Source organism: Streptomyces gobitricini (genome assembly GCF_039532985.1).
Lineage (GTDB): Bacteria > Actinomycetota > Actinomycetes > Streptomycetales > Streptomycetaceae > Streptomyces > Streptomyces gobitricini.
The window spans coordinates 383,804-441,474 of the sequence record NZ_BAAASR010000002.1 but is presented as its reverse complement, the minus strand read 5'-3'; the positions used below and the strand labels follow the sequence as shown (position 1 = coordinate 441,474).

Sequence of the window (57,671 nt, the reverse complement as noted above, 5' to 3'; positions counted from 1 at the left end):
TGACGCTTAGGGTCTGGGTATGCACATCCGAATCCCCCGCCGCTGGGCGGCCGCCTCGGCCGCGGCCGTGGTGCTGCTCGCGGGCGCCGGCACATGGACGGCCGTGGCCTCGGGCGACGACCCCGCCCCGCGCCGCGAGGACAGAGTGCTGGAGATGCCGGGAGCGAGGATCGACACCTCCTTCTTCACCTCCGGCCCCGACGACGCCCGCCGCCCCGCCGTGCTCCTCGGGCACGGCTTCGGCGGCAGCAAGGGCGACGTACGCGCCCAGGCCGAGGAGCTGGCACGGGACGGGTACGCGGTGCTGACCTGGTCCGCGCGCGGCTTCGGGGCCTCCACGGGACGCATCGGGCTGAACGACCCGGACTTCGAGGTCAAGGACGTCTCCAGGCTCATCGACTGGCTCGCGAAGCGCCCCGAGGTCCGGTTGGACGGGGAGGGCGACCCTAGGGTGGGCGTGTCGGGCTCGTCGTACGGCGGGGCGATCTCCCTGCTGGCGGCCGGGTACGACAAGCGGGTGGACGCCATCGCCCCGCAGATCACGTACTGGAACCTGGCGGACGCGCTCTTCCCGGACGGCGTCTTCAAGAAACTGTGGGCCGGCATCTTCTTCACCACCGGCACGGCGGCGTCGTCGGACCAGCCCCCGGGCCGCCCGCCCGGCGAGGGCGAGCGCCCCCCGGGCCGCACACCGGGCCAGGACGAGGCGCCCGGCCAAGGAGCGGCATCCGGCCAGGGCACCGCACCGGGCCAGGGCACCGCACCGGGCCGGAGCACCGCACCGGCGGAAGCCGGACGGGCCGTGGGCACCGCCCCGAACGCCGCGCCCACGGCCGCCTGCGGGCGGTTCCAGGACGAGCTGTGCGCCATGTACGAACGGGTGGCCGTCGCGGGGAAGCCGGACGCCGCCGCCCGGGCGTTGCTCGAAGCGCGCAGCCCGTCCGCCGTCGGCGACCGCGTCGCGGTGCCCACGCTCATCGTCCAGGGGCAGGCCGACTCCCTCTTCCCGCTGTCGCACGCCGATGCCATCGCCAAGGCCGTCCGCGCCAACGGCGCCCCCGTCGCCGTCGACTGGATCGCCGGCGGGCACGACGGCGGCGACCGGGAGACCGAGCGCGTCGAGGCCCGCATCGGCGCCTGGTTCGACCGGTACCTCAAGGACGACACCGGCGCCGACACCGGACCCGCCTTCCGCGTCAGCCGCACCGGCGGGATCGACACCACCGACGGGCAGGCCCGGCTGCGCGGTGCCACCGGCGACAGCTACCCCGGCCTCCGGGCCGGCGACCGTGCCATCGCCCTCAGCGGCCCCCCGCAGACCTTCCGCAACCCCGCCGGGGCGACCCCGCCCGCCATCTCCGCCGTCCCGGGCGTCGGCGGCGGCCTCTCCCAGCTGTCGTCCCTCGGCGTCGGTCTGGCGCTCGACTTCCCCGGACAGCACGCCCGCTTCGAGTCCCGGCCGCTCACCGAACCGCTGCGCATCACCGGCTCGCCCACCGTTCGCGTCACCGTCGCCTCCGACACCGGCGAGGCGGTCCTCTTCGCCAAGGTGTACGACGTCGGCCCCGACGGCCGCCGCCAGGTGCTGCCCGCCCAGCTGGTCGCCCCCGTACGGGTCGAGGACGCCGAGAACGGCAAGGCGGTCGAGCTGACACTGCCGGCCATCGACCACGAGGTGGAGGCCGGGCACCGGCTGCGCCTCGTCCTCGCCGCGACCGACCTCGGCTATGCCTCCCCGGCCACCCCGGCGACATACACCGTCGGTGTGACGGGCGACCTGTCCGTACCGACCGCGCCGGGCGTACGCACCCAGGCAGCCGGCCTGCCCTGGTGGGTGTGGGGCATGCCGGCCGCCGGCGTCCTGATCGCCGCCGCCCTGCTGCTCACCGCCCGCCGCCGGACCACGGCGCCCCCGCCCGATCCGGCGCTCGCCGACGTACCGCTCACCATCAGCGGGCTCACCAAGCGGTACGCCAAGTCCGCCGACCGGTACGCGGTGCGCGAGCTGTCCTTCCGGGTCGAGAAGGGCCAGGTCCTCGGGCTCCTCGGACCGAACGGCGCCGGCAAGACCACCACCCTGCGCATGCTCATGGGGCTGATCACCCCCGACGACGGTGAGATCCGCGTCTTCGGGCACGCGATCCGGCCGGGCGCGCCCGTCCTGTCCCGGGTGGGGGCCTTCGTCGAGGGCGCCGGCTTCCTGCCGCACCTGTCCGGCCGGGAGAACCTGGAGCTGTACTGGCGGGCCACCGGCCGCCCCGCCGGCGACGCCCACCTCGACGAGGCCCTGGAGATCGCCGGTCTCGGCGACGCCCTGGCCCGCGCGGTCCGCACCTACTCGCAGGGCATGCGGCAACGGCTGGCCATCGCCCAGGCCATGCTCGGCCTCCCGGACCTCCTCATCCTCGACGAGCCCACCAACGGACTCGACCCGCCACAGATCCGTGAGATGCGGGACGTGATGATCCGGTACGCGGCCGGGGGCCGGACCGTCATCGTCTCCAGCCACCTCCTGTCGGAGGTCGAGCAGTCCTGCACGCACCTGGTCGTCATGGACCAGGGCCGGCTCGTGCAGGGCGGACCGGTCGCAGAGATCACCGGCGCGGGCGACACCCTCCTCGTCACGACGGCCGGCGACGTGCCCGAGCCGTTGATCGCCAAGGTCGGCGCCCTGCCGGGCATCGGCTCGGTGGTTCCCACGGACGGCGGTCTGCTGGTACGGCTGGAGGGTGCGACCGCCTCCGACCTGATCGCGGAACTCGTCCGGCTGGACGTGCCGTTGACCGGCGTCGGCCCGCACCGCCGTCTCGAGGACGCGTTCCTCACGCTGATCGGAGGAGGAGGATCCGCATGAGTGCCCCGGCGACCACCCTGGTCCAGTCCGCACCCGGCTACCGGGCCGGGCACACCTTGCCGCTGCGTGTCGAGGCCGTACGCCAGCTGAAGCGGCGCCGCACCCTCGTCATGGGCGCGATCCTGGCCGCCCTGCCCCTCGTGCTGATCGCGGCCTTCGCGATCGGCGGTACCCCGGACAGCCGCGACAACGGCCGGATCACCCTGATGGACACGGCGACCGCGTCCGGCGCCAACTTCGCCGCGACGTGCCTGTTCGTGTCGGCCGGTTTCCTGCTGGTGGTGCCGGTGGCGCTGTTCTGCGGCGACACCGTGGCGTCCGAGGCCAGTTGGTCCTCCCTGCGCTATCTGCTGGCCGCTCCCGTGCCGCGTGCCCGGCTGCTGTGGTCGAAGCTGGCCGTGGCACTCGGATTCAGCGCGGCGGCGATGCTGCTGCTGCCGCTGGTGGCTCTCGCCGTGGGAACGGTGGCCTACGGGTGGGGTCCGCTGGAGCTGCCCACGGGCGGCGCCCTCAGTCCGGCGGGCAGCGTGCCGCGCCTCGCGCTGGTCGTCGCGTTCATCTTCGTCTCCCAACTGGTCACGGCGGGCCTCGCCTTCTGGCTGTCGACCAGGACGGACGCCCCGCTCGGCGCGGTCGGTGGCGCGGTCGGTCTGACGATCATCGGTAACGTGCTGGACGCGGTGACGGCGCTCGGCTCCTGGCGCGACGTCCTGCCCGCACACTGGCAGTTCGCGTGGATCGACGCGCTCCAGCCGCAACTGGAGTGGAGCGGCATGCTCAAGGGCTCGGCGGTGTCGGTGACGTACGCCCTGGTCCTCTTCGCGCTCGCCTTCCGGGGCTTCGCCCGCAAGGACATCGTGTCCTAGGCGCCGAACCCCGCCTCACAGCCAGCCCCGACGAGCCGCTTCCGCTCCCGCCCGGAAGCGGCTCGTCGTGCCCAGGGCCCCGAGCAGCTCGCCCACGCGACGGCTGTACGTACGCCCCGATATGCCCAGCCGCGCGGCGGCCGTCTCGTCGGTGAGCCCCGCCAGCAGGGCCTCCAGCACCGGCCGCAGATGCCCGGGCAGCGCCCCGGGCGGCGACGGCCGGGCCGGGAACTCGTCGCCCGTCTCCCACCAGGAGTGGTGGGCCCGCACCAGGGCCTGCACCACGACCGGGTCGCGGATCAGCAGCAGCCCGTTGTAGAGCAGTTCGAGGTCGAGGGGGATCACGGCGACCGTGCGGTCCACCACGATCATCTTGAAGGGGATGGACTGCGTCAGTCTGGCCCGTCCCGGAAGCTGAGCCGCCCCGGCGGTGTCGGCGGCGGCGACCCGGGACAGCGCGTGGCGCGGCACGATCTGACGGACCGTGGCGACCCGCTCCGTCGCCGTGCGCACGCAGGTGCCGGCGAGCTCCAGGAAGGGCTCCGGGATCGGCAGGCCCAGGCAGGCGGCCGGGTCGTCGAAGGTCAGCAGCTCGTGGCGGGCGGACTCGGTGAGCGCGGCGAGTGTCGCGCTGATCTGTCTCACCCCTCGCACCGGCTGCCCGGCCGGGCGAGGTGCCTGCTGTGGCGCGGCACGCACCGGTGTCGCCTCTCTTAAGGCCGCTCGGCCGAGCACAGAGCCCGGAACGTTCGTCACGGCTGACCACCCCCGCCATCCCCTGGAACGTACGCAACTCCATGTACGCATGTGACTGCGTACGGTGACAAGACCTTGTTCTGCGGTTGGCGAGTCCAAGCCAAGCCCTGCGCCGGGCCTCACGGGCCGCTCCACGTTGCCGCATTGAGACACATCCGCAACACCTTCGTCTGCTTCCGCGGGGGCTCCTCGGACGTCACATTCACAAGTGCCGACGATTCGCGCGGACCCGGTCCGCGCGGACACGAGACCTGGGGGACCGAGTGGGAACGCACCGATGGAACACGGGCCGGGCGCGCCGGGCCGCACTGGCGGCGACGCTCGCCGGAGGACTGCTGCTCGCCGGATGCTCCGGCGATACCGGTACCGGTACCGGCACCGACCGCACCGCCGCCCGTGGCAGCGGCAGCGGCAACCGTGCGCCGGCGCCCGGAGCACCGGCGCCCGCGCCCGGCGCCCGGGACGGCGCACCGCGCCCCGGCGCCGACGGCCGGGACGACGAGGCGCGCGAGGCGCCGCCCGCCGGCCACCTGTCCACCTTCGCGCTGGACGTCGACACCGCCTCGTACGGTTACGCCCGCCGCACCCTGGCCGAGGGGAGGCTGCCCGCGGCGGACACCGTGCGCCCCGAGGAGTTCGTCAACAGCTTCCGCCAGGACTACCCCAAGCCCGGCGGCAACGGCTTCACCGTGACCGTCGACGGCGCCCGTACGCGGGTGGAGAACTGGTCGCTCCTCCGCGTCGGCCTGGCCACCCTCCCCGCCGGCCGGCACGACGAACGCCCGCCCGCCGCCCTCACGTTCGTCGTCGACATCTCCGGCTCCATGGCCGAGCCCGGCCGCCTCGACCTGGTCAAGGAGTCCCTCGGTGTCCTCACCGACCAGCTCCGCGACGACGACTCGATCGCCCTGGTCACCTTCAGCGACGAGGCCGAGACCCGGCTCCCCATGACCCGCGTCGAAGGCAACCGCGACCGCTTTCACGGTGTCATCGACGAACTGGCGACATCCTCGTCCACCAACGTGGAGGCGGGCGTGACCACCGGATACGACACCGCCGTCGAAGGCCACCGCAAGGGCGCCACCAACCGGGTCGTCCTGCTGTCCGACGCCCTCGCCAACACCGGCGAGACCGAGGCGCGGGCCATCCTGGACCGGATCGGGGACGAGCGCCGCGAGTACGGCATCACCCTCTTCGGGGTGGGCGTCGGCAGCGAGTACGGCGACGCGCTGATGGAACAACTCGCCGACAAGGGCGACGGCCACACCACCTACGTCTCCACCTCCGAACAGGCCCGCAAGGTCTTCGTCGACCAACTCCCCGCCCACGTCGGACTGCGCGCCAGGGACGCCAAGGCACAGGTGGCGTTCGACCCCGGGAAGGTGGAGGAGTTCCGGCTCATCGGCTACGACAACCGGCGGGTCGCCGACGACGACTTCCGCGACGACCGGGTGGACGGCGGCGAGGTCGGCCCGGGCCACCAGGTGACCGCGATGTACGCCGTGAAGACCCGCCCCGGCGCCCTGAACGGTGACGGACACCTCGCCACCGCCACGGTCCGGTGGCTCGACCCCGCCTCACGCGCCCCGCACGAGCGGTCCGGCTCGCTGACGTCCGGCGCCCTCGCCGCCCGGCTGTGGGACGACGGCACCAAGCCGGGCCTCCGCGTGGCCGCCGCGGCCGCCTACTTCGCCGACTCCCTGCGCGGCGGGGAGCTGCCGGGTGCGCCCACCCGTGCCGAACTCGCCGAGCACGCGGACCGACTGGCCCGTACGACGGAGTCCAAGGTGGTGGCGCAGCTCGCCGAAGCGATCCGCCGGGCCGACGACCTGCGGGACTGACCCCCTTCGTCCACAGGCCCCGGCCCCGTGCGCGAACGCCTGCCATCATGACCGCATGCCGACGCTGCTGCTCGCCCTCGCGGTCCTCTCCACCGGCCTGTACGCGGGATTCATGCTGATCTTCCTGACCGGCGTCATGCCCGCCCTCGCGCGGCTCACCGACGAGCAGTTCGTGACGGTCATGCGGCGTGTCAACGAGTACGTGCCCCGAGCGGCCTTCCTCACCGTCTTCGCGGGCGTGGTGGTGTTCCCCGCCCTGGCCCTCGCCCTCCCGGGCCAGGGCGGGCCCGGCGCCCGGAGGTGGCTGATCCTCGCCGGGCTGGTGTGCGCGGCGCTCACCCACCTGGTCACCGTGGTCGGGAACGTCCCGCTCAATAACGCGCTCGCCGCCTCGGACGACGGCGAGCCCGGCCCGGCCAGGCAGGCGTTCGAGTCCCGCTGGAACACCTTCCACCTGTTCCGTACGGTGCTGATCACGGCGTCCTTCGTCCTGCTGGTCACCGCCTCGCTCACCTGACCGGGTGTGCGCCGTTTGCAGTACGGGAAGTGGCGCGCGGCACCGCGCCGTGTCCGGATGGTCACGTGACCCTCGCGGCGTGGGGGTCACTCACCGACCGACGAGAAACGGACGACCAAACGTGACCCGCACCCACCGTTGGGCCGCCACGGCCTTCACCTGCCTGGCCCTGACCGGCATAGCCGCCGGCCCCGCCCTCGCCTCGGCACCCGCCGACGGCTCCGCCACCGCCACCGCCACCGACGCGGCGTTCCTGCGCGCCTCCCACCAGGGCAACCTGACGGAGATCGCGGCGGGCAAGGACGCCCAGAAGAACGCCACCACCGACTGCGTGAAGCACGTGGGCCAGGTGCTGGTCCGCGACCACACCAAGCTCGACGCGGACACCCGGGCCCTCGCCGACAAGCAGGGCGTCGACCTGCCCGTCGCGCCCTCCAAGGAACAGCAGGACATGCTCGCGGACGTCATGTCCAAGGCGGGCACGAAGGCCTATGACGCGGCATGGCTCGACGCCCAGGCCGCCGCTCACGAGAAGACGCTGGCCCGGATCGACCACCAGATCACCCACGGCAAGAACGCCCAGGTGACCGCCGCCGCCAAGGCCGCTCGCCCGGTCGTCGCCATGCACCTGGACATGGTGCGCGGCGGGAAGTGCCACGCGGCCGCGACGCCGAAGGCCATCCACGCCGGCGACGGCGGCCAGGTCGCGACGTCCCTGGCCGCGGAGGTCCCGGTCGCCCTCGCCGTGCCCGCCGTGGCGCTCGGCGGAGTCCTGGTGGCCGGGGGAGCCTTCTGGGCCGCCTCCCGCATGCGCCGCAACGACAACCGCTGACACTCGTGGGCGCCTGGCCGCGTCATGAGCCCGGCCCGGACCGCGCACTGGTCCGGACCGGGCTCGCGGCGGCCGCCACGGCCGTCGTGGCGTTCCTCTTCCCGTTCTTCCCCGCCCACGTCCGGGCACCGGACGCGGGCTCCCTGCCGGGATCGGCCGCCGCGCCGCCGCCCGCCACCGACGGAACGGCGAGAGCACCGGCGTACTCCCCGCCCGTGGCCCTCACCATCCGGGGCCACCTGCGCACCACGCCGATCGACCCGGTCACCGCCGACACGGCCGGGGCCATGGCCGTGCCCAAGTCCCCCGGCCGCCTGGGGTGGTGGGCCCTCGGGGCGCCACCGGGCGCCGCGCACGGCACCGTCCTGCTGGCCGGCCACCTCGACTCGGCCGACGAGGGCGCGGGCCCCCTCGAAGCCCTCCACGACGTGCCCATGGGCACCCGCGCGCAGGTCACCGCGGCCGACGGCACCCGCCACACCTACCGCATCGTCGCCCGCCGCACGCACCCGAAGAGCGCCCTGCCCGCCGGTCTGTTCGCCTCCGGCGGCGCCCCGCGCCTGGTACTGGTCACCTGCACCGGCGACTTCGACCCCGACGCGCACGCGTACGCGGACAACCTGGTCGTCTACGGCGAGCCGGTCACCTGAAGCCCAGCGGACAACCTGCTGGAGACCACGGAAGGTCACTACCACGCTTAACAGCACCGACAACTCGCGACAGTTGCATACGCGAGCCCACAGTGTCGGCCCCGACTCCCGCGGCGCGAGAGTCCGGACCTCCCGCTGTGCCGTCGCCCCGTGCCCGTGCAGCCACCGTGACCGGCGCCTGAGCACCAACCGCGGATTCGCTGGTCGCTCGCGCACGAATGCCGTCAAAGCGCTTGCTGGTGTCTCCGGGGGCCCTTGGCTGATGACCGCCCCTCGTGCCTTCGCCCTGACTCACGGGGACAGGGCGAAGGCACGTCCGTGGCCTCTCAGTCGATGCAGAACTCGTTGCCCTCGATGTCCAGCATCGGGATGCACGAATCGTTGCCGTCGTACAGCGTGCGCACGTGCACCGCACCGAGCGGGACCAGTCGTGCCCGTTCCGCCTCAAGGGCGGCGAGGCGCTCTTCCCCCACGAGGCCGGTGCCGACCCGCACATCAAGGTGCAGCCGGTTCTTGGCGGCCTTTCCCTCGGGGACACGCTGGAAGTACAGCCGCGGGCCCACCCCTGAGGGGTCGACGCAGGCGAACCAGGAATCCCGCTGCTCAGGTGGCTGTGAGCGCTTGAAATCGTCCCACGTGGAAAACCCCGCCGGTGGCGGCGGTATGACGTACCCCAGCACCTCGCACCAGAAACGAGCGAGCCGCTCGGGTTCCGCGCAGTCGAAGGTCACTTGGAACTTCTTGATCGGCGTCATCGGGTAACTGTACGGCGCGCGCCGGCGCCGGGGCTCCGGGCGCCGACTCCGCGCGGATCGAGGTCTCGCGTGAGGTGAGTCGTTGACGGGCGGTGGTGTCCGCGACCGGGAGTGGAACCACCCTGGCTTCCGGCGCAGGGCGGGACCGACGGGGTACTACCGACCGTGCAGGATCTCGGGCCGGGTGACGGGCACGATGGTGATCAAGTCGTCGAGGCCCTTGAAGTCGTCGGGGTTGGCGGTGAACAGGGGGAGTCCCTCGGCGGCCGCGACGGCGGCGATCATCAGGTCGGCCACACGGCGACGGGGCTTGCGGCCTGTGGAGACGACGGCGGCGCAGATTCTGCCGTAGATGCGCGCCGCCTCCACGTCGAAGGGGATGGGGTCGAATTCGTTCTCGGCGCGCTGCAGGACGTCCATGCGGCGGGCCCGCTCGGCGTGTTCGTCGTAGTCGCTCCGCTCACCGCAGCGCACCTGGTGGGGGCCTGCGGAGAGTTCCGCGAGGGTGATGGCGCTGATGGCCATCTCGGCAGGCAGCTCGTCGGCGTCGATCCACTTGCGCAGGATCATGATGTTGGTGTCGAGCAGGCCTTGCTCGTGCTCAATGGGCATACGGGTCGTCCAACTCCTGCTCGACGACGGCGTCCTGGTCGTCGCGGAAGGCGTCCAGCGAGATGTCAGGGGCGGTACGTGACATGGCCGCGAACTCGGCGCGGGGAACGAAGCGGCGACGGCGGCGGAGCGGGATCAGCTCGCCGACACGATGCCCGTCGCGGGTGACGGTGAACGCCTGTCCTCCCTGGACGGCGTCCATGATCTCTTTGGAGCGGGTGCGCAGATCGCGCTGAGTGATCTCCGGCTGCGCTGTCATGCTGTCCACGATAGCGAAGGTGTGCTACCTGGTGCTACGCCGTTACCCGCGATGGCGGACAGGCGAAGGTGTCTGCTCTGGAGCGATGTGCATCCGGACATGAAAAAGCCCCTCACGCGTTTCCACAGGTGAGAGGCTGTATGCGCCCCCGGCAGGACTCGAACCTGCGGCCAAGCGCTTAGAAGGCGCCTGCTCTATCCACTGAGCTACGGGGGCCGGTGGTGGCCTTGTGGCCTGGAGCCCCTGCTGGGTGGTTCCGTGACCTTGCCGGGGACAAGGATAGGGCTCCGATCGCCTTGACCCGGTCGCTTCGCCTGCGTGGCACGATGTGGAGTTTCGGTGAAGCAGACCGATAATCGCAGGCAGGTGCGATTTCCGCAGCGCTTTTCGCGTCCTGCGCCCCGGGTGTTGTCTACTCGTTATGCCTGAGTCCCACTCGTCCCGTCTGTCCCATGTGTCCGATCGGCGCGCAGAGAATGCCATACGCTTCAAAAAGGTCATGAAATTGGGCATTCTTCGCATGTGGTGACCTTGGACGTACGGCCTCAGCTCATCGACGCACTCTCCGCCCTGCGCGACCGTGTCGCCGCCGTGCGTCTTCCACTCCCCCTTCCGGGCGCGCCACGGGCGCGGCAGACGCGTGCCGAGTTGCTCGCGCAGCTGGACGACTATCTGGTGCCCCGCCTAAAGGACCCCGAAGCCCCGCTGCTCGCCGTCATCGGGGGCTCCACCGGGGCGGGGAAGTCGACGCTCGTCAACTCCCTCGTCGGGCGGCGGGTCAGCGAGGCCGGGGTGCTCAGGCCCACCACGCGCACCCCCGTCCTCGTCTGCCACCCGGACGACCACCACTGGTTCGCCGGCATGCGGGTGCTGCCGCAGCTCACCCGCGTGCGGACGCCCGAGGACGGGGACGCCGAGGGGGAGGACGGGGGACAGGAGCGGGCCCTCAGGGTCGAGACGGCCGACACCGTCCCGCGCGGGCTCGCGCTGCTGGACGCCCCCGACATCGACTCGCTCGTCGTGGGGAGCCGGGAGCTGGCCGCCGAGCTGATCTGCGCCGCCGACGTGTGGGTGATGGTGACCACCGCCTCCCGGTACGCCGACGCCGTGCCCTGGCATCTGCTGCGTACCGCCAAGGAGTACGACGCCACGCTCGTCACCGTCCTCGACCGGGTGCCGCACCAGGTGATCAACGAGGTGTCCCGGCAGTACGAGGCGCTCCTCGTCCGCGCCGGGCTGGGCGACGTACCGCGGTTCACCATCCCCGAGCTGCCCGAGTCGGCGGGCGGCGGCAGCGGGCTGCTCCCCGACACCGCCGTCGCCCCGCTGCGCGCCTGGCTCGCCCACCGCGCCCAGGACCCCGCCGCCCGGCAGCAGACCGTGGGGCGCACGGTCGGCGGGGTGATCGACTCGCTGAAGGCGCGGATGCCGGAGCTGGCCGGGGCCGTCGCCGCGCAGTACGCCGCCGCCGTACGCCTCACCGGCGCCGTCCAGGCGGCCTACGAGCGGGAGGGCGAACGGGTGCGCCGGGAACTGCGGCGCGGCGCCGTACTCGCCGGAGACGCCCGCACCCGCTGGCGCGGCCACCCCCGCGACTGCTCGGCCACCGAACTGCTCGACTCCCTCGCCGAGTCCCTCACCGCCCTGCTCCAATGCGCCGTCGCCGCCGCCGACGAGCACCTGCGGGAAACCTGGCGGCGCGAACCGGCGGCGCGGGCACTGGACGACGGGACCGGGGCACCGCCCGGGCCCGACCGCGAGACCGGCGAGCGGATCGGGATGGCCGTACGGCGCTGGCGGCGCGTCCTGGAGGAGCTGGCCGAGGACGAGGTGCGGCGCATGGACCGGGCCGCCGCCCCGGACGCCGAGACGGTGGCGGGACTGCTGGCCGCCGTGCTGCTCGGTGGGCGCAGGACCCGCAGCGCGGGCGAGCGGCTCGCCGAACTGCTGGGCGCGCAGGGGGCGCTGCGGCTGCGCGACCGGGGCGGCGAGCTGGTGACCACGTACATCGACCGCGTGCTGCACGAGGAGCGGGCCCGACGACTGGAGCCGCTCCGGGCCCTCGACGTGACCCCCGAACCACAGGCCGAGCTCATCGCCGCGCTGTCCCGACTGCAGAAGGAGAGGTGACGGCGGTGAGCGCCGTTGACGAACGCTGGGACGACGGGCTGATCGCCCGCCGTGCGCAGGAACAGGCCGCCGCTGAGGCCGGGCCCCTGACGGACGAACCGCACATGCCGATCGGCGAGACGTACGCAGGGACGCTGCGCACGCGGCTGGACGCCCTGCGGGAGCTCGTGGGCCTGTCCAGGACCCGGCTGGACGGCGATACCCTCGCCGAGGCCGGGCGGGTACTGGACGAGGCCGCCGCGCGGCAGCGGCTGTCGTCGCGGCACACCGTGGTGGCCATCGCGGGCCCCACGGGCAGCGGCAAGTCGGCGCTGATCAACGCGCTGGCGGGCGTACCCGTCTCGGAGACCGGGCTGCGCAGGCCCACCACGGCCAACCCCATCGCCTGCACCTGGTCCGAAGGCGCCGCCGGACTCCTGGACCGCCTCGCCATCCCGGGGCGGCTGCGGCGCCGGCCGCTGGCGGGCGGAGCCGGTGACGAGGCCCTGCAGGGCCTGGTCCTGGTCGATCTGCCCGACCACGACTCGGCGGTCACCGCGCACCGCAGGCAGGTCGACCGGGTGCTGGCGCTGGTGGACGCGGTGATCTGGGTCGTCGACCCCGAGAAGTACGCGGACGCGGCGCTGCACGAGCGGTACTTGAGACCGCTCGCGGGGCACGCGGAGGTGACGTTCGTGGTCCTGAACCAGATCGACCGGCTGCCGGGGGACGCCGCCCACCAGGTGCTGGACGACCTGCGGAGGCTGCTCGACGAGGACGGGATGGCTCTCGGCGAACACGGCGAACCGGGGGCGACGGTGCTCGCGGTGTCCGCGCTCACCGGCGAGGGCGTGGGGGAACTGCGCGAGCTGCTCGGGGCCTTCGTGCAGGGCCGGGGTGCCGCCGAACGGCGCCTGTCGGCGGACGTGGACGCGGCCGCGGGCCGGCTGCGGCCGGTGTACGTCGCCGACGGGCACCCCGGGCTGGGCGAGCGGTCCCGCGAGGACTTCGGCGCGCGGCTCGCGGTCGCCGTCGGCGCCCGGGCGGCCGGGGAGGCGGCGGAACGCGAATGGCGGCGCAACGCGGGACGGGCGTGCGGGACGCCGTGGCTGCGGCTGTGGCGCTGGTACGAGCGGCTGCGCACCCAGGGCGGCGGGGCGGGCGCGGAGGAGGGTGCCGAGCCGGAGGCCACCGCGGCGGAGGAGGACGAGCTGACGGCCCGGCAGCGCGTCGAACAGGCCGTACGGGTGGTGGCGGAGGAGGCCTCGCGCGCGCTGCCCGGGCCGTGGGCACAGGCCGTGCGCGAGGCGGCGGTACGCGGGGCGCGCGGGCTGCCGGAGGCGCTGGACGAACTGGCGGTGTCCCTGGCGGCCCCGCCGGCCGGCGCCCGCCCGCCCCGGCCCGCGTGGTGGCCAGCGGCGGTACTGGCCCAGGCGGCCATGACGCTGCTCCAGTTCTACGGCGCACTGTGGCTGGTCGGCCAGATCATCGGCGTACTGGAACCGGGGCTCTTCCCGCCGGTGCTGGTCATGCTGGCGGGCATCGTCGGTGGGCCCCTGGTGGAGTGGGCGTGCGCGGCCGCGGCCCGGGGGCCGGCCCGCAGGTACGGGCAGGAGACCGAGCGGCGGCTCCGGGAGGCCGCGGCCGGGTGCGGGCGGGCCATGGTCCTCGACCCGATCGCCGCGGAGCTGATGCGGTACCGGGAGGTGCGTGAGCGGTATGCCCATGTCGCGCGCGGGCACGGCGAGGGGGCCGGCGGGGGCGCGGGCGGCGTGGCCGCGGGGGCGAGCGTGGGTGCGGCGGCCGTGGGGACGGGCGCCGGACGGGCGGGCGCCGGGCGGGCGGGGCAGGTGGGACCGCGGCGGGTGTGACGCCGGTGGTGACCGGGTACGGCCGGTCGGGCGTACTCCTTGCGGGTGGTGGAGTTGTGCACGAACGGGGGCTTGTCCACAGGGCCGAGCGGGATTCCGGCGGTCGGGACAGCATGGGCCCGGTCAGCAGGACGAGCGTGAGGGGTGGGTGTCATGAACGACACGATGGTGACGGTGGTGGGCAACGTGGCGACGAGCGTCGACTACCGGGAAACCGCGGCGGGGGGCGTGGCGAAGTTCCGGTTCGCGGCGACCGCGCGCCGCTGGGACCGCGAGAGGGCGAGCTGGGCCGACGGGCATACGAGTTTCTACACAGTGAGCGCGTGGCGGGCGCTCGGCGCCAATCTGGCCGCGTCGGTGTCGGTCGGTGACCCGTTGGTCGTCCACGGGCGGCTGAGGGTGCGGGAGGAGGACCGGGACGGCCAGCGCAGGACATTCGTGGACATCGACGCGTCGGCGGTGGGCCACGATCTGTCGCGGGGGACCTCCGCCTTCAGGCGGGTGCTGAAGGGCGAGCCGCGTACGGCGGACCGGCCGGACGGTGCCGGTGAGGCGGTCGGTGACGGAGGAGGAGGCGGTGGTGGTGTGGAGCGGACGACGCAGCTGGTGTCGTGACGGTGCGTCAGGAACGGTTCACCGAGCGGTGTGGTGACGTGCGGATTCGGCCGGCGCGTACCTCGGGAAGGGTTCGTGCGATAACGATTCCGAGTCGGAATGGTTGTCTGACGGTATGACAGGGGACTGTGCTGGGTCGTCTCTTTAGGATTCCCGGGTACTCACGGGGCACTTGAGTCGGCAGGCGAGGCACTCCCCCCACGCGGCACACGCGCCAAGGTCTCGCCCGGAGGGGAATTCTGTGTTTGCTGGGTCTTCTGTACGGAGGTGGAGGAGGCGTCCCGCCCGCCTCCTCGCCGCGGTCGTGACCTCCGGGCTGGTCGCCGGAGGTTTCATAACCGGGGCGTCCGCCGCCGCGGCCGACGAGGCGCCTCAGCACCAGGGCGGTGCCGCCGCCACCCTCAACGGGCTGACCACCTTCGACCAGGCGGTGCTCCGTGTCGACGGAGAGAGGCAGGAGGTCCCGGCCGGCCTGTTCGAGATGACCGTCGACGGCGGCGGGACCCTGAAGACCTACTGCGTCGATCTGCACAACCCCACCCAGGAGAAGGCCCGGTACCTGGAGGCGTCCTGGGACCAGACCTCGCTCGGCGGCAACAAGGACGCGGGCCGGATCCGGTGGATCCTCCAGCACTCCTATCCGCAGGTCGACGATCTGGTGGGGCTGGCGAAGGCGGCCGGCGCGGGCCCGCTGACCGCCGGAACGGCGGCCGCCGGCACCCAGGTCGCCATCTGGCGCTACTCGGACAACGCACAGGTCCAGGCGCTCGACCCGGCGGCCGAGAAGCTCGCGGACTGGCTGGAGAAGCAGGCCGGGAACATCCCCGAACCCGGGGCGTCGCTCAGCCTGCGGCCCAGCGCCGTGTCCGGTCCGGCCGGGACCCGGATCGGCCCGGTGACCGTGCGCACCGACGCCGACCGCGTCACGGTGGCCCCGCCCGCCGACGCCGCCGCCAGCGGCATCCGGATCACCGACGTCAAGGGCAGGCCGGTCGTCTCGGCGACCGACGGCAGCCGGCTGTACTTCGACGTGCCGGCCCAGGCCGCCGACGGCTCCGCCGCCCTGACCGTGCAGGCCACCACGTCCGTGCCCGTCGGCCGCGCCTTCGCCGGAGTCACCAAGAGCCAGACGCAGATCCTGGCCGGCTCCAGCCAGTCGGCCGTCTCCGCCACCGCCGCCGCCACCTGGGCCACCGCGGGCGCCATCCCGGCGCTCTCGGCCCGGAAGAACTGCGCCGAGGGCGGCGTCGACGTCACCACCACGAACAAGGGTGACGCCCCGTTCACCTTCGAGCTCACGGGCCGCACGCACACCGTCCCGGCCGGCGAGTCCCGGACGGTGACCGTCCCGGTGGCCGAGGACCAGGCGTACGAGTTCACCATCACCGGGCCCGCCGGCCTGCGAAAGACGTTCAGGGGCGTCCTCGACTGCCGGACCACCGGCAGCACGGCCGTCGCCATGACCGGCCCGCAGGGCAGCCGGCCCAGCCCCCTCTCGGTCGACGGCACCTCGTCCGGCCCCGTCTCGGCGGACGACGGACCGGACCTCGCCGAAACGGGAGCCTCCGGCGCCACGCCCATGATCGCGGGCACGGCGCTGGCGATGCTGGTGATCGGCGGGGCCGCCGTGTTCCTCCTCCGCAAGAAGAAGGACCCCGGCGCCGAGGGGTGACCCCGGGGCGCGCCCCTGCGGCGGCGGGCCGGCCGGCCCGCCGCCGCAGGGGCGCGAGGAGATCAGGTCCCGTGAACGCGGGCGCGCGCCAGCGGGTCGTTTCCCGGACGGAGGCGCCGGCGCCCGCACCGCCGGGTGCGAACGGGCACGCGTACCTGTGCTCCCCCTTCCGGAGCCCACGGAAGGACACGTCCTCGCGCTCCCCGTTCCGGAGCCCACGGAAGGACACGTCCTCGTGCTCCCCCGGAGCCCCTGGGGCCTCGGAGCGACACGTCCTCGTGCCCCCGTCCGGGGCCTCGGACGGGCCCGTCCTGGTCTCTGCCGGGCGCGCCGGTGGGCGCCGGTGGCCACTGATCGCCACTCGGTCGACCCGGGGGCCGACCGGCTGGGGTCCAGGTCACACGCTCCCCGCATACCCGTTTTCGTCTGGGGCTGGCGGTCAGGCAAGATGGGGTGTATCTGCCCACTCTCGGACTGCCGGACGGTTTCTCTTGGCTGAGTACATCTACACGATGCGCAAGACGCGCAAGGCGCACGGCGACAAGGTCATCCTCGATGACGTGACGCTGAGCTTCCTGCCCGGTGCGAAGATCGGTGTGGTCGGCCCGAACGGTGCCGGTAAGTCGACCGTGCTCAAGATCATGGCCGGTCTGGAGCAGCCGTCCAACGGCGACGCGTTCCTGTCGCCCGGGTACACCGTCGGCATCCTGCTCCAGGAGCCGCCGCTGGACGAGTCCAAGACGGTCCTGGAGAACGTCCAGGACGGCGTCAGCGAGATCAAGGGCAAGCTCGACCGGTTCAACGCCATCGCCGAGGAGATGGCCACGAACTACACCGACGCGCTCATGGAAGAGATGGGCAAGCTCCAGGAGGAGCTGGACCACGCCAACGCGTGGGACCTCGACGCCCAGCTCGAGCAGGCCATGGACGCACTCGGCTGCCCGCCGGGCGACTGGCCGGTGACCAACCTCTCCGGTGGCGAGAAGCGCCGCGTCGCGCTCTGCAAGCTGCTGCTGGAGGCCCCCGACCTGCTGCTGCTCGACGAGCCCACCAACCACCTGGACGCCGAGTCGGTGCAGTGGCTGGAGCAGCACCTCGCCAAGTACGACGGCACCGTCGTCGCCATCACCCACGACCGGTACTTCCTCGACAACGTCGCCGGCTGGATCCTGGAGCTCGACCGCGGCCGCGCCATCGGTTACGAGGGCAACTACTCCACCTACCTGGAGAGCAAGCAGGCCCGCCTGAAGGTCGAGGGCCAGAAGGACGCCAAGCGCGCCAAGCGGCTCAAGGAAGAGCTGGAGTGGGTCCGTTCCAACGCCAAGGGACGGCAGGCCAAGTCCAAGGCCCGTCTCGCCCGGTACGAGGAGATGGCCGCCGAGGCCGACAAGATGCGGAAGCTGGACTTCGAGGAGATCCAGATCCCGCCGGGCCCGCGTCTTGGCAGCGTCGTCGTCGAGGTCGAGAACCTCAGCAAGGCGTTCGGTGAGAAGGTCCTCATCGACGACCTCAGCTTCAGCCTCCCGCGCAACGGCATCGTCGGCGTCATCGGCCCCAACGGCGCCGGCAAGACCACCCTGTTCAAGATGATCCAGGGTCTGGAGCAGCCCGACTCCGGTTCGATCAAGGTCGGTGACACGGTCAAGATCTCCTACGTCGACCAGAGCCGCGCCAACATCGACCCGAAGAAGACGCTGTGGGCCGTCGTCTCCGACGAGCTCGACTACATCAACGTCGGCCAGGTCGAGATGCCGTCCCGCGCCTATGTGTCGGCCTTCGGTTTCAAGGGCCCGGACCAGCAGAAGCCCGCCGGAGTTCTCTCCGGTGGTGAGCGCAACCGCCTGAACCTGGCGCTCACCCTCAAGCAGGGCGGCAACCTGCTGCTCCTCGACGAGCCGACCAACGACCTCGACGTCGAGACCCTGTCGTCGCTGGAGAACGCGCTGCTGGAGTTCCCGGGCGCGGCCGTGGTCGTCTCCCACGACCGCTGGTTCCTGGACCGCGTCGCCACGCACATTTTGGCGTACGAGGGCGACTCCAAGTGGTTCTGGTTCGAGGGCAACTTCGAGTCGTACGAGAAGAACAAGATCGAGCGCCTCGGCCCGGACGCGGCCCGCCCGCACCGTGCCACGTACAAGAAGCTGACCCGGGGCTGAGGCAGCGACAGTGGCTCGTCATATCTACAGCTGTCCTCTGCGCTGGTCGGACATGGACGCCTTCGGGCACGTCAACAACGTCGTCTTCCTCCGCTACCTGGAGGAGGCGCGGATCGACTTCATGTTCCGGCTCGCGCCGGGGGACGGTTCCCCCTCGTTCTCCGGCGGGTCCGTCGTGGCCCGGCACGAGATCGACTACCTGCGGCCGCTGGTCCACCGGCACGAGCCGGTGACCATCGAGTCATGGGTCACCAAGATCGGCGCGGCGTCGCTGACGATCGCGTACGAGATCAAGGACCCGGACCAGGTGTACGTGCGGGCCTCGACGGTCGTCGTGCCGTTCGACCTGGAGGCCCAGCGGCCCCGCCGCATCACGGCGGAGGAGCGCTCCTTCCTGGAGGAGTACGTCGACGACGGCATGCGCTCCCAGGGGGAGGCCGCCGCGGCATGACTCCGCCGCTGCACTTCGCCGACGCCAGGGAGGCGGCCGACCTGGCCGCCTTCCTGGCCAGGCTGATCCACTACGACCGGGCCGCCGCCGTCCGCCTCCAGGCCGGCGGTGGCGCCCTGGCCGTGTTCGGGCGGCCGCCGTCCTTCGAGGTCCTGGCCATCCGGACGGCGGCGCTCCTGGACGCCACGCCGCTGGACGTCACCGTGTCCGCCGGGCAACTCCTCGACGGCATCGAGGAGTCTGCGGGCAAGGCCATGGTGCCCGCCCCCGTCACCGGCCCGCCGTGGGCGGGCGTCCTGCCTCCGCGCGCCGGCTGGCAGGAGGCCCCCGGGCTGCCGGACGCCGCCGGGCTGCGTGCGGCGGTCGCCGCCGCGGTGGCCGAATTCCGGCGTCGGGACGGCGAGTTGCCTGCCGAGCGGCGCACGCGCCCGGAGCGCGACCGGCTGGGCCGGGAGATCTGGTCCCGGACGGTCGGCGCGACCGGCCTGCCGCTGCGCGCCGTGCACGCCGCCCAGTCGCTGGGCTTCCTGCCCCCGCACGACGTGCCGGTCGCCCTGCTCGCCGCCGGGTCGTGGCTGCGGCTGCGCACCCCCTACGGCTCGGTCGCCGTCCGCAGGACCGGCCTCGGCACCGGACTGACCGTCACCGCGGTCTGACGCCGTCACGGGGCCAGGGGGCGTCGTCGGGGCGTACGGCGAAGTGGCCGTGGCCGGGTTCCGGTTCCGGCAGCACCCGGTGCTCCATGCCCCGCGCCTCGGTGTGCTCGGCGGGGGCGGGCGGCCGGAGCCGCCCCGCGCGGAGCCTCTTCCGTCACTGGCCCGTCACGGGCCGTACGCCCGGCTCAGTCGGCGGTGTTGACCATCGACGCGGCGGCGTAGGTCAGGTAGTTCCACAGCGTCCGCTCGTGCTCCTCGGACAGGCCGAGTTCGTCGACCGCCGCCCGCATGTGCTTCAGCCAGGCGTCGTGGGCCGCCCGGTCCACCGTGAAGGGGGCGTGGCGCATGCGCAGGCGCGGGTGGCCGCGGTTGTCGCTGTAGGTGCGGGGGCCGCCCCAGTACTGCATCAGGAACAGCACCAGCCGCTCCTCGGCCGGACCCAGGTCCTCCTCGGGGTACATCGGCCGAAGCAGCGGGTCCTCGGCGACTCCCTCGTAGAAACGGTGGACGAGGCGCCGGAAGGTGGACTCGCCGCCGACCTGCTCGTAGAAGGTCTGCTCCTGAAGCGTGCCGCGCGGGATCTCATTCACGACACCATCGTCTCAGACGGACCGGCCGAGGACCCGGGCCCTACGACCTCCGGACCGTTCGCCACCGGTGTACGGGGCGGGGAACCCGGCGTTCCGCACACCGGCCGGCCGGTCGGCCGGCCGTCCGCCCCCGCCGGCCGGGCGCGGGGACGCCGCACACGAGGGCCGGGGGACGGACGGCGTCCGGCGGGGTGCGGCCGGACGTCCCCGAGGGCCTACGGCCTGCCCTCGGAGCCGGGCTCCGGCCAGCCGCGCTGGATGGTGATCGTCGTCCAGGCGCCCACGTGGACCCGGTCGCCGTCCTTGAGCGGCACGGGGACGTAGGGCTGGATCGGGTCCTCGGCGCCATTCAGCGTGGTGCCGTTGGTGGAGTTCTGGTCGACGACCGCCCAGGAGCCGTCCGGCTGCTGCACCAGCACGGCGTGCTGGTGCGAGACGCCTGGGTCCTCCGGCGGCACCGAGAGGTCGATGTCGGGGGACTCGCCCGTGGAGTGCCGCCGGCGGCCGATGCTGACCTGGTTGCCGGAGAGCGACAGCCGCTGCTCGGGGGAGTACGCGGGCAGGTTGAGGCCCGCGGCCTCGGGGCCGCTGCGCCGCATCATCGCCGTGAAGTACTCGCGGTCGGGTGCCACGACCGCCGTCCAGCTCGCGGGCGCCGATGGGTACTGCGGGGGCCGGGGGGCCTCCGCCCGCGGTGCCTGGGGCTGGAGCTGTGGCTGTGGCTGGGGCTGTGGTTGCGAGGACTGTGATCCCTGAGGCCCTTGGGGTGCCTGCGGTGCCTGGGGCTGCGGCGCCGGGGGGCGCTGCTGCGAGGGCGGCGGCAGCATCCAGTCGTCCTCGCCGGAGGGGGACTGGGGCCGCGGAGGGGGCGGCGGACCCGGCTGCTGGAACCCCTGGGGCGGCCGGGGCGGGCCGGGAGGCTGCTGGAACGCCTGGGGAACCGGCGGCGGGCCCTGCGGCGCGCCGTGCGCCGGCCCCTGGGGGGCACCCTGCGAAGGCCGCTGTGGCGTCGGCGGCTCGGGCGGCAGCGGCTCGGCCGGGCGGTTCATCTGCGAGGGACGCGAGCCCTGGTACTCGTACGGATCCGGCGGGCGCGGCGCCTGCGGGGCGGACGGTGCCTGCGGCGCGGACGGTGCCTGCGGCGCGGACGGTGCCTGCGGCCGCGACTGATAGCCGGGCGGCAGGGTCATCCCGGGCGGCGGCCCACCGGGACCCGCGGGAGCCCCGTGGCCACGGGGAGTCCCGGGACGGCTCTGGCTGCCCGGCCCCGGGGGAGGGGCGACGGGGGTGTACGAAGTGGCCGTGTTGGTGAGGAAGTTCCACCGGCACTCCTCGCAGAACGGCGCCATGGCCTCCCGTGGGGTGCGGCACTGGGGGCACAGCTCCGCCTGCGCGGTGGCGTTGGGGTCGCCGCCGGCGAAGCCACCAGGACCGCCGGGGCCGCCGTGCCCGCCGGTGGGACCACCCGCCCCGCCCGGGCCGGGGTAGCCGTACGCGGGCGGCGGTGGGGGAGGCGGCGGCGGAACGGCACCCGCAGGCGCGCCCGCCCCGGCCATGCGGTGGCCGCAGACCTCGCACCAGTCGTCGGAACCCGACTGGTGTCCGTTCGGGCAGGTCGGCATGTCGGCGCTTCCCCCTCTCCTCATCCGGCCCGCGGGCCGAGCAGATCGTGTCCTACTTCTTCACGCGAACGGTCTTCGTGGAGCGTGTCTCGAGTGTCATCTCGTCCGCTTCCGCGACCTTCGCCTTCAGTCGCACAGTACCGGTCGCCGCATCGACCACGTCCACCACCTTCGAAAGGAGTTTCGCGGTGTCCGCGTTGCCCGAGGCGGCCGCGAGCTGCACGGCGCGGCCCAGTTTCGCCGTCGCGCCATCGAGATCGCCCGACTTGCGAGCATCGAGCCCCTGCTGGATGACTTGTGCCAGTTCCGCCTGGCCCGTGTAATGCGCGACCTGGGGGTTGATGGACGTGGAGGCCGCCATGTCGTCCGTCCACACCGCGCGCACCAGCCCCTGCGACAGGGGCCGCGGCGTACCGCCGCCCGCCGGGTCGGGCAGGACCAGCGAGACACGCGCCGCGAGCATCTCCCGACCGACCCCGGCCGCCGGCACCCGGACGCACACGTGGTAGTCGCGGGACTCGTCGCCCCACGACCCGGTCGGGTAGTCGCCCGCCCGTGGCCCCGCCTCCCTACGCCGGTCCGTCAGGTCCTCCACCGTCGGCGCCACCTGCTTCACGAAGACGATCTCCACACCCACCGGTGTCCACAGGCGCAGCGCGACGTCGGCGACCTCCTTGCCCATCGCGTTCTCCATCACCCGCGTGAAGTCCGCGGTGAGCCCGGCCGGATCGGCGACGATGTCGGCCGTACCGAGGAGCGCCGAGGCGATCCCGGTGACCTCCTTGACCTCCCAGTCCGTGCCCACACCGCGGGCGTCGCAGGTGAAGCGGCCTGCGCAGGCGTCGAGGGCGGCCCGGAGGTCGTCCGGCGACTCGTGCTCGTTGCGGCCGTCGGTGAGCAGGATGCCGTGCCGGATCGGTACGTCGGCGGTCGCCAGGAGCCTGTCGGCGAGCGTCAGCCACGTGCCGATCGCCGTGCCCCCGCCCGCGCTGAGCCGGCGCAGCGCCTCCTTCGCCCGGGCGCGGGTGCCCGCGTCGGCGGTGGCCAGCCGGCCGCCGCCCGGATAGACCTCGTTCGCGACGTGGGTGCCGGCGACCACCGCGAAGGCCACGCCGTCGCGCAGGGCGCCGATCGCGGCGGCCGTGGCGTCGCGCGCGTGGCGCATCTTCGTCGGCGGGTACTCCATGGAGCCGGAGCAGTCCACCATGATCACCACGGCGGCGGCCGGTGCCCACCCGGGTACGGAGGAGGAGGCCGGCACCCGGGTCAGCGGCCCCCCTCCGCTGATGCCGCCGCCCGTCGAGGTGACCGTGACGATCGCGTTGACCTCGCGCCCGCCCACCGGCAGGTAGGCGTTCTGGTACACGTCCACCGAGAACCGCGGCACGTGCGACTTCGAGAAGTTCGCCATCTGATCGGCTCCTCGGGACGTGGACCGACGCCCGCACGAAGGACGGAGGCGGGTGCGGGCCGGTCGCCGGGCGAAACGGTCAGGCCGATCCTGCCCCTCCGGCCGTCATGGCGAACGGCACGACGGCCACTGTTACGTTGTCGTGGCCGCCGCCGTCGAGCGCGTGCCCCACGAGGACCCGCGCGCTGTGCAGGGGCCGGCGGGCCGCGTCGGGCGGTACCACCCGAGCCATGTCCTCGGCGGCCTCCGCGTAGTTCCACAGTCCGTCCGTGCACACCACGACGACACCGGGCCGGTCCGGCTTGAACGCGGCGATGTGCGGCTCCACTTCGTACGCGTCCGCCCCCAGCCAGCCGGTGATGGCGTGGGCGCGCTCGTCCGCGTACGCCTCGGCCTCGTTCATCAGGCCCGCCGCGACCATCTGCGCGGCCCACGAGTCGTCCTCGGTGAGCCGGGCGGGCGGCCCGCCGCGGTCGTCCGGCACCCAGTAGGCGCGGCTGTCGCCGACCCAGCCCACCACCAGCAGGCCGTTCGCGACGACCGTTGCGACGAGCGTGCATGCCGGGGCGTTCTGGTGGCGGTGCGGGTCGTGCTCCATGGCGTCCCCGTCCTGGCCGTCCTGGCCGCCGTGGCCGCTCGCGAGGGCGTTGACCGCCTCGGAGGCCGCGACGATCGCGTCGTGCATCGCCGTCTGCGGATGCGTACCGCGCGGGAGGGAGGCCAGCAGCGCCTCGTTGGCGGCGGCCGCGGCGGCCGCCGACGCCTCGTCGGGGCGGGTCGCCGACGACACACCGTCGCAGACGATCGCGACGACGGCAGGTGAGCCGTCCGGAAGGGCCGTCGAGGACAGGGCGAACGCGTCCTCGTTGCGGTGGTGGCGCAGCCCCCGGTCGCTCACTGCGGCGACCGCGCCGAGCTCCTCCTCCATGTGGTCCCGCTCCCGTGGTTGCGCGTGACCGCAGTTCTCGCAGTACCCGTCCGGGTCCACCCGCCCGGCCCGGCAGGCCACGCACGGCCGGGTGCCGGCCGGCGGGGCCGCCGTGTGCTCCGCCGCCCGCGGATCCGGCAGGTCCCCGCCGGCCCCGGTGGCCGACCCTCCTCCCGGCACCCCGCCCGTCGGCCCGGCGGGCGCGGGCTCTCCGGCGGGCGCGGCCGAGGCTTCGGGCGCGGGCGCTCCGCCCGCAGGCACCCCGCCCGGTGCGGGCCCCGCCCCGGAGGCGGGCGGAGGTACCGGGGTGCCCGGCCCCCAGGCCTCGCCGACCGGTCCCGGAACGGGCGCCGGACGGGCGGCAGGGGCGGGGGCCGGCAGCTCGAAGTCACCGGCGCCCGCGGCCGTGGCGCGGGCGTCGAACCGCACCGCCCCGGCGCCCGGGGCCGGCCGGGCGCCCGGCGGGTCGCCGAGCGGCTGCTCCCGGCCGGGCGCGGCCGGGGCGGGCCGGGCGGCACCGCTCACGGGGGAGCCCACGACCATGGTCGGACGGTCCTCCGGCGGCGGCGGTACGGCCGACAGGTCGTACCCGCACGCACCACAGAACAGGTCACCCGACTCCAGCGGCTCCTCGCAGCCGGGGCAGGCGGACAGCTGGTGCCTTCGCGACATCAATCACACCCATGTCCGGGGGCGGAAGCGGTTCGCCCGTTCCACCATGTCGATCCTCTCCTCGCCGCGCTGAGCGAGCCGGGCGAGTACCCGGTAGCAGCGTTCCAGTCCGAGACGCAGGGACCGCTCGTCCGGTTCGCTGCCCAGTAGCGGGGTCCGTTCGGTGCCCGCCCCGGGACTACCGGAGAGTACCCAGTCGAGCGCCCTACCCAGCACCTCCGCGGTCAACCGCTCGCGCCGCACCGCGTCCAGACCGAACTGCTGGAGCGCGGACACCTGTGCGGCCGCCGCGGTCAGTTCACCGATCAGCGGCTCGTACGCCCCGCGGCGCCGCAGCCGGGCCCGTACGGCCGCCACGCGCGCGGCCGTGTAGTGGATCGACGCCTCGGGCACCGACTCCAGCGCGCCGACGGCACCGGCCCGGTCACCGGCGGCCAGCCGCACCCGCGCCAGTCCGAACGCGGCGCTCACATAACTCGGGTCCGTCGTCCACACCAGGCGGTAGTACTCGGCCGCGTTGTCCAACTGGCCCAGCACCTCGGCACAGACGCCCAGGGCCAGCTTGGGCGCCGGCTCACCGGGGAACGCGTCGTAGACCGCGTCGAACGACAGCGCGGCGTTCTCGTGGTCGCCCCTCGCCAAGGACGCGACGCCGCGGTACCAGACGACCCGCCAGTCGTCGGGATGCCGCGCCTCCAGTGTGTCCAGGGCCCGGGCCGCCGGACCCGCCTCCCCGGTCTCGAGGCGGGCGCGCAGCTCACGCAGCTCCAGTTCCAGGGAGCTCGCCGGGGCGTTGCGCAGGGCGGAGATCAGCTCGGCGGGCGCGGAGGCCGTCAGCGCGGCCAGGAACCCGGCGTTGGGGTCGGCGGTGTCGACGTGCGGCACGGGCAGCGCCAGCGCGATGGCGCGGGTGTCGACCGGAGCGAGCAGCGGCGTGGGCGCGAGGGCCGGTGCGGCGGCCATAGGTGTGGCGGCCACCGGGGGCGTACGCGGGGTGGGGACGGCCGCCGTCACGGGGCCGCGCCCGCGTCCACCGCCGAGGAGCCCCAGGCCCTTCGGGACCTCCCGGGCGCCCAGCACCGACACCTCACCGTCGTCGCCGGTGAACAGCTCCGTGTCCGTCACGCGCGCTTCCGGGCCGAACAGCGTCGACAGGGCCGGACGCGGACGGCCCGTCTGGAGGGCCACCACCTCCCGCAGCACGCCCGTCAGTTGCTCGGCCATCTCCTGGGCCGAGGCGAACCTGCGCGCCGGGTCCGGGTCGGTCGCCCGCACCAGGAGCCGGTGGAACGACTCGTACGCCCGGAACACCTCGATGTGGTCCGGCTCCGGCAGGGAGTGCGCGAACACGTTCGTGTACCCCTGGAAGTCGAACGTCAGCACCGCCAGCGTCCGTGCCACCGTGTACAGGTCGGAGGCGACCGACGGGCCGGCCTCGGCCACCTCCGGCGCCTGGTAGCCGACCGTGCCGTAGATGGCCGACTCGTCGTCGTCCATCCTCCGCACCGCGCCCATGTCGATCAGCTTCAGCTGGTCCTCGGTCTGGATCGCGTTGTCGACCTTGAAGTCGCAGTACAGCAGGTTCCGGCTGTGCAGGTGCTCAAGCGCCTCCAGTGCCTCGATGCCGTACGCGCACGCCTGCTCGACCGGCAGCGGGTCGCGCCGCCCGTCCGGCCCCCGCCGCGCGTTGGCGATGTCCTTCAGGGACCTGCCGCCGACGTACTCCATGACGATGTAGCCGTCGAGCGAGCCCGTCCGCTGGTCCAGGTGCTCCACGAAGTTGTAGATGCGGACGATGTTGGAGTGCTCGATCTCGGCGAGGAACCGCCGCTCCGAGATCGCCGCCGCCATCGCGTCCTGATCACCGGTGTCCAGCAGGCCCTTCAGCACGACCCACCGGTCGGACACCGCCCGGTCCACGGCGAGGTAGATCCAGCCCAGCCCGCCGTGCGCCAGACACCCGGCCACCTCGTACTGACCGTGCACGACGTCACCCGCGCGCAGCTTGGGCACGAACGAGTAGGGGTGGCCGCACTTGGTGCAGAAGCCCTCCGTACGCCCCGGTCGGTCCCCGCGCGCCCGGCCGACCGGCGCCCCGCAGTCCGACCGCGAGCAGAAGCGCTTCCGCTCGGGCACCTCCGGGTTCCCCATCACCACCGAACGGGGGTCGGGGCGCGGCACCACCGGGACCGACACGAGCCCGGCTCCCAGCCTGCCCCGCCCCGACCGGCCGGTGGACGAACCGGAACTGCGCGCCGACACCGACCGGGACGACCCCGTCCCGCCCGCCGGCGAACGCGACAGCCGCCCCGACACCGAGCGCCGCGACGACCGTGACGACGACCGCGACGAGGACCGCGAGCTGCCGGTCACCCCCTCGCCGCCGCCCGCGATCCCCGTCGGCGGCGACGACAACCTCCCCGACGGCGAGACCACGGGCGCCAGGCCGCACGTGCCGCAGTACAGCTCGCCGCCGCCCATGTCCTCGTACGAACCCTCACAACCGGGTCGCTGACACGCACTCACCGGCTGCTCCCCCCACCGTCCACGGGCCCCGCCCCGGACAGCACCTCCGCCGCCAGCCACTGGTAGCGCAGCACCGCCTGCTCGGCGACCCGCAGGTCGCACGGGGCGCTCCACAGCATCCGGCGTGCCACGTCGTACCGCTCGACCAGCAGCGGATCCTCCGCCATGCCGTGCCGGGCGACCTTCGCCCTGTACGCGTCGAGCCGCCCGCGCAGCTCCGCCCGGACCGCGAGCGGCGCGGTGACCGCCGTGAGCTGCTCGCGCGCCCGCAGCAGCTCCTCCTCGGCCTCCCGCTCCAGCGCCTCCAGCAGGGGCGACAGCCGGTGCCACTGGGCGTGCCGCCGGTACTCGGCCGCGGTCGCCAGCCGCTCCTGGAGCGCGGTCGGCGGGCCGCTCACCACCGGCACCTCCGACGCGGCGATCTTCGCCAGCACCTCGCCCCGCGCGGCCCGCGCCTCGGCGAGCGTCCGGTCGGCGCGCGACAGGACGTCCCGCAGCCGCAGCAGCCGTGCCTCCGAGTCCTGCCGTACCTGGAGCACCGCCTCGATCTCGCGGCGTACGTCCTCCAGCGCCCGGGCCGCCCGGTCGTACCGGTCCGTGTCCGGCCGCCCGCCACCGGGCGCCGAACTGCCCATCGCCGGGCGCCAGAAGGCCAGCGGGTCGGTCACCACCTGCTCCCGCAGCGCCACCAGCTCGCGCGTGATGGACTCCAGGTCGTCACCGGCCGGGTGCTCGCCGGGCCGCACGCCCACCGAACGCGCCAGCGACCGGGTGCGGTTCAGCTCCGCCGCCAGCAGGTCTATCCGCGCCGGCAGCGCGGACCACACCGCGTCCGCCGTCACCACCACGTCGAGCGAGCTCGCGTACAGCTCGTTCATCCGGTCCACCAGCCGCTCCAGCGTGAACCGCTCGGCCAGGCTGGACGACGTGCCCGACACCGTCACGCTCTCGCCGCGCAGCAGCTCCGTCAGCTCGGCCAGTTCCTCCCGGCCGGGCCACCGGCGCCGGGCGCGTACCTCGCGCGCCTCGCGCAACGCCGCCGTGTACGCGTCGAAGTACGTCCACAGCAGGGTGATCGCCTGCTCCGTGGCGGCCCAGCGGTCCTTGGTCGTGCCGGTCAGTCCGGCCCCTTCGAGGAGCCTGCGGCCCGCGTGGTCCTGCAGGGCGAGCAGCGAGTCCTCGACCGCCTTGTGCTCCGCCCCGAGCCGCGCCAGCGCACGGTCCACCTCGTCCCGGTCCATCACCGGCCCAGGGGGTCCCGTGACGCTCATCGGTCACCTCTCCACTCGTACAGGCAGGGTCAGCAGGTCAGTTGGTGCGGTACTTCGGCGCGGGCGGCCCGGTTATGCCGGGCAGGACGGGACGCAGCCACTGGTCGTACGCCTTCATCCAGGGCCCCCGGCGGTAGTCGACGAGCACCTGGTTGACCCGCCGCACCAGGTCGTCGTTGCCGAGCTTCGCGGCGACGCCGTAGTACTCGGTGGTGAACGGCCTGCCCTTCAGCGTGACGGCCGGGTCCTGCGCCGCCTGGCCGGCGGCCAGCGCGTTGTCCGTCACCACCGCGTCGACCTCGCCCATCTGGAGCCGCACCAGGCAGTCCAGCTGGTTGGGCACGGTGTGGATGTCCTCGTCCTGCGGGGAGTCCTCGTGCTCGTCCCGGAAGACGGCGCCGAAGGACTGCTTCTCCAGCGCCTCGTACGCGGTCGATCCCTCCGCCGAGCAGACCCGCCTGCCCTTGAGCGAGGAGTCGTACCCCGTGACCGGGGAGTCCTCCGGCGCCAGTACCTGCTGCCCGGCCTGGAAGTAGGCGGTGGAGAAGGCGACCTGCTCGATACGCTTGCAGTTGATCGTCATCGTCCGCACCACCAGGTCGACCGTCCCGTTCTCCAGGGCGGCGATCCGCTGGTTGGTGGGGACGGCCCGGAAGATGACGGCGTCCCGGCTGCCGAGGAGGTCCTCGGCGATCGACCGGGCGAGGTCGATGTCGAACCCCTCCAGCCTGCCGGTCGCCGGGTCGCGGTACCCCCACCGGTAGCTGTTCTGGTCCACGCCGACGATCAGCTTGCCGCGCGTTTTGACGGCCTCGACGGCCGGCCCGTCCGCGGTGGACGGCGGGAGGGAGGCCTCCGGGTCCCGGCACGTGTCGGCCGCGACGGGCACGAGGCGGGCGACGCCGGACACCTCGGAGGGCCCCAGGCTGCCCCGCGACAGCGGCACCAGGGTCAGCGCGGCGGTCAGCCCGCAGGCGACGGCCATCGCCGCGACGCCGCCCCAGCCCCGCAACCGCCCGGCTCCCCGGGCCGGGTGACGTCCGGCGGCCCTGTCCCGCCCCTCGTCCCCTCGCGCCGCCGGCCCGTCCGCCGTGTCGTCGTCGTTCATCGTGCCTCCCCTCGTCCTCACCGGTACTCCGACAGCCTGCGGTTGATGCCCATGATGGCCCCGGCGGCGCCCACCACGGCCAGGGCCGCGGCCCCGGCCGGCAGGCCGGTCAGCGCGTCCCGCCCGTCCTCGGCGGCCCGGGTGAACTCGCCCTGCTCATGGTCCAGGGCCCTCTCCAGCGCCGCGTCCACCTCGTCGAAGGCCTCCCCGGTGGAGTCCTTCGCGCCGATCACCTTGGCCAGCGCCCCCTCGTAGTCGCCGCCGTCGTCCGTGTCCCGCGCGTCCTTGTGCCGGTTCCGCCACTCGGCCACGCGCCGCGAGGCGTCCGCGACCGGCTGCCTGCCCGCGCCGTCGTCGGCGAGCCCGCGCGCCTCGGTCAGCGCTCCGGTCAGCCGCCCCATGCCCGCGCTGTAGTCGGTCTCGTACTTGTCGCTCCTGCCGTCGGCGGTCAGCACCGCACCGCGGGCGATCAGGGTCAGGTTCTCGTTGGCGCGGGCCTTCAGGGAGTTGATCCGCGCCTCGTTCAGCACCTTGAGCGAATCCTGACCGTGGGCCTTGGCCTCGTTCAGCCCCGCGCGCGCCACGGTGTGCCCGGCCACCAGCCACAGCAGCAGCACCGTCGTGGCGGCCGTGGCGGCCAGCAGGCCCTGGTTGAACACCCGGTTGGTACGCAGGTACGCGCGGCGCTGCGCCCGGAGGAGGGCGGCCAGTGCCAGGACCCCGGCGCCGAGCGAGAGGAACGGCCACCTCCGGGCGTCCCGGTGGTCCTGGCCGAGCCGCGCGGTCTCCGCCTCGTACAGCCGCTCCGCGGCGGGCAGCAGCCGGGTGCTCATCTGCTGGTTGGCGTACCGCAGATACGCGCCGCCCAGCGGCAGGCCCTGCCGGTTGGCCGCGCGGGCGCGCTCCACCAGGCCCGTGTAGCGCGGCAGGTACTCGCCGAGGGCGGCGATGTCACGGGCGGACGGCGAGGAACCGTCCGTGTTCGCCGCGGCCTTGATGAGCAGCCGTGACGCGGTGGTGATGTCCTTCTCGTACCGCTCCCGCACGCCGGCGGGCTCCTGCGCGCCGGCCAGGAAGCCGCCCGCCGCCGCCGTGTCGGCGTCCGCGAGCGAACGGTAGATGTCCGCGGCGTCGGCGCTCAGCGGCTGGCTGCGGCTCACCACGTCGTCGGCCGCCGCCGCCCGGCCGGAGATCTCGACCGCGGTGACCGCGCCGAACGTCACGACCAGCACCACCAGTACGGCTCCCAGGGTCCGCAGCCGGCCCGGCTCGGTCGTCGCCGTGGCGCGCAGCCGTGCCACACCGCCGGCCCACGCGCCCCGCCCGTCCGGTGCGTACGTCACCTGACCTCCCCCTCGGTCGCTCACCGCAGTATGGCTGGAGGGGCCGGTGCGCACACCTGGCTTGACTCGATCTTGTTCCTTTCGTGCCCGCCGCCCCGCCGCACCACCCCTCGCTCTCCCCACCCTGTATACGCCGCCCGGCCTCCGTCGGTTCCCCTGTCAGGGGCGCCGCGCGTAGTGCGCCCGCAGCCGGCGCCGGACCTCCGCCGGAGCCCCCAGGTGATCCAGGCCGAGCAGCGCCGCGCCCAGCACCGGGGGCTCGGTCACCAGGTTGACGGTGGCCCGCGGCGCCTTGACGGCCAGCAGTTCGGTGATCCGACCGTTCAGCCCCTGGTGCCGGGCCGCCAGGACGCTGCCCCCCAGCAGCACCGGAACCTCCGCGTCCAGCAGCCCGAGGCGGCCCAGCGCGACGGTCGCCAGCGCCACGACCTCCTCGGCCTGCCGCTCCACCACCGACCGGGCGACCGGGTCCCCGGCCGCGCTCGCCGCGAACAGCACCGGCGTCAGCTCGTGCCGCCGCTCCGCCGGGATCCGCCCCAGGTGCAGCGCCTCCACCAGCGCGTACACCGAACCCAGCCCGAAGTGCTCCGGCAGGGCACGGGCCAGCGCCGTCGGCTCGCCCCGGCCGTCCTCCGCCCGGGCCGCGAACCACATCGCCTCCTCGGCCAGGCCCGAACCCCCGCCCCAGTCACCGGAGATCCGGCCGACCGAGGGGAAGCGGGCGGTGCGCCCGTCCGGCAGCATGCCCACGCAGTTGATGCCCGCGCCACAGACGACGGCCACGCCGTACGGCTCCTCCACGCCCGCTCGCAGGACCGCGAACGTGTCGTTGCGCACCTCGGCGGTCCGCCCCCACGCGCGCGCGTGCAGGGCGTCGGCCAACTCCGCCTCCTCCGCGGGGAAGTCGGCGTTGGCCAGGCACGCCGACACGTGCCGTACGCGGTCGACGGGCGCCGGCGCGGACGCCAGCGCGGCACGCACGGTGTCCGCCAGCACGTCGAGCGCCGCTCCGACACCCACCCTCGGGGGCTGGAACCCCGGCCCGCGCGACGTGGCCAGGACGGAGCCGTCCTCGCCGACGAACGCCACGTCGGACTTGCTGTTGCCCGCGTCGATGGCGAGGACGGCGGCCGTCACGCCCATGCGAGGTGCTCCCGGTTGTGGGCGATCAGCCGGTCGGTCAGCCCGTCGGCGATCGCGTACTGGCCGACCAGGGGGTGCGCCAGCAGGGCCTTGAACACCCGGTCACGCCCACCGCGCAGCGCGGCCTCCAGCGCCAGGTCCTCGTACGCCGTGACGCCCGCGACGAGCCCCGCGTACAGCGGGTCGAGTTCCGGTACGGCCAGCGGCGAGGCACCGGAGGGGTCCACCGCCGCCCGCACCTCGATCACCGCGTCGTCCGGCAGGAACGGCAGCGTGCCCCGGTTGTGGGTGTTGACCACCTGCGTCGCGGGAGCGCTGCCGCCCAGCAACGCGGCCGCCAGGTCCACCGCCGCCTCCGAGTAGAAGGCCCCGCCGCGCTTGGCGAGCAGCTCCGGTTTCTCGTCCAGCGCCGGGTCGCCGTACATCTCCAGCAGCTCCCGCTCCATCGCGGCGACCTCGGCCGCCCGTGACGGCTTGGTGCCCAGCTCGCGGACGACCTCGTCGTGCGCGTAGAAGTACCGCAGGTAGTACGAGGGGACGACGCCCAGCCGGTCGAGCAGGGCACGCGGCAGCCGGAGGTCGCCGGCGATGGCGTCACCGTGCTCGGCGAGCAGCTTGGGCAGCACGTCCTCGCCGTCGGGCCCGCCGAGCCGTACCGCCCGCTCCCACGTCAGGTGGTTGAGCCCCACATGGTCCAGGTGCACCGCGTCCGGTGCGACGTCCAGCAGCCCGGCGAACTTCCGCTGGAAGCCGATGGCCACGTTGCACAGCCCCACGGCCCGGTGGCCGGCCCCGAGGAGGGCCCGGGTCACGATGCCGACCGGGTTGGTGAAGTCGATGATCCAGGCACGGGGGTTGGACCGCCGTACGCGCTCGGCGATGTCCAGCACCACCGGCACCGTGCGCAGTGCCTTGGCGAGCCCGCCCGCGCCGGTCGTCTCCTGTCCGACGCAGCCGCACTCCAGCGGCCAGGTCTCGTCCCGCTGCCGGGCGGCCTGTCCGCCGACGCGCAGTTGCAGCAGGACGGCGTCGGCGCCGTCCACACCCGCGTCCAGGTCGGACGTGGTCGTGATCAGCCCGTCGTGGCCCTGCTTGGCGAAGATCCGCCGGGCCAGGCCCCCGACCAGCTCCAGGCGGTCGGCGGCCGGGTCGACGAGGACCAGTTCACCGAGGGGGAGGGTGTCGCGCAGCCGCGCGAACCCGTCGATCAGCTCGGGGGTGTACGTGGAGCCGCCCCCGATCACAGCCAGCTTCATGAGGTTCCAGCCCTTCACTCCGGTCCGTGTGACGCCCTCGGCGAATGCCGCCCGGGCGACGAGGAAGACGAGGATCGCCGGGACCATGACCGGGACGGTCGCGGCCATGGCCGGCTCTCGGGTCGGTGAGGTGCGTGCTCCCGGGCGACTCCGGGCCGTGGCCGAGGGCCTTGGGGGCCCTGGGGGCCGGGTTCTCCGGGGCGGGGACCCGCGGCCCGAGGCAGTCGTTCCCGGTGGGGAGGGGCCGGAACAGCGCCACGGCCACGCAATCCGGTCCGGTCACCGGCGGAATCACCCATAGGAGTGTGCGCGGTCGGCAGCGGCCGTCGGGCACGGTTCATGGCGGTGTCCTCCTGGTTCGGTTCTCGGCGCGGTGCTCGGCGGGCGGTCCTCGGGGGTGGTGCTCAGCGGCGAGGGAGCGGAAGGCGTGGAGGGGGACGAGGGGGCGCGGGGGCGAGGGGCGCGGCTCAGCGCGAGGTGTCGAAGACCTCGTCACGGGTGGCGGCCAGCGCGCTCTCCAGCGCGCCGCGCAGCACGGGGTGCCGCTGTACGCCGCCGACGACGAGCCGGGGCCGGGAGGCGGCCAGCTCACCCAGCTCGGCCTCCACGCGCTCGCGCAGCGCTTCCCCGCCGGCGACGATCACCTCGCCGGACAGCACCACCAGCTCGGGGTCGAGGACGGCGACCAGTGACGCCAGGCCGGTGGCGAGACCGGTCGCGAAGGCGTCGAGGAGCCTCCCGTACGGGCCGCCGGCGGCCCCGCCGGACCCGTCCGCGCCGCCCGCTTCCGCCGCCCGCCGGACGAGCTCGGCGGCGACCTCGGCGGGCTCCCCGCGCGGAAGGTCCTCGACGCCGTACTCGCGCGCCATCCGGGCCAGTGCCCGGGCGCCGGCCAGCTCCTGGAAGCCGCCGCTGTTGGCCCGGGTGACCCGCCGCACCAGCGGCGCCCCCGGCACGGGCAGGAAACCCACCTCGCCGGCGCCGCCGGTGAACCCGCGGTGCAGCCGCCCGCCGAGCACGAGCGCGGCGCCCAGCCCCTCCTCGTTCCACAGCAGGACGAAGTCCCCGTGCCCACGGGCCGCCCCGAGCCGCTGCTCGGCCACCGCCACCAGGTTCACGTCGTTCTCGTACTCCACGGGCATGGGGAGCGCGGCCGCCAGCTCGTCGAGCAGCGTCGGGGAGTGCCAGCCGGGCAGGTGGGACGCGTACCGCAGCCGCCCGGTCGACGGGTCGAACGCGCCGGGCGTGCCGATCACCAGCCGGTGCACCTCGCCGCGGGTGATCCCGGCCGCCTTCACGGCCCCGTCCAGCGCCTCGGTCACCTGCCGTACGACGTCCCCCGCCGCCTTCCCCGGGGTGGCCAGCTCGTACTCGCCGGCCACCGCCCCGGTCACGTCGGCGACGGCCGCGCGCACGCGCCGCGGGTTCACGTCGAGCCCGGCGGCGTACGCGGCGCGGGCGTCGACGGCGTACAACCGCGCGTTCGGCCCCGGCCGCCCCTCCGTCACGCCGGTCGCCACGACCAGCCCGGCGGCTTCGAGCCGTGCGAGCAGCTGCGAGGCGGTCGGCTTGGACAACCCCGTCAGCTTCCCGATCCGGGACCGCGTCAGCGGCCCGTGCTCCAGCAGCAGGTCGAGTGCGGCCCGGTCGTTCATGGCCCGCAGGACGCGTGGGGTGCCGGGGGTGTTTCCGGAGGTCGCGGTCACGAGAGGGTGCACCTGCCCACTGTAAGGAAACTTTACTGTCGGGGTGGGCAGACGGTATGGCGAGCGTCAGGCACCCGTCAAGCCCCGGCCCCGCCGACGACGAAGGGCGCCCCCGCCGTCATGGCGGGGGCGCCCTTCACCCGTACCGGTTACGGCTTGGCCAGATTCGGCGGCGGGGTCAGCGGGGTCGTCGCGACCGACTGGGGGGAGGTGGCGGAGGCGAAGGCGGACGGGGGCGCCATGGACGCCGTCGGGTCCGCGGGCGCGCCCTCGGGCGGGGTCGCCGGCAGGCCGCCCACGATGCGGATGCCGACCTCGTCGAAGGCCCGCTTGATGCGCCAGCGCAGCTCGCGCTCCACGCTCAGGGACTTGCCCGGCATCGTCTTGGCGGCGAGCCGGATCGTCATGGAGTCCAGCAGCACCTCGTTGAGGCCCAGGACCTCGACCGGCCCCCAGAGGCGCTCGTTCCAGGGCTCCTCCTTGGCGAGGCTCTCGCCCACCTCGGTGATCACCGCGCGGACCCGGTCCAGGTCCTCGGTCGGGCGGACCGTCACGTCGACGGTCGCCGTGGACCAGCCTTGGCTCAGGTTCCCGATCCGCTTGATCTCGCCGTTGCGGACGTACCAGATCTCACCGTTGTCGCCGCGCAGCTTCGTCACGCGCAGGCCCACCTCGATCACCTCGCCGGAGGCGACTCCCGCGTCGACCGAGTCGCCGACCCCGTACTGGTCCTCCAGGATCATGAAAACGCCGGAGAGGAAGTCCGTGACCAGGTTCCGGGCGCCGAAGCCGATGGCGACACCGGCGACACCGGCGGAGGCCAGCAGTGGCGCCAGGTTCACGTTGAACGCGCCGAGGACCATCAGGCCGGCGGTGCCCAGGATCAGGAAGGAGGCCACCGAGCGCAGCACCGAGCCGATCGCCTCGGAGCGCTGCCGGCGCCGCTCGGCGTTCACCAGGAGACCGCCCAGCGCGGAACCCTGGACCGCCTGGGCGCTGCGGTTCATGCGTTCTATCAGCTTGCTCAGGGCGCGGCGGACGAGGTGCCGCAGCACGACGGCGACCACCAGGATCAGCAGGATACGCAGCCCCGTGCTCAGCCAGGTGGACCAGTTCTGCTCCACCCAGCCGGCGGCCTCGCCGGCCTGCTTGGCGGCTTCGTCGAGCGACACCGGCGCGGGTGTGGGGTCGGCAGCCGGAACGGCGGACCAGAGCACGGCGGGAACCTCCAGGATGGACAAGCGGACCAATTACATTTAACGGCGCATCGAGGGTGGTTCGTTGCCATGTTCGAGGGAGAGCTGCGTCTCACCTGGGGATGATCAGGGTGTGGTCGAGAACACTTCGGGCCCGTTACCGGTACGTGGTGGCGCTTCGACCTGGCATGAGGAGAGACTGAGAGCAGATCGTCCCGGCGCGAGCCACGCGCCGCCGGCGTACAAGGAGGCATCCGTGCCGCACGTCCTGGTCCTCAACGCGTCGTACGAGCCCCTCGGCGTCGTACCGCTCCGCCGCGCGCTCGTCCTCGTCCTTGAGAACAAGGCCGTCTGCCTCGAGGAATCCGGCGCCTTCATGCACAGCGCGACCCGTGCCATCGCCGCCCCCAGTGTGGTCCGCCTGAAGCGGTTCGTACGGGTCCCCTACCGGGGGCCCGTTCCTCTGACCCGCAAGGCCCTCTTCGCCCGCGACGGCGGGCGCTGCATGTACTGCGGTGGTGTCGCAACCAGCGTCGACCACGTCGTGCCGCGCAGCCGCGGCGGACAGCACGCCTGGGAGAACGTCGTGGCGGCCTGCCGCCGCTGCAACCACGTCAAGGCCGACCGGCACCTGCGGGAACTGGGCTGGCGGCTCCACCAGCAACCCGCCCCGCCGACCGGCCTCGCCTGGCGCATCATCGGGACCGGACACAGGGACCCGCGCTGGCTGCCCTACCTGCAGCCGTACGGCGCGGACGACGCCATGGCCCGGATCGACGGCATCTCCGCCTGACGGTCCGGGCCTTCGTCGCACCCCACCCCCGGGGCGTCAGGGCCGGGTGGTGACCTCCTGGGGCGCCACGACCGCGTAGGCCTCCACCGTGAACAGCGAGTAGCCGTACTCGGTGGCCCGCGCGTCGCCCTGGACGCGGACGAAGCGGGTGCCCGGGGCGTCCATGCGGATCGCCTCGCGGCCCCCCTTCCCGTCCCGCACGGTCGCCGCCGTGCGCCAGACGCGGCCGTCGGCCGACACCTGGACGCGGTACTTCGCCGCGTGGGCGTCCTGCCAGTGCAGGACCACCTGGCCGAGCCGGGCGGGCCGCGGCAGTTCCAGTTGCCACCAGGCGCCGTCCTCGGCCGGGGAGGACCAGCGCGACTCCGGGTCGCCGTCGATCGCGGCCGAGGCGGGGAAGTCGGCGGTCTCGTCGCCCGACGAGGACGCCGTCGCCGTACGGGCCAGGTCGGGGCCGCCGGTCGCCGGGTAGGCCCGGACGGTCAGCGTGCGCTCCTGGCCCGCGAAGGAGAGCGGCACCCGGTAGTCCCCCGACGGGGTGTCCGCCGGGACGGTGATGTCGACCGGGACCGTGGCGGCCGTACCGCGCGGGACGGTGGTCTGCTTCGGGACGGTCACCTTCAGGCCCTTCGGGGCCCTCGCGGTGAGCGTGCCGCGTACCTCGCCGGGACGCTGGGCGGCGAGCACCGCGTTCACCCGGCGCGGGGCGCCCCCGATCACCGCGTCCGTCTCGGCGCGCGGGAGGTCCAGGCGGGCCTGCGGCTCGTCGGCGAACCACGGCACCAGGGCCCGCACACCGGGCGACCGCCCGGTCCAGGTGATCCGGACGGCGTCAGCGGTGAGGCCCCGCGCGGCCGCCTGCGTCCAGCCGTCGCCCGACAGGGCGCCCAGCGGACGCCACCCCTGACCGGGCACGTGCGCCTCGACCGAGCCGGTCGCGGGGCGCGCGTCGCCCGGCACCGTCATCGCGGTGACCGTGTCCAGGGGGCGGGGCCGGTCCAGGCGCACGGTGTACGCCCCGTTCTCCCGCGCCACGGTGCCCGCGTCGCGCGACGCGCCCGTCCACCGCGCCCCCTCCTTGACGGCCCGCGTCAGGAACGGGGCGAGTACCCCCTTGCCCACCGTCACCGGGCTCGCCGCCAGCTCCTTGCGGAGCGGCTCCAGCTCCAGGGACGCCCGCCAGGCACCCGCCCCGTCGCCCCGGGCCTGCGCCTGGAGCATGTCGACGGCCGCCTCGCCCGCGCGGCCGTACCGCGCCAGCTGCTCCAGCCAGGGCTGTACCTCGTCGTCCAGCAGACCGTCGGCCGCCCCGGTCAGCCGCTCGGGGGCCTGCCGCATCACGCCGAACGCCGCCCGCAGGTCGCGCGCCGCCCGGTCCCGGGCCGCCGCGTCGGCGGTCGTGCTCGCGCGGGTCCGCCAGAAGTCCGCCAGCAGCGGACGCAGGTACGCCGACTCGGTGGGGCTGAGTATCGAGGACGCGTCGTTGCCGGCCAGGGCGTGCAGTGCCTCCCGGGCCTTGGGGTCACCGCCCGCCAGGTCGTTCAGCGCGGCGTGCCAGGACTCCCCGGGGCGGTAGCCCTTCGGGTTCCAGGCGAAGTCGGCGGCGGTGAAGACGGGGATGCGGGACGCGGTCGCCTGCTCCATCGCGTTGGCCAGCAGCGCGGCGGAACCGGCGGCCACGGCGGGCTCGCGGCCCATGTACGGGCCGAGGAAGATGCGGTCCTGCGCGTAGTCGTTGACCGGGTAGTTGTCCATGGTGACCAGCGGGTGGTCGAACACGTCCCGCGCGCCCGCCAGTTCGCGGCCGGTGATCGTACGGGGCACGACGCCGACCCCCGTCCACGCCACCTGCACCCGGTCGTCCAGCTCCGCGGCGAGCGCCGTGCGGTACTCGGTGGCGCCGTCCTGGTAGTACTCGGTCGGCATCAGCGCCGGCGGCTGCGCGTCCGGGTACCGGTCGGCCAGGTGCCGCGCGAGTTCCGTCGCCACGCGCGCGTGGGCCCGCGCGGCCGAGGCGGGGCCGGAGCCGAAGGCGTCCGCGTCCCGGGAGCAGTGCCACTCGTCGTAGGAGGCGTCCTGGAACTGCACCTGGAAGGCGCGCACCCCGAGCGCGTACATCGCGTCGACCTTGCGCTTGAGCGCCGTCAGGTCGTCCTCCGAGGCCAGGCACATCGACTGGGCGGGGGCCACGGCCCAGGCCAGCGTCACGTGGTTGCGCCGCGCCCGGTCGGCCAGCTCCCGGAACTCCGCCCGCTGGGCGGCCGGATAGGGCTCACGCCACTGGGACTGGCGGTAGGGGTCGTCGCCGGGGGCGTAGAGGTACCGGTTCTGCTTGGTGCGGCCCATGAAGTCCAGCTGCGCCAGCCGCTGCCGGTGGCTCCAGGGGCGGCCGTAGAAACCTTCCGTCATGCCGCGTACGGCCGTTCCCGGCCAGTCGCGCACGACGACGCCGGGCACCGTCCGGTCGGAGGCTATGAGCTGACGCAGCGTCTGCACGGCGTGGAACAGACCGTCCCCGCCGACGCCGTCCACGGCGACCGTGTCGCGACCCTCGTACCGGCCGGTGGCGATGCGGTAACCGCCCGCCGGAAGGTCGCCCCGCTCGGGCGCCCGCAGGGCCCGCAGCGCGTGCCGCGCGCCGGTGCCGCCCAGCAGCACCACCGGCCCGCGTCCGCCCGGCCCGGTGTCGACGGTCCGCACGCCCGCGTCGCGCAGGGCGGCTTCCAGTGCCGCCACCGCGTACGGGTCGGCGTCCCCCTCCGTGAGGATCGTCACCTCGTCACCGAGGGGCACCGCGGTACCGGCCGCCCGGAGGGACTGCGGACGCGGCCACACCGGGGGCAGGGCGGTGCCGTCCCTCCCGGGGGAGGCCGTGGTGGGGGAGCCGGGGCCGCCGGGCGCGGCCAGCGCACCGGGGGCGCCGCCCAGGAGGCCGCCGATCACGGCGACGGCGACGGCCGTCGCGGTCCGCTTTCCGCGGCTGAAGCGCCCGAACTGCACGCGCGTCTCCCCTCGTCTTTCATTGTTCTGCGAGTAGCTTTGCCGGTGTCCGGAGCGATGGCTGAACCGGTCGGTTTCGAGCCCACCACCGACTCGCCGAAGGTGTCAATGTGCGTGGCCGTTGTGTCGTATTTGCCTACCGGGTCACGGGGGAGGGTCCAACGCCCCTCCCGGAAAGCCGATGTGACCGACACCACATTCCGCGGATGTGTGGCCGCCCGCTGGGTAGGGCTGGGGTGTCCCACCGTCACCTTCACAGGGAGGCCACCGTGGCCGCTTCCGCCCAGCTCCTGCTCTCCGCCCTCTCCAAACAGGTCCCGGGGCCCGCTTCCGCCGCCGACCTGCCGGTCACCGGCTACGGCCCCGGCTTCTGCCCCCTGACCGGGCTGCCCGCCGCCGGCACCCCGCTGACCAGCGAACCGCCGCTCGCCGACGCCGCCCCCCTGACCAGCGAACCCGCGCTGACCGACTTCACCCCCCTGACCAGCGAGCCGACCGCGCACCGCACGGCCGGCGGACCGGAGTCCCCAGGAGCCTGAATGACCCTTGCCCGGCTCGCCGCGCTGCACGGTGTCGCCACCGCGTACTCCCCGTCCGCGGGTGTCACCGTCCCGGTCCCCGACGCCACGGTGGTGGAGGTCCTCGCCGCCCTGGACGTCGACGCCGCCACGCCCGAGGCGCTGCGTGCCTCCCTGGCCGCCACCGAGGCGGCCAGGGACGCCCGGCTGCTCCCGCCCACGCTGGTCCTGTGGCGGGACGGGCCGGACGACGGGGCGCGGCCCCAGGGCCGCCCGCCCGAGCTGCCGCGCCCGCTGACGGCGCTCCCGCCGGGCACCGACGTACGGATCACCACCGAGAACGGCGACGAGATCTCCGGCACGCCCCGCTGGGAGCGGCTGCCGCTGGGCGTGCACCGGCTCGAGGCCCGGGCGCGCGGCGGGCGCACCGCGCACAGCACGCTCGTCGTCGCCCCCGGGCGGGTCCCGCAGCCCCCCGGGCGCGGGTACGGCGTGCTCGTCCAGCTGTACTCGCTGCTGTCCGGCCGGTCGTGGGGCATGGGCGACCTGGGCGACCTGCGCGAGCTGGCCGGCTGGGCGGGCCGGGACCTGGGAGCCGGGTTCGTACAGGTCAACCCCCTGCACGCGGCCGTGCCGGGGACGCCCACCGACCCGTCCCCGTACCGCCCCTCCTCGCGGCGCTTCCCCGACCCGGTCCACCTGCGGATCGAGGACGTCCCCGAGTACGCGTACGTACGCGGAGAGGACCGTGCCGAGCTCGACGCGCTCACCGGGCGCGCGGCGGAGCTGCGCGAAGGGGTGCTGCGCAAGGGCGAGCTGATCGACCGGGACGCGGTGTGGGTGCTCAAGCGGCAGGCCCTGGAGCTGGTGCGGCGCGTGCCGCTCGGCCCCGGCCGGCAGGCCGCCCTGCGGGAGTTCCGCGCCGCGCAGGGTCAGGCCCTGCTGGACCACGCCACCTGGTGCGCGTTCACCGAGCGGTACGGCGCTGACCGGCGGCAGTGGCCCGAGGGCCTGCGCGACCCGCGATCGGCCGCCACCGCGCGGGAGCGGGACGAGCTGGCCGACCGAGTCGACTTCCACTGCCGGCTCGCCTGGCTCACCGACGAGCAGCTCGGCGCCGCGGCGCGGGCCGCCCGGGAGGCGGGCATGCCCGTCGGGATCGTCCACGACCTCGCGGTCGGCGTGCACCCGGACGGCGCCGACGCGTGGGCGCAGGCGGACGCGTTCGCCGCCGGGATGTCGGTGGGCGCCCCGCCGGACGCGTTCAACGCCCACGGCCAGGACTGGGGCCTGCCGCCCTGGCGCCCCGACGCGTTGGCCGCCTCGGGGTACGCCCCCTACCGGGACCTGTTGCGCGGTCTGCTGCGGCACGCGGGCGCGCTGCGCATCGACCACGTCATGGGGCTGTTCCGGCTCTGGTGGGTGCCCGAGGGGCGACGGCCCACGGAGGGGACGTACGTCCGGTACGACGCCGACGCCATGCTCGCCGTCCTCACCCTGGAGGCCCACCGCGCGGGCGCCGTCGTGATCGGCGAGGACCTCGGCACGGTCGAACCGGGCGTACGGGAGTCCCTCCAGCGGCGCGGGGTCCTCGGGACGTCCGTGCTGTGGTTCGAGCGGGACTGGGAGGGCACGCGGCGACCGCTGCCGCCCGGGACGTGGCGGGCGGACTGCGTGGCCACCGCCACGACGCACGACCTGCCCTCCACCGCCGCCCGGCTCACCGGCGAGCACGTCGGGCTGCGCCACCGGCTCGGGCTGCTCGCCCGCCCCCTGGAGGAGGAGCGCGCCGAGGACGCCGAGGAGGTCGCCGAGTGGCTGGCCTACCTGCGTGAGCTGGGCCTGCTGGAGGAGGGCCCGCGTGACGAGGAGGCCGAGATCCGGGCCGTCTACCGTTTCCTGCGCCGTACCCCCGCCCGGATGACCGGGGTCTGGCTGCCGGACGCGGTGGGCGACCGCCGCCCGCAGAACCTGCCGGGCACCTGGGACCAGTACCCGAACTGGCGGCTGCCGGCGGCCGACGCGGAGGGCCGTCCCGTCACCCTGGAGGAGCTGGCCGTCTCACCCCGTCTGCACGCCCTGATGGAGGTTCTCCGGCCGTCGACGCCACCCCCGGGCGCGCGCGGTCTCTAGGCGTTCGCTACGTTTGCACCGTGGACAAGAAGAACGCCCTGCGCGCCGGCGCCGTCGCGGCCGGTACGACGCTGATGATGCTGCTCATGTCGTCCCCCGCGCTCGCGCTCACGCGTGACGACGGTGACGACCCGGGCCCCGGCCTGAGCGTGGCCGAGACCCTCGGCCTGTACGTCGCCGCCCCGATCGTGCTCTTCGCGGTGATCGCGGGCCTGGTGATGGTGCTGGACAAGTCCAAGAAGGTCTGATTTCCCGAGGGGCTCATCCGCCTCCGGGTGCCGTCCGCCTCCGGGAGCTGTCCGCCACGTGCGTGGACGGCCGCCGCGGGAGGTGGCCCCGCCCGGGTCGTGCGCTCGTCGCCGGACCCGCGCGTACCCGCTCCCGGCGCCCGCGCTCCTCAGGCTCACTCGCCGACCCCACCCGGGTGGTACTCCGTACCGCCCGGGTCGTCGGCGTTGCCGCCCGGCGGTAGGGGGCGCCGCCCGGTTGCAGGCGTTCGCGCCCCGGCTGTCGGTGCCCGCCCGGAGCCGGGGCGCGGCTATGGCGGGGTCACGCGCCGGTGGCCGTGAGCAGCTTGCGCAGCAGACCGCTCAGCTGCTCGGTCTCCCGGTCGTCCAGAGCGGCCTGGAGGGCCTCCCGCTGCACCGCGAGCCCGGCCACCACCGCCTCGTCCACCAGCTCGCGGCCGCGCTCGCTGAGCGTCACCCGCAGGCCGCGCCGGTCGTGCGGATCGGGGCTGCGGCTGAGCAGCCCGGCCCGCTCCAGCTTGTCGAGCCGCCCCGTCATGCCGCCCGTGGTCAGCATGAGCGTCGCGGACAGCTCACGGGGGGAGAGGGTGTAGGGCTCACCCGAGCGCCGCAGGGTCGCCAGGACGTCGAACTCGCCGCGTGAGACGCCCAGGGGCGCGTACGCCTTCTCCATGCGGGCGGCCATGGCGCTGCTCAGCCGGTAGATCCGCCCGAAGACCGCCATGGGCGTGGTGTCCAGATCGGGGCGTACGACCGCCCATTGGGCGGTGATCGCGTCGACGGGGTCCTGGGGCGTGGGTGTCGCGGAGGTCATGGCGGCAGTCTGCTGGTCGGTTTCCCTCGCTCGCAAGAAAGTTGCTTGTACGTAAGTAGCTTAGTGCTAAGCTACTTACTGCTGAGCTATTTGAGGGGGAAGCCATGTCCCGCAACGCCGCCGTCCTGGGTCTCACGGCTCTCGCGCCGATCTCCTGGGGGTCGACCTACGCGGTGACCACGGAGTTCCTCCCGCCCGACCGGCCGCTGTTCACCGGCATGGTGCGCGCCCTGGCCGCCGGGCCGGCGTTGCTGGCCCTCACTCGGACGCTGCCGCGAGGCGCCTGGTGGTGGAGGTCGGCGGTGCTCGGAGCGCTCAACATCGGCGTGTTCTTCCCGCTGTTGTTCCTGGCCGCCTACCGCCTGCCGGGCGGGCCGGCCGCCGTCGTCGGTTCGGTGGGGCCGCTCTTCGTCGTCGGTCTGGCCGCGCTCCTGCTGGGCGAGAGGCCGACGGTGCGGACCGTGCTCGCCGCCGTCGCCGCCGCCTTCGGTGTCAGCCTGGTCGTGCTGGAGGCGGGCGCGGCGTTCGACCCCCTGGGCGTGGGCGCCGGTCTCGCCTCCACGGCGTCCATGTCGGCGGGCACGGTGCTCACCAAGCGCTGGGGCAGGCCGGAGGGAGTGGGCCCCCTCACGATGACGGGCTGGCAGCTGAGCTTCGGCGGGCTGCTGATCACGCCGGTCGCCTTCCTGGTGGAGGGCGCGCCTCCGGCCCTCGACGGCCGGGGCGTCGCCGGCTACGCGTACCTCGCGCTCGCCAACACCGCCGTGTCCTACTGGCTCTGGCTGCGCGGTATCGAGCGGCTGCCCGCCACCTCCGTCACGCTCCTCGGGCCGCTGTCGCCGATCACCGCCGCCGTCATCGGCTGGGCGGCGCTCGGCCAGGCGCTGGGGCCGGTGCAGCTGGCCGGGATGGCCGTCGCCTTCGGGGCGACGCTCGCCGGACAGTGGACGCCCCGCAGAACGTTCAGTTCCACTGAAAGTATCGATAAAAAATCTTCGATAGACCTAACGGCTTCCGGCCTGCGACGGTAGGCCCCTGACCGAGATCCCCGCGCGCCGGGGAGAGAGGCAAGGGGCAACCGTGGCAGTCCTGAACCGCGTCCGTATCCGTGGGACCGAGCGTGCGAGAGGGGCGGCCGTCCGGATCTCCGGCCCGGGCCTCCTCCTCGCGGCCCTCGCGACGGTCGTCTGGTCGGGCAGTTTCGTGACCTCCCGGGCCCTCCACGACTCCGTGCCGCCCATCCAGGCCGCCTTCTGGCGCTGGATCGTCGCGATCCTCGCCGTCGCCCCCTTCGCCGCCCGCGAGGCCTGGCGGCAGCGCGGCCCGATCCGGCGCCACCTCGGCCTCGTCACCCTCGCGTCCCTGCTCGGAGTGACCCTCTACAACACCCTCGTCAACCAGGCCGGCCTCACCACCTCCGCGGGCACCATGGGCATGGTCATGGCCGCCTCCCCGGTCCTGATGGCGGTGTCCGAACGGCTCGCCGGCGGCCGCCTCGGCCCGCGCCGCGTGACCGGCATGCTGATCGCCTGCGCCGGCGTCCTGCTCCTGGCCGGCAGAGGCTCGCTCGTGCCCGACCCGGCCGCCGGTGACCTGTGGATCGTCGCGGCGGCGGTCTGTTTCGCCTCGTACAGCGCCCTGCTGAAGCGACGGCCGGCCGCACTCGGCGGACCGGCCTTCCTGTTCGCCACCTTCGTGCTCGGCGCGCTGATGCTGCTGCCCGCCTACGGGGTCAGCCTCGCCGTGCAGGGCGGGTTCGAGCCCACCGCCGGGACGGTCGGCCCGCTGGTGTACGTCGGGGTCTTCTCCTCCGCCGTCGCCTTCTTCGCCTGGAACAAGGCCGTCGCGCTGATCGGCGCGGCGCGCGCCGGAGCCGTGTACTACCTCCAGCCGGTGTGCGTCGCGCTGCTGTCCTGGGCGCTGCTCGGCGAGGAGATGGGGCCGCTGAAGTTCCTGTGCTTGGCGCTGATCCTGGGTGGCGTCGTCCTCGGGACGGGCCGCGACAGGTGAGCGGCCGGCCGCGGGTAGGTTGCCGGGCATGACCGAGTGGGACATCAAGAAGCTCCAGATCCTCCGCACCCTGCGCGACCGGGGGACGGTGACCGCGACCGCGGAGACGCTGCTGATGACCCCCTCCGCCGTCTCCCAGCAGCTCACCAACCTCTCCAAGCAGCTCGGCGTGAAGCTGCTGGAGGCACATGGCCGGCGCGTGCGGCTGACGGACGCGGCCCAGCTCGTGCTGCGCCACGCCGAGGCGGTGTTCGCCCAGCTGGAGCGGGCCGACGCCGAACTGACCGGCTACCTCCGGGGGGAGGCGGGGGAGGTGCGGGTGGGGGCGTTCTCCACCGCCGTCCCCGCGCTGGTCGTGCCGGCCGTGCTGCGGCTGCGCGCCGCGCACCCGGGCCTGGAGGTGCGGGTTCGGGAGGCGGAGGCCGCCGAGGCGTACGAGCTGCTGTCGGCCGGGCAGGTGGACCTGGCGCTGTCGCTGGCGGCGCACGCGCCGCCGGCCCGGGACGCCCGGTTCAGCCGCGTACCGCTGCTCGCAGACCCGTTGGACGTGGCCCTTCCGGCCGGCCACGCGCTGGCGGGGGCGCCGGGGCTGCGGCTGGCCGACCTGTCGGGCGAGCGGTGGATCTTCGGGGGGAGCGGGCCCTGGTCGGAGATCACCCGGGCGGCGTGTGAGGCGGCCGGGTTCGTGCCGGAGCAGGCGCACTCGGCCGCCGGATGGACGGCGATCCTGGCGATGGTGGAGGCCGGGATGGGCATCGCGCTGGTGCCGCGCATGGCGGCCGCCGAACGGGCGTCGGGGGTGGTGACGCGGGTCCTGGAGGCGGATCAGCCCCGTCGCCATGTCATCGCGGCGGTGCGCCGGGGCGCCGAATCCGCCCCGGCGGTGTCCCGGCTGCTGGCGGCGCTGCGGGAGGCGGCGACGCGGCGGTAGGGCGGCCCGCGTTGTCGGGACGCAACCACCTCGACGGAGAGCTGCCCCTTCCGCCTTTCAGTTCAACTTAACCGTCAGTGAAGAAACTTCCACTGGACCTGACCGGTACGGCGGCGGGAGAGTCGAGGCATGACCTTCGTAACCGGCCTCACCGCCCAGAACCAGGACCAGGACCAGGACCAGGACCAGGACCCGCACGCCAACGACGCCGCGCCGTACGGCGGCGGTGACCCGTACGCCGACTACCGCGCCGGTGACTTCCCCTTCGCCGAGCTGGTCGACCTGGCGGACCGCCGCCTCGGCGCCGGAGTCGTCGCCGCCAACGACGAGTTCTTCGCCGAGCGGGAGAACCTCCTTGTCCGCGAGCGGGCCGTGTTCGACCCCGAGCACTTCGGCCACAAGGGCAAGGTCATGGACGGCTGGGAGACCCGCCGCCGGCGGGGCACGGACGCCGGTGACCCCTTCCCGGCACCCGAGGACCACGACTGGGCGATCATCCGCCTCGGTGCCCCCGGCGTCATCCGCGGCATCGTGGTCGACACGGCCCACTTCCGCGGCAACTACCCGCGGCGCGTGTCCGTCCAGGCGGCCTCCGTCGCCGGAACGCCCAGCCCGGAGCGGCTGCTCTCCGACGACGTCCGGTGGGAGGAGCTCGTACCCCCCACGCCCGTGCGCGGCCACGCCGCCAACGGCTTCGAGATCGGCGTCGAGCGCCGCTTCACCCACCTGCGCCTGTGCCAGCACCCCGACGGGGGCGTCGCCCGGCTCCGCGTCCACGGCGAGGTCGTGCCCGACCCCGAGTGGCTGGGACTGCTCGGCACGGTCGACCTCGTCTCCGTACTCAACGGCGGCGCCTACGAGGACGCGTCGGACCGGTTCTACTCCTCGCCCACGCAGATCATCCTGCCGGGTACGTCCCACAAAATGGACGACGGCTGGGAGAACCGCCGCCGCCGTGTGCGCGGCACCAACGACTGGGTGCGCTTCCGGCTCGCCGCGCAGGGCGTCGTCCGGGCCGTCGAGATCGACACCGCGTACCTCAAGGGCAACTCCGCCGGCTGGATCGCCCTCCACGGCCGCGACGGCGGGCCCGAGGACGGCGCGGAGTGGTTCGAGATCATCCCGCGCACCAGGCTCCAGCCCGACACCCTCCACCGGTTCGCGCTGCCCGAGCCGGTCGTCGCCACCCACGTCCGGCTCGACGCCTTCCCCGACGGCGGCATCGCCCGGATGCGCCTGCACGGTTCGCCCACGGACGAGGGCGCGGCCGCCCTGCGGGCCCGCTGGACCGGCCTGACGGCCTGACGGCCTGACGGCCTGACGGCCTGACCGGCTCCGCCCGGCGGGTGGCCGCGCACCGGTCGCCCACCCGCCGGGCGGGTTTCACCGCGGTTCTCGACGGCGAGGGGCGCCCCACGGGGGAGGGCGCCCCTTCCCTCGGTCCCGGACGGTCAACTTCGCGCGGAATGTGGCCCTTTTGCGCGTGACTATGCTCAAACTCTTGGTGGCTGATGACTTTTTTCAGTGACTTCTGGGCAGGGTGGGGCGGCCGATGAACACCCCCACATGACCGCAGGACCGGAGAACCGATGGACAGCAACCTCGCCATTCAGCCGACGACTGATGGCAAGGCATTCGACCAGGCGCAAGTCCCGCTCTACTACAGCCGCAAGACCGCGGACATCCTCCACAAGTACGGACCGGGTCCCCGCGTCCACTTCCACGTGGGGCTGTTCGCCCCGGGCGCCGCTCCCAACACCACCGTCGCCCAGCGGGTCCTCAAGCGGCGCATAGTCGAGTCCCAGGAGGCGATCGTCGCGCACGCCGCCCGCAACTGGGGCGCGTACGCCACTCCGCCCGGCAGGCTCCTCGACATCGGTTGCGGGGTCGGCGGCGGCTCGCTCTACTGGGCACAGGAGCACGGCACCAAGGTCACCGGGCTCACCGTCACCGGCGAACACGTGCCGGTCATCGAGGACTTCGCCCGCCGGGCCGGCGTGTCCGGCCGGGTCAGTGCCGTCCTCGGCGACATCCACGACTTCCGTACCAAGCGCAGGTACGACGCCGCCTACGCCAACGAGAGCTCCGGCTACATGGACCGTGAGCGGCTCTTCCAGGTCGTCGCCAAGTCCCTCAAGCCGGGCGGCTGGTTCGGGATCCAGGAACACTTCATCCGCCGTCCCGAGTGGGCGGAGTTCATCGACGGCTACTACAAGACACGGCTCGGCACCCTCACCGAGTACATCACCGCCGCCGAGGCGGCCGGTTTCGAGCTCGAACAGGACGAGGACGTCACCGACGGGGTCGCCGAGTTCTGGGTCCAGTCCATGGCCTGGAACACGGCTGAGCTGGACCGTCTGGAGCGCGACGGGGGCCAGGCCGGCGCTCCGGGCAGGACCGCCTGGTCCCGCGAGCGGCTCCAGGAGTCGACCATCACCCACGGCAAGCTGTTCCGCATCTGGCGGGACCACGCCATGGAGACCCGGCTGCTGCTCTTCCGACTGGGCGGGGGCAGCTGACGATGCCACCCGCTTACGCCGAGGACGCGCACCCGTCCCGGATCGGCTGGCGCCTGCCGCCGTTCTACTCCCCGTTCGACGAGGGCCTCATCCACCCGAAGGCCGCCGAACTGGAGGAGCGGGCGATCGCCTGGATCGACGCGTTCGGTCTCTACCCGGACGCCACCGAACGCGCCTGGGGCCTGGCCACCCGCAGCGCCGACTTCACCAGCCGGATCATCCCCTACGGCGACGTGGAGCCGATGCTGTTGTTCACGCAGTGGAACTACTGGGGTTTCGCCATCGACGACTGGCAGGACTCCGGCACCACCACCACCCGGACGGCGGACATCGTCGACCACAGCGCACGGCTCGTCCGCGCGGTCGAGGCGCCCGGCTCGGCGACGCTGCCCCCCGGGCCGCACACCGCCGCGCTCGAAGACCTGGTCAGGCGTACCCGGGCGATGCTCACGCCGTTCCAGGCGCACCGCTTCACGGAAGGCGTCCGGGACTGGGTCCTGGGTGCCGCCTGGCAGTCGGCGAACGCCGAACGGGGCGTCATGCCCTCCCTCAACGATTTCGCCGCCATGCGTACGTCGGTCAACGGCACCCGTTTCACCCTCACCTGGTGCGAAGTGGCCAACGGCATCGACCTTCCGGCCGACGTGCTGTACTCCACACCCGTCCAGGCGCTCACCGACGCCGCCGGCTTCATCGTCTCCTGCGACAACGACCTGCTCTCGTACAACAAGGACGACCACCATGTGCCCTGGGAGCAGAACCTGATCAACGTCCTCGCCCGGCACCACGGTTGTACGCCCCGTGAGGCGCTCCCCCGGGCGAGTGCGTTCCGGGACGGGGTGGTGACGCTCTTCGTGCGGCTGCGTGACCAGGTCGCGCGGGACGCCGACGAGCCGTTGCGCCGGTACCTGCGCTCGCTGGAGCACTGGATCGCCGGCGATCTCGAGTACCACAACCGGGCGCCCCGTTACGCCAGCCCGCGCAACCGCAACGAGCTGCCGGTCGAGGGCGCCTCGTACGACATCACCCTGACCGGGGTGCCCGGCGACCCGAGCGCCGAGCCGCCGCCCCTCCCGGCCATCGCCTGGTGGTGGCGGCAGCTCGACCGCTGACGGACGCCCCGCTCAGCGGCGTCCCAGCAGGCGACGCCACCACGGCGCCCGGCTCGGAGCGCCGCCCTCCACGGGGTCGGGACGAGCCGGCGCGGTGACCGCCTCCGGCAGGGGCCGCGAGACGGCCGCGGGGGCGGCCGTGGTGCCCGTCGCCCCGCGCGGGGTGAACGTCACCGGCAGCGACGTCAGACGCCGGGACATCAGGGACGAGTTCCAGCGCAGGTCCGTCTCCAGGACCGCCAGTTCCAGGTCCGGCAGCCGGGACAGCAGGACGTCGATGCCGGTGTCCGCGATGGCCCGGCCGATGTCCTGGCCGGGGCACTCGTGCGGGCCGCTGCTGAAGGCCAGGTGGGACCGGTTGCCATGGAGCGGAAGAGTCAGGTCCGGCCGGATCCCCGGATCGACGTTGCCCGCGGCCAGACCCAGCAGCAGCATGTCCCCGGCCCTGATCCGCTGCCCGGCCAGTTCGGTGTCGCCGGTGGCCCAGCGCCCCAGGACCGTCATGAGGGGAGGCTCGTCCCACAGCACCTGCTCCAGCGCGTCGGGCAGCGTCATATGGCCGCCGGAGAGGTTCGCGCGGAAACGGCGGTCCGTGAGCACGATCCGCAGCGTGTTCGCTATCAGGTTGGCGGTCGTCTCGAAGGCCGCGATCAGCACCAGCCGCAGATGCTCGACGATCTCCTCGTCGCTCAGCGCCGTGGAGTGCTCCAGCAGCCAGGACGTGAAATCGTGGCCGGGCACCGACTTCTTGCGCGAGACGAGCTCCCGCAGGGCCACCGTCACGTACTCGTTGCTGGAGACGGCCGTCGCCGTGCCCTGGATCATGTCGCGGGCCGCCTCGACGAGCCGCGGTCCGTAGGAGTCGGGCGCCCCGACCAGCTGGGTCATCACCAGCATCGGCAGGGGCTCCGCGAAGTCCGCGACCAGGTCCGCGCGGCCCGTCTCGGCGAAGCGGCCGATCAGCTGCTCGGCGAAGCGCTTCACATAGCGGCGCACCCCGCGCCGGTCGAAGCGCTCCAGGGACTCCGTCACGGCCCGGCGCAGCCGCTGGTGCTCCTGCCCGTCGACGAAGTGGCACACCGGTTGCCAGGCCGTCATCGGCGTCAGGGGGTGGTCGGCCGGGACGTTCCCCTGCCGCATGTCGCGCCAGTGGCGCGGGTCGCGCGAGAACCGCGACGGCGTACGGGCCACGTCCAGGTTCTCCCGGTGGCCCAGCACCAGCCAGGCCGGCAGGTCGCCGTGCACCAGGACGGGGGCGACGGTGCCGTGTTCGGCGCGCAGCTTCTCGTACAGGCCCATGGGGTCGGCCTCGGCCTCGGGGCCGTACAGCCGGTGCGCGGGGCAGCCCGGTGGGGGGCCCGGCCGGGTCGGGGGAGTGGGCGGGGTGGTCACGAGGCGGCCTCCGGGGTCACGGCGAGGGAGTGCAGGTAGCGCATCAGCGTCATCAGGACGTCACGGCTGGAGTCGCGCCGCCGGGCGTCGCACACGACGATCGGCACGGACGCGGGCAGGTCGAGGGCGCCCCGCAGCTCCTCCAGGGGGTGCTCGGGCGCTCCGGGGAAGGAGTTGACGGCGACGACGAACGGCACGCCGCGCTCCTCCAGCCTGCCGATCACGTCGAAGCTGACCTCGAGCCGCCGGGTGTCCACCAGGACCACCGCGCCCAGCGCGCCCTCGAACAGCCCGCGCCACAGGAACCAGAAGCGTTCCTGACCGGGCGTGCCGAAGAGGTACAGCACCAGTTCCTCGTTGATGCTGATCCGGCCGAAGTCCATGGCCACGGTGGTGGAGCTCTTGCGCTCCACGCCCGCCGTGTCGTCGACGCCGACCCCGGCCTGGGTCATCGTCTCCTCGGTGGTCAGCGGCCGGATCTCGCTCACCGAGCCGACCAGGGTCGTCTTGCCCACCCCGAAGCCGCCGACGATCACCACCTTCACCGCGGCGGTGGCCGTCTCCGGCAGGGTGTCCGCGCGGGACGGCCCGGCGGGTGGCTCAGAGCTTCTGAAGTCCATCGATCACTGCCTCAATCAGTGCCAGGTCGGGGAGTTGGGCGCGGGCGACGGGCGCGCGTGCCAGCACGTCCCCGCCGGCGAGCAGGTCGCCCACCAGGACGGTCACCACGCTCATCGGCAGGGAGAGGTACGCGGAGATCTCGGCCACCGACAGCGGAGCCTGGCACATCCGCATGATCGCCGCCTGCTCCGGCTGCATACCGGGCCGGGGCGCCGACCTGGCCACGATCAGCGTGACCAGGTCGAGGGGGGCGGACCCTAACGAACCGCTGCGGCCACCGGTGATCACGTAGAGCCGCTCGGGACTGCCGTCCTCCCAGTCGTGGCTCTCACCGCGCCGGTGGTCCGGGTCGCTCACGCGGGCTGCCCGTCGCGGCGGGGCGGGCTGCTGAGGTGTTCTCCGATCCGTGCCACCAGGTCGCGCATCCGCTGGCCCATCAGACCGGCGTCGACGCCCTCGTCGGCCAGCACGGCGAGGTAGGCCCCGGCACCGGCCGCCATCAGGTAGAAGAAGCCGCCGTCCATCTCGATCACGACGAGGCGCATCCGGCCCTCGCTGTGCGGGAGTTCGGCGGCGACCGCGCCGGCGAGGCTCTGCAGACCGGCGCAGGCGGCGGCCAGCCGGTCGGCCGTGTCGGTCGCCGCGCCGTACTGGGCGATGCGCAGGCCGTCGGCGGAGAGCACGATGACATGGCGGGTCTGCGGAACGCTCTCGGCCAGATCCTTGAGCATCCAGTCCATGTCGGGCCGCTGCTGACTCATGGCTGTTCCCCCTCGTTCGCCGAGGCCGGCGAGGCCTCGCTGTTCTGGTCTGCGCCGGTCCGGCTCTCCCCGGACAGGCCGCTCTGGAAGGCGGCCAGCCACATGCCGGGCTGCACCTGGGGTGCGGGCTCCGGTTCGGTGGTGGCCGTGGCGGCTGCGGTCCGGGTGGTCATGGTGGTGTTCGCGCTCTCCGGGGCCCCGTCGGAGGCGGCGGGCGCCGCCGGTGCGGTGGCGCGGGACTTGCGGCGGCGCTGCGGCAGGCCGCTGGGCGTCCGCTCGGTCACGGCGGGCACGTCGGCGCCGGACGGGCCGGTGGCCGCGCGGGACGGGCCGGAGGCGCCGGTGGCCGTGCGGGAGGGGCCGGAGGGGCCGGACGGCGTTCCGGCCGTACTCCGGGAGGCCGGGGCCAGCGCTCCGCGGGGCCCGGAGGAGGTACCGATGCCGTGGGCGATGCCCGTCGCGGCCGAGGTGGTGGTGATCAGGTCCTGCGGAACGACGAGGACGGCCCGGACACCGCCGTACGCGGAGGACCGCAGCGAGACCTGGAAGTCGTACGCCTGCGACAGCCGGCCCACCACGGCGAGGCCCAGACGCGGCGTCTCACCGAGGTCGTTGAGGTCGATGCCCTGCTGGGCCTGGCGGAGCATGCGCTCGGCCCGGTTGCGGGCCTCCTCGCTCATGCTGACGCCACCGTCCTCGATCTCGATGGCGATGCCGGCGTTCACGTCCACCGCGGTCAGGTGCACCCTGGTCTGCGGCGGCGAGTAGCGGGTGGCGTTGTCCAGCAGCTCGGCCAGCGCGTGGATGAGGGGTTCGACGGCGGGGCCGACGACGGCCACCTCGGAGACCGAGTGGAGTTCCACGCGCTGGTAGTCGATGATCCGGGACATCGCGCCGCGCAGCACGCTGTAGAGCGGCACGGCCCTGTTCCACTGGCGGCCCGGCCGCGCGCCGCCGAGTACGGCGATGGAGTCGGCGAGGCGGCCGATGAGCGCGGTGCCGTGGTCGAGCCGCAGCAGGTCACCGAAGACGGCGGGGCTCTGGCCGTGCCGGTCCTCCATGTCACGGAGTTCCTGCGCCTGTTGGTGCACGATGGCCTGGACGCGGCGGGCGATGTTCACGAAGGCCCGCTGCGCCGACTCGCGCAGGTCCTCCTCGGCGACCACGGCGTCCAGCACGGAGCGCAGCACCGCCCGGTGGGCCGCCCGGAACTCCGGGGTGAGCCCGGACCCGTGGGCGCCCGGGGCCTCCAGTGAGGCGAGGACGTCCTCGGGGAACTCGCCCTCCCGCAGCCGCCGCACCACGTCCGGCAGCAGCGTGTCGGCGAGCCGCACCGTCTCGGCCTCCTGGCGCGCGAGGGCCGCCCGCTGCTCGGCCACCGCGTCCCGCAGGCGCGCCAGCTCCCGGCCGCGCCGGGCCGCCGTACCGCAGGCGAGCGCGACCGCGACGAAGGCGGCGGCCCCGAGCCAGGCGACCGGGGTGCGGGCCGGTGCGGGGGTCAGGGCCACGGCGACGGCGGTGCCCGCTGCGATCACGATGGCGGGCAACGCCCATATGACGGGTGAGGCGGGCCCTGGACTACCGGGCGACGATCCCTCTCGAACCATCAGAACCCTCAAACGATCGAAAGCGAAAGATCAAAGGACACAACGGCCCGGAAGCTTATCGGTTGTTGAGCATGACTCTTGACATCGGGTCAGCATGCGGACCGCCCCCACGACAGCCCCTGGCGCAAAGACGCCCCGGACCCGGTCGACCCGGGTCCGGGGCGTCACCCTCGTCCGTGGCTACGCGTCGGCCGCCTGCGCCTTGAGCGCGCGCTCGACACCCGCCCGCGACTCCGACACCAGCCGCCGCAGCGCCGCGTTGGGCTCGGCGCTCGCCAGCCAGGCGTCCGTGGCGTCCAGCGTCTCCCGGGACACCTGGAGCACCGGGTAGAGCCCGACCGCGACCTGCTGGGCCATCTCGTGCGAGCGGGTCTCCCACACGTCCTTGACCACCGAGAAGAACTTCTCCGTGTACGGGGCCAGCAGTTCACGCTGGTCGGTCTGGACGAAGCCGCCGATCACCGCCTCCTGCACGGCGTTGGGGAGCTTGTCCGAATCCACCACCGACGCCCACGCCTCGGCCTTGGCCTCCTCGGTCGGCCGGGCCGCCCGCGCGGTCGCCGCGTGCCGCTCGCCCGCCGCCGTCCGGTCCCGCTCGTACTCGGCGGCGATCTCCGTCTCGTCGTACACCCCCGTGGCCGCCAGCCGCTCCACGAACGCCCAGCGCAGCTCGGTGTCGACGACCAGGCCCTCGATCGTCTCCGTGCCCTCCAGCAGGCCCGTCAGCAGGTCCAGCTGCTGCGGCGTACGGGCGGTCGCCGCGAACGCCCGTGCCCACGCCAGCTGGTGGTCGCTGCCCGGCTCCGCGGTGCGCAGGTGGGCGAGCGTGGCCTCGGTCCAGCGCGCCAGGGCCGCCTCGCGCCGCTCGGGCGCCGCGTACAGGTCCAGCGCCAGCTTCACCTGCCGGTGCAGCGACTGCACCACACCGATGTCCGACTCCTTCGCGATGCCGGAGAGCACCAGCTCCAGGTACGCGCGCGTGGCCAGCTCGCCGTCCCTCGTCATGTCCCAGGCCGATGCCCAGCACAGGGCGCGCGGCAACGACTCGGTGAAGTCGCCCAGGTGCTCGGTGACGCACTCCAGCGACACCTCGTCCAGGCGGACCTTGGCGTACGACAGGTCGTCGTCGTTGAGCAGCACCACCGCCGGACGCCGCTTGCCCACGAGCTGGGGCACCTCCGTCCGCTCGGTCGCGGTGACGTCCAGCTCCAGGCGGTCCGTACGGACCAGCTTGCCGCCCTCCAGCTCGTACAGGCCGATCGCGATCCGGTGCGGCCGCAGCACCGGCTCGCCCTTCGCGCCGGCCGGCAGCGCCGGGGCCTCCTGCCGGACCGCGAAGGAGGTGACGACCCCGTCGCCGTCGACCTCGATCTCCGGGCGGAGGATGTTGATACCGGCCGTTTCCAGCCACGCCTTCGACCAGGTCCGCAAGTCGCGCCCGGAGGTCTCCTCCAGCGCGCCCAGCAGGTCCGACAGGCGCGTGTTGCCGAACGCGTGCCGCTTGAAGTACTGCTGTACGCCCCGGAAGAACGCGTCCTCGCCGACGTACGCCACCAGCTGCTTCAGCACGGAGGCGCCCTTGGCGTACGTGATGCCGTCGAAGTTGACCAGGACGTCGTCCAGGTCGTTGATCTCGGCCATGATCGGGTGCGTGGACGGCAGCTGGTCCTGCCGGTACGCCCAGGTCTTCATCGAGTTGGCGAACGTCGTCCACGAGTGCGGCCAGCGCGAGCCCGGAGCCGCGGCCTGGCAGGCGATCGAGGTGTACGTGGCGAACGACTCGTTCAGCCACAGGTCGTTCCACCACTCCATGGTGACCAGGTCGCCGAACCACATGTGCGCCAGCTCGTGAAGGATGGTCTCCGCGCGCACCTCGTACGCCGCGTCCGTGACCTTGGAGCGGAAGACGTACTGGTCACGGATGGTCACCGCGCCCGCGTTCTCCATCGCGCCCGCGTTGAACTCCGGCACGAAGAGCTGGTCGTACTTGGCGAAGGGATACGCGTAGTCGAACTTCTCCTGGAACCAGTCGAAGCCCTGCCGCGTCACCTCGAAGATCGCGTCCGCGTCCAGGAACTCGGCGAGCGACGGACGGCAGTAGATGCCCAGCGGCACGACCTGCCCGTCCTTCTCGTACGTGCTGTGCACCGCGTGGTACGGGCCGACGATCAGCGCCGTGATGTACGTCGAGATGCGCGGCGTCGGCTCGAATACCCAGAGGCCGTCCTCGGGCTCCGGGGTCGGGCTGTTGGAGATCACGGTCCAGCCCGCCGGCGCCTTCACGGTGAACTGGAACGTGGCCTTCAGGTCGGGCTGCTCGAAGCTCGCGAACACCCGCCGCGCGTCGGGCACCTCGAACTGGGTGTAGAGGTAGGCCTGGTCGTCGACCGGGTCGACGAACTTGTGCAGACCCTCCCCGGTGTTGGTGTACGCGCAGTCCGCGACGACCGTCAGTTCGTTGCGGCCCTGCTTCAGGTGCTTCAGCTTGATACGAGAGTCCCGGAACACGGCCGCGACGTCCAGCGCGTGGCCGTTCAGCGTGGCCTTGTGGACGGCCGGGGCCACCAGGTCGATGAACGTCTCCGCCCCTTCTTCGGCGGAGTCGAAGCGCACGGTGGTCACGGACCGGTAGGTCGCGTCCTCCTGCGCGCCACGGAGATCGAGGTCGATCTCGTACGAGTCCACGGTCAGCAGCTCCGCCCGCCGCTGGGCCTCTTCACGGGTCAGGTTCGTGCCAGGCACCCGGTCATCTCCTCGTTGTGTGACGTTTGCGGTCATCCTTCCACGGCGGGCTCGGAACACGATGACCTATTACCACCGGCAGGGTGTGCCCCGTTTCGCGTATGGCCCGGGTCTCCGTCCCCGGCGGCGAGCGCGACGGCTTCACGAGCCCGGGCCGTCCGGCGACCGGGGAGGACGACGACGGGGACGAGGGGAAAGACGACGGGGACGAAGGGATGACGAAGGG

47 protein-coding genes and 1 tRNA gene are annotated in these 57,671 nt (G+C 73.7%); 23 read left to right on the top strand and 25 right to left on the bottom strand.

Translation table 11 applies throughout. The features are described from left to right. Positions 1-19 precede the first annotated feature (19 nt). Together ABD347_RS02885 and ABD347_RS02880 are read left to right on the top strand one after the other, a co-directional pair. Complete coding sequence (locus ABD347_RS02885; protein ID WP_344355937.1) at positions 20-2,854, top strand: alpha/beta fold hydrolase; 2,835 nt, start codon at positions 20-22, stop codon at positions 2,852-2,854. Continuing rightward, on the top strand, positions 2,851-3,720 hold the full coding sequence (locus tag ABD347_RS02880; protein ID WP_344355935.1) for an ABC transporter permease: 870 nt from the start codon (positions 2,851-2,853) through the stop codon (positions 3,718-3,720). Before ABD347_RS02885 ends, ABD347_RS02880 begins: the two co-directional genes overlap by 4 nt. A gap of 15 nt (positions 3,721-3,735) precedes the next feature. On the opposite strand, the gene ABD347_RS02875 is transcribed toward ABD347_RS02880, so the two are convergent. Further along, on the bottom strand, positions 3,736-4,365 hold the full coding sequence (locus ABD347_RS02875; RefSeq protein WP_344355934.1) for a DNA-binding response regulator: 630 nt from the start codon (positions 4,363-4,365) through the stop codon (positions 3,736-3,738). Between the two features lie 374 nt (positions 4,366-4,739). On the opposite strand from ABD347_RS02875, the gene ABD347_RS02870 reads away from it, so the two are divergent. From ABD347_RS02870 to ABD347_RS02855, 4 genes are all read left to right on the top strand, one after another. Further along, a complete protein-coding gene (locus tag ABD347_RS02870) occupies positions 4,740-6,317 on the top strand; it encodes a vWA domain-containing protein (protein ID WP_344355932.1) in 1,578 nt (525 codons plus the stop codon). A gap of 55 nt (positions 6,318-6,372) precedes the next feature. Then, a complete protein-coding gene (locus ABD347_RS02865) occupies positions 6,373-6,834 on the top strand; it encodes an anthrone oxygenase family protein (protein ID WP_344355930.1) in 462 nt (153 codons plus the stop codon). A gap of 121 nt (positions 6,835-6,955) precedes the next feature. Next, a complete protein-coding gene (locus ABD347_RS02860; RefSeq protein ID WP_344355928.1) occupies positions 6,956-7,666 on the top strand; it encodes a DUF4142 domain-containing protein in 711 nt (236 codons plus the stop codon). Positions 7,667-7,671: 5 nt separating this feature from the next. Continuing rightward, positions 7,672-8,316: a class F sortase gene (locus ABD347_RS02855; protein WP_344355926.1), complete on the top strand. Its 645-nt coding sequence runs from the start codon at positions 7,672-7,674 to the stop codon at positions 8,314-8,316. Between the two features lie 326 nt (positions 8,317-8,642). Here the strand turns inward: ABD347_RS02855 and ABD347_RS02850 are convergent, their stop codons facing one another. From ABD347_RS02850 to ABD347_RS02835, 4 genes are all read right to left on the bottom strand, one after another. Continuing rightward, positions 8,643-9,071, bottom strand: coding sequence for a VOC family protein (locus tag ABD347_RS02850; RefSeq protein ID WP_344355924.1), 429 nt, complete (start codon positions 9,069-9,071; stop codon positions 8,643-8,645). Between the two features lie 156 nt (positions 9,072-9,227). Then, on the bottom strand, positions 9,228-9,683 hold the full coding sequence (locus ABD347_RS02845; protein WP_344355922.1) for a type II toxin-antitoxin system VapC family toxin: 456 nt from the start codon (positions 9,681-9,683) through the stop codon (positions 9,228-9,230). After that, the gene (locus ABD347_RS02840) at positions 9,673-9,942 is read right to left on the bottom strand and encodes a type II toxin-antitoxin system Phd/YefM family antitoxin (protein ID WP_344355920.1); all 270 of its coding nucleotides are present in this window, start codon (positions 9,940-9,942) and stop codon (positions 9,673-9,675) included. The genes ABD347_RS02845 and ABD347_RS02840 overlap by 11 nt, the downstream gene beginning before the upstream one ends. A 143-nt stretch (positions 9,943-10,085) precedes the next feature. After that, positions 10,086-10,158 (bottom strand) — tRNA-Arg (locus tag ABD347_RS02835). 315 nt (positions 10,159-10,473) lie between these two features. Here ABD347_RS02835 and ABD347_RS02830 point away from each other — a divergent pair. The 7 genes from ABD347_RS02830 to ABD347_RS02800 all read left to right on the top strand — a co-directional run bounded on the left by ABD347_RS02830 (position 10,474) and on the right by ABD347_RS02800 (position 19,472). Beyond that, on the top strand, positions 10,474-12,072 hold the full coding sequence (locus ABD347_RS02830) for a dynamin family protein (RefSeq protein ID WP_344356364.1): 1,599 nt from the start codon (positions 10,474-10,476) through the stop codon (positions 12,070-12,072). Further along, positions 12,069-13,922 (top strand): GTPase, encoded by a 1,854-nt coding sequence (locus ABD347_RS02825; protein WP_425575557.1) that lies wholly within the window; start codon positions 12,069-12,071, stop codon positions 13,920-13,922. Before ABD347_RS02830 ends, ABD347_RS02825 begins: the two co-directional genes overlap by 4 nt. Before the next feature lie 153 nt (positions 13,923-14,075). Further along, on the top strand, positions 14,076-14,537 hold the full coding sequence (locus ABD347_RS02820; RefSeq protein ID WP_344355916.1) for a single-stranded DNA-binding protein: 462 nt from the start codon (positions 14,076-14,078) through the stop codon (positions 14,535-14,537). Positions 14,538-14,778: 241 nt separating this feature from the next. Further along, on the top strand, positions 14,779-16,209 hold the full coding sequence (locus ABD347_RS02815; RefSeq protein WP_344355914.1) for a Cys-Gln thioester bond-forming surface protein: 1,431 nt from the start codon (positions 14,779-14,781) through the stop codon (positions 16,207-16,209). A 491-nt stretch (positions 16,210-16,700) separates the two neighbouring features. Then, positions 16,701-18,365 (top strand): energy-dependent translational throttle protein EttA, encoded by a 1,665-nt coding sequence (gene ettA, locus ABD347_RS02810; RefSeq protein WP_344355913.1) that lies wholly within the window; start codon positions 16,701-16,703, stop codon positions 18,363-18,365. 10 nt (positions 18,366-18,375) lie between these two features. After that, entirely contained in the window at positions 18,376-18,816 is a 441-nt protein-coding gene (locus ABD347_RS02805) for an acyl-CoA thioesterase (RefSeq protein WP_344355911.1), read from the top strand. Next, positions 18,813-19,472 (top strand): DUF8010 domain-containing protein, encoded by a 660-nt coding sequence (locus tag ABD347_RS02800; protein WP_344355909.1) that lies wholly within the window; start codon positions 18,813-18,815, stop codon positions 19,470-19,472. Before ABD347_RS02805 ends, ABD347_RS02800 begins: the two co-directional genes overlap by 4 nt. A gap of 185 nt (positions 19,473-19,657) precedes the next feature. Here ABD347_RS02800 and ABD347_RS02795 read toward each other — a convergent pair whose 3' ends face one another. The 12 genes from ABD347_RS02795 to ABD347_RS02740 all read right to left on the bottom strand — a co-directional run bounded on the left by ABD347_RS02795 (position 19,658) and on the right by ABD347_RS02740 (position 36,280). Continuing rightward, positions 19,658-20,062, bottom strand: coding sequence for a globin (locus ABD347_RS02795; RefSeq protein WP_344355907.1), 405 nt, complete (start codon positions 20,060-20,062; stop codon positions 19,658-19,660). A 215-nt stretch (positions 20,063-20,277) separates the two neighbouring features. Beyond that, entirely contained in the window at positions 20,278-21,684 is a 1,407-nt protein-coding gene (locus tag ABD347_RS02790; protein ID WP_344355905.1) for an FHA domain-containing protein, read from the bottom strand. Positions 21,685-21,736: 52 nt separating this feature from the next. After that, entirely contained in the window at positions 21,737-23,095 is a 1,359-nt protein-coding gene (locus ABD347_RS02785; protein WP_344355903.1) for a vWA domain-containing protein, read from the bottom strand. A 79-nt stretch (positions 23,096-23,174) separates the two neighbouring features. Then, the gene (locus ABD347_RS02780; protein WP_344355902.1) at positions 23,175-24,695 is read right to left on the bottom strand and encodes a PP2C family protein-serine/threonine phosphatase; all 1,521 of its coding nucleotides are present in this window, start codon (positions 24,693-24,695) and stop codon (positions 23,175-23,177) included. Between the two features lie 3 nt (positions 24,696-24,698). After that, positions 24,699-27,176, bottom strand: a complete 2,478-nt coding sequence (locus ABD347_RS02775; protein ID WP_344356363.1) for a serine/threonine-protein kinase — start codon at positions 27,174-27,176, stop codon at positions 24,699-24,701. A 41-nt stretch (positions 27,177-27,217) separates the two neighbouring features. Further along, positions 27,218-28,492, bottom strand: a complete 1,275-nt coding sequence (locus ABD347_RS02770) for a hypothetical protein (RefSeq protein WP_344355901.1) — start codon at positions 28,490-28,492, stop codon at positions 27,218-27,220. 37 nt (positions 28,493-28,529) lie between these two features. After that, on the bottom strand, positions 28,530-29,600 hold the full coding sequence (locus tag ABD347_RS02765) for a glutamate ABC transporter substrate-binding protein (protein ID WP_425575556.1): 1,071 nt from the start codon (positions 29,598-29,600) through the stop codon (positions 28,530-28,532). Positions 29,601-29,617: 17 nt separating this feature from the next. Further along, positions 29,618-30,943 (bottom strand): hypothetical protein, encoded by a 1,326-nt coding sequence (locus tag ABD347_RS02760; RefSeq protein ID WP_344355900.1) that lies wholly within the window; start codon positions 30,941-30,943, stop codon positions 29,618-29,620. Positions 30,944-31,102: 159 nt separating this feature from the next. Beyond that, positions 31,103-32,086 carry an N-acetylglucosamine kinase gene (locus tag ABD347_RS02755; RefSeq protein WP_344355898.1) on the bottom strand — a complete coding sequence of 328 codons (984 nt, stop codon included), beginning with the start codon at positions 32,084-32,086 and terminating at the stop codon, positions 31,103-31,105. Beyond that, complete coding sequence (locus ABD347_RS02750; RefSeq protein ID WP_344356359.1) at positions 32,077-33,342, bottom strand: 6-phospho-beta-glucosidase; 1,266 nt, start codon at positions 33,340-33,342, stop codon at positions 32,077-32,079. The genes ABD347_RS02755 and ABD347_RS02750 overlap by 10 nt, the downstream gene beginning before the upstream one ends. Before the next feature lie 467 nt (positions 33,343-33,809). Next, on the bottom strand, positions 33,810-34,997 hold the full coding sequence (locus ABD347_RS02745; protein WP_344356357.1) for an ROK family transcriptional regulator: 1,188 nt from the start codon (positions 34,995-34,997) through the stop codon (positions 33,810-33,812). A gap of 200 nt (positions 34,998-35,197) precedes the next feature. Next, the gene (locus ABD347_RS02740; protein ID WP_425575568.1) at positions 35,198-36,280 is read right to left on the bottom strand and encodes a mechanosensitive ion channel family protein; all 1,083 of its coding nucleotides are present in this window, start codon (positions 36,278-36,280) and stop codon (positions 35,198-35,200) included. Positions 36,281-36,500: 220 nt separating this feature from the next. On the opposite strand from ABD347_RS02740, the gene ABD347_RS02735 reads away from it, so the two are divergent. Then, positions 36,501-37,037, top strand: coding sequence for an HNH endonuclease (locus ABD347_RS02735; RefSeq protein ID WP_344355896.1), 537 nt, complete (start codon positions 36,501-36,503; stop codon positions 37,035-37,037). 36 nt (positions 37,038-37,073) lie between these two features. On the opposite strand, the gene ABD347_RS02730 is transcribed toward ABD347_RS02735, so the two are convergent. Further along, on the bottom strand, positions 37,074-40,037 hold the full coding sequence (locus ABD347_RS02730) for a beta-N-acetylglucosaminidase domain-containing protein (RefSeq protein WP_344355894.1): 2,964 nt from the start codon (positions 40,035-40,037) through the stop codon (positions 37,074-37,076). Between the two features lie 269 nt (positions 40,038-40,306). Between ABD347_RS02730 and ABD347_RS02725 the strand changes: the two genes are divergently transcribed. The 3 genes from ABD347_RS02725 to ABD347_RS02715 are packed head-to-tail and all read left to right on the top strand — an operon-like array spanning position 40,307 to position 42,936. Next, positions 40,307-40,576 (top strand): hypothetical protein, encoded by a 270-nt coding sequence (locus ABD347_RS02725; RefSeq protein WP_344355892.1) that lies wholly within the window; start codon positions 40,307-40,309, stop codon positions 40,574-40,576. Further along, positions 40,577-42,688 carry a 4-alpha-glucanotransferase gene (gene malQ / locus ABD347_RS02720; RefSeq protein WP_344355890.1) on the top strand — a complete coding sequence of 704 codons (2,112 nt, stop codon included), beginning with the start codon at positions 40,577-40,579 and terminating at the stop codon, positions 42,686-42,688. Between the two features lie 20 nt (positions 42,689-42,708). After that, a complete protein-coding gene (locus tag ABD347_RS02715; RefSeq protein ID WP_073751121.1) occupies positions 42,709-42,936 on the top strand; it encodes a hypothetical protein in 228 nt (75 codons plus the stop codon). Between the two features lie 301 nt (positions 42,937-43,237). Here ABD347_RS02715 and ABD347_RS02710 read toward each other — a convergent pair whose 3' ends face one another. Next, complete coding sequence (locus ABD347_RS02710) at positions 43,238-43,750, bottom strand: MarR family winged helix-turn-helix transcriptional regulator (protein ID WP_344355888.1); 513 nt, start codon at positions 43,748-43,750, stop codon at positions 43,238-43,240. A 104-nt stretch (positions 43,751-43,854) separates the two neighbouring features. Between ABD347_RS02710 and ABD347_RS02705 the strand changes: the two genes are divergently transcribed. The 6 genes from ABD347_RS02705 (at position 43,855) to ABD347_RS02680 (ending at position 50,322) form a co-directional block, all read left to right on the top strand. Beyond that, positions 43,855-44,781: an EamA family transporter gene (locus ABD347_RS02705; protein WP_344355886.1), complete on the top strand. Its 927-nt coding sequence runs from the start codon at positions 43,855-43,857 to the stop codon at positions 44,779-44,781. Between the two features lie 73 nt (positions 44,782-44,854). Further along, positions 44,855-45,760 (top strand): DMT family transporter, encoded by a 906-nt coding sequence (locus ABD347_RS02700; RefSeq protein ID WP_344356353.1) that lies wholly within the window; start codon positions 44,855-44,857, stop codon positions 45,758-45,760. 28 nt (positions 45,761-45,788) lie between these two features. Further along, on the top strand, positions 45,789-46,691 hold the full coding sequence (locus ABD347_RS02695; protein ID WP_344355885.1) for a LysR family transcriptional regulator: 903 nt from the start codon (positions 45,789-45,791) through the stop codon (positions 46,689-46,691). Between the two features lie 129 nt (positions 46,692-46,820). Beyond that, positions 46,821-47,996, top strand: a complete 1,176-nt coding sequence (gene alc / locus ABD347_RS02690; protein ID WP_344355883.1) for an allantoicase — start codon at positions 46,821-46,823, stop codon at positions 47,994-47,996. 284 nt (positions 47,997-48,280) lie between these two features. Next, positions 48,281-49,210 (top strand): methyltransferase domain-containing protein, encoded by a 930-nt coding sequence (locus ABD347_RS02685; RefSeq protein ID WP_344355881.1) that lies wholly within the window; start codon positions 48,281-48,283, stop codon positions 49,208-49,210. 2 nt (positions 49,211-49,212) lie between these two features. Beyond that, the gene (locus ABD347_RS02680; protein WP_344355880.1) at positions 49,213-50,322 is read left to right on the top strand and encodes a terpene synthase family protein; all 1,110 of its coding nucleotides are present in this window, start codon (positions 49,213-49,215) and stop codon (positions 50,320-50,322) included. Positions 50,323-50,334: 12 nt separating this feature from the next. Here the strand turns inward: ABD347_RS02680 and ABD347_RS02675 are convergent, their stop codons facing one another. The 6 genes from ABD347_RS02675 to pepN form a co-directional block, all read right to left on the bottom strand. Then, positions 50,335-51,714, bottom strand: a complete 1,380-nt coding sequence (locus ABD347_RS02675; protein ID WP_344355878.1) for a cytochrome P450 — start codon at positions 51,712-51,714, stop codon at positions 50,335-50,337. After that, positions 51,711-52,334, bottom strand: coding sequence for a GTP-binding protein (locus ABD347_RS02670; protein WP_344355876.1), 624 nt, complete (start codon positions 52,332-52,334; stop codon positions 51,711-51,713). Before ABD347_RS02670 ends, ABD347_RS02675 begins: the two co-directional genes overlap by 4 nt. Continuing rightward, positions 52,315-52,692, bottom strand: coding sequence for a DUF742 domain-containing protein (locus tag ABD347_RS02665; protein ID WP_344355874.1), 378 nt, complete (start codon positions 52,690-52,692; stop codon positions 52,315-52,317). Before ABD347_RS02665 ends, ABD347_RS02670 begins: the two co-directional genes overlap by 20 nt. Next, the gene (locus ABD347_RS02660; RefSeq protein ID WP_344355873.1) at positions 52,689-53,096 is read right to left on the bottom strand and encodes a roadblock/LC7 domain-containing protein; all 408 of its coding nucleotides are present in this window, start codon (positions 53,094-53,096) and stop codon (positions 52,689-52,691) included. Before ABD347_RS02660 ends, ABD347_RS02665 begins: the two co-directional genes overlap by 4 nt. Beyond that, complete coding sequence (locus tag ABD347_RS02655) at positions 53,093-54,703, bottom strand: ATP-binding protein (RefSeq protein ID WP_344355872.1); 1,611 nt, start codon at positions 54,701-54,703, stop codon at positions 53,093-53,095. Before ABD347_RS02655 ends, ABD347_RS02660 begins: the two co-directional genes overlap by 4 nt. A gap of 180 nt (positions 54,704-54,883) precedes the next feature. Beyond that, positions 54,884-57,445 (bottom strand): aminopeptidase N, encoded by a 2,562-nt coding sequence (pepN, locus tag ABD347_RS02650; RefSeq protein WP_344355871.1) that lies wholly within the window; start codon positions 57,443-57,445, stop codon positions 54,884-54,886. Between the last annotated feature and the right edge of the window lie 226 nt (positions 57,446-57,671).

Excerpts from the sequence above, each read along its gene's own strand:
- ABD347_RS02885 (WP_344355937.1), top strand. The coding sequence starts at position 20 with ATGCACATCCGAATCCCCCGCCGCTGGGCGGCCGCCTCGGCCGCGGCC.
- ABD347_RS02880 (WP_344355935.1), top strand. The coding sequence starts at position 2,851 with ATGAGTGCCCCGGCGACCACCCTGGTCCAGTCCGCACCCGGCTACCGG.
- ABD347_RS02865 (WP_344355930.1), top strand. The coding sequence starts at position 6,373 with ATGCCGACGCTGCTGCTCGCCCTCGCGGTCCTCTCCACCGGCCTGTAC.
- ABD347_RS02850 (WP_344355924.1), bottom strand. The coding sequence starts at position 9,071 with ATGACGCCGATCAAGAAGTTCCAAGTGACCTTCGACTGCGCGGAACCC.
- ABD347_RS02845 (WP_344355922.1), bottom strand. The coding sequence starts at position 9,683 with ATGCCCATTGAGCACGAGCAAGGCCTGCTCGACACCAACATCATGATC.
- ABD347_RS02840 (WP_344355920.1), bottom strand. The coding sequence starts at position 9,942 with ATGACAGCGCAGCCGGAGATCACTCAGCGCGATCTGCGCACCCGCTCC.
- ABD347_RS02820 (WP_344355916.1), top strand. The coding sequence starts at position 14,076 with ATGAACGACACGATGGTGACGGTGGTGGGCAACGTGGCGACGAGCGTC.
- ABD347_RS02800 (WP_344355909.1), top strand. The coding sequence starts at position 18,813 with ATGACTCCGCCGCTGCACTTCGCCGACGCCAGGGAGGCGGCCGACCTG.
- ABD347_RS02790 (WP_344355905.1), bottom strand. The coding sequence starts at position 21,684 with ATGCCGACCTGCCCGAACGGACACCAGTCGGGTTCCGACGACTGGTGC.
- ABD347_RS02785 (WP_344355903.1), bottom strand. The coding sequence starts at position 23,095 with ATGGCGAACTTCTCGAAGTCGCACGTGCCGCGGTTCTCGGTGGACGTG.
- ABD347_RS02780 (WP_344355902.1), bottom strand. The coding sequence starts at position 24,695 with ATGTCGCGAAGGCACCAGCTGTCCGCCTGCCCCGGCTGCGAGGAGCCG.
- ABD347_RS02775 (WP_344356363.1), bottom strand. The coding sequence starts at position 27,176 with ATGGGCGGCGGCGAGCTGTACTGCGGCACGTGCGGCCTGGCGCCCGTG.
- ABD347_RS02770 (WP_344355901.1), bottom strand. The coding sequence starts at position 28,492 with ATGAGCGTCACGGGACCCCCTGGGCCGGTGATGGACCGGGACGAGGTG.
- ABD347_RS02765 (WP_425575556.1), bottom strand. The coding sequence starts at position 29,600 with ATGAACGACGACGACACGGCGGACGGGCCGGCGGCGCGAGGGGACGAG.
- ABD347_RS02755 (WP_344355898.1), bottom strand. The coding sequence starts at position 32,086 with ATGGGCGTGACGGCCGCCGTCCTCGCCATCGACGCGGGCAACAGCAAG.
- ABD347_RS02750 (WP_344356359.1), bottom strand. The coding sequence starts at position 33,342 with ATGAAGCTGGCTGTGATCGGGGGCGGCTCCACGTACACCCCCGAGCTG.
- ABD347_RS02745 (WP_344356357.1), bottom strand. The coding sequence starts at position 34,997 with ATGAACGACCGGGCCGCACTCGACCTGCTGCTGGAGCACGGGCCGCTG.
- malQ (WP_344355890.1), top strand. The coding sequence starts at position 40,577 with ATGACCCTTGCCCGGCTCGCCGCGCTGCACGGTGTCGCCACCGCGTAC.
- ABD347_RS02710 (WP_344355888.1), bottom strand. The coding sequence starts at position 43,750 with ATGACCTCCGCGACACCCACGCCCCAGGACCCCGTCGACGCGATCACC.
- ABD347_RS02705 (WP_344355886.1), top strand. The coding sequence starts at position 43,855 with ATGTCCCGCAACGCCGCCGTCCTGGGTCTCACGGCTCTCGCGCCGATC.
- ABD347_RS02695 (WP_344355885.1), top strand. The coding sequence starts at position 45,789 with ATGACCGAGTGGGACATCAAGAAGCTCCAGATCCTCCGCACCCTGCGC.
- alc (WP_344355883.1), top strand. The coding sequence starts at position 46,821 with ATGACCTTCGTAACCGGCCTCACCGCCCAGAACCAGGACCAGGACCAG.
- ABD347_RS02685 (WP_344355881.1), top strand. The coding sequence starts at position 48,281 with ATGGACAGCAACCTCGCCATTCAGCCGACGACTGATGGCAAGGCATTC.
- ABD347_RS02680 (WP_344355880.1), top strand. The coding sequence starts at position 49,213 with ATGCCACCCGCTTACGCCGAGGACGCGCACCCGTCCCGGATCGGCTGG.
- ABD347_RS02670 (WP_344355876.1), bottom strand. The coding sequence starts at position 52,334 with ATGGACTTCAGAAGCTCTGAGCCACCCGCCGGGCCGTCCCGCGCGGAC.
- ABD347_RS02660 (WP_344355873.1), bottom strand. The coding sequence starts at position 53,096 with ATGAGTCAGCAGCGGCCCGACATGGACTGGATGCTCAAGGATCTGGCC.
- ABD347_RS02655 (WP_344355872.1), bottom strand. The coding sequence starts at position 54,703 with ATGGTTCGAGAGGGATCGTCGCCCGGTAGTCCAGGGCCCGCCTCACCC.